Origin of the sequence: Dactylosporangium sp. NPDC051541, assembly GCF_044454505.1 — a bacterium.
Lineage (GTDB): Bacteria > Actinomycetota > Actinomycetes > Mycobacteriales > Micromonosporaceae > Dactylosporangium.
On record NZ_JBITDU010000006.1, the window covers coordinates 424,089 to 481,759 of the forward strand.

The window sequence follows — 57,671 nt, forward strand, 5'->3', positions numbered from 1 at the left end:
CCGCCGCGGCCGCGACGGAGGCGAGCGCGGTCGGCGGGGTCGCCTCCGACAGCACCGCGAAGTAGAAGATGAACATCGCCGTCGCCGGCTCGGAGATGCCCAGGTTGAGCAGCGCCTGCCCGAGGATGACCCAGCCGATGATGAACGACGCGGTCACCGGCACCGCCAGCCCGAGCAGCGTCATGGCGATCGCGGCGAACACGGCGGTCAACGCGACGACGGCGGTCTGGTTCGTGGCCAGTTCCTGCGCCCAGTCGACCATCAAACTCGAGAGTTGCGGGCCAAGACCGGTTTTGGTGGTACTGGCTGTGATGACGCCCGCCGCGGTGCACACGGCCACGACCGGCAGGACGCCGCGGATGCCGGCCGCGAGCGCCTCGACGAGCCGCCGTGGCGTGAGCCGATGCCGCCGGTCCAGAAACGACAGCACCGCCGCGAGCAGCGTCGCCCACACCACCGCCTGCGTCGCGGACCGCCCGAGCGCCAACAGGATGATGATCACGAACAACGACAGGAAGTGATACCCGAACCGCGTGAGCAACGACCACGCCGGAGGCACCTTCAGGTGTACCGCCCGGGCCCCGAACCGCCGCGCGTCGATCTCCACGGACAGCAGAATCCCCAGGTAATACAGCACCGTCGGCACCGTGGCCCACCCGAGGACCTTGAGATACGACACGTTGAGGTACTCGGCGATGATGAACGCCGCGGCCCCCAGCGTCGGCGGCGACAGGATCGCACCCACCCCGGCCGCGGCCAGCATGCCGCCGGCCCGCTCCGCCGGATACCCGGCCCGCCGCAGAATCGGCCAGGTCACCGCCCCGATACTGACGGTCGTCGCGGCCCCCGAACCGGACACGGTCCCGAGGAGAAACCCCGACGCCACCGCCGTCCGCCCGGCCGCACTGCGCGAACGCCGGAACGCGGCCACGGACAGCTCCACGAAGAACGCGCCCGCCCCGGACAGGTCGAGCACCGCCCCGTAGATCGTGAACAGCACGATGTAGGAGGCGGCGACGTCCAGGGGCGTGCCGTAGAAGCCGCTCGGCGAGTTGTACAGCGCGTCGACGATCTGGTCGAAGTCGAGGCCCGCGTGCGCGATCTCCCACCCCTGCGGCAGGAACCCGCCGTAGTAGTCGTACGCGAGGAACAGCGCGCAGACGATCGGCAGCACCCAGCCCGTGGTCCGCCGGGTCGCCTCGACGACCAGCAACAGCAGCGCCGCACCCATGACCACGTCGAGCGGTTCGAGCAGCCCCTGCCGGTCGAGGAACGCGTCGTACCCGCCGCCGGCCGAGCCGATCGCGACGGGCAGCACCGGATACAGGCAGGTGACGAGCGCGACGACGGCCAGGACCCAGTCCCCGGCGGTCGGGCCCCCGCCGAGGACCGGGCCGTCCTGAACCACTTCCGTGTGACGACCCCGAAGCCGCCGCCGGCCGATCACGCCTGCACCCATAAGGCCTGTGACGCCTGACAGCTTGATACCTGACGGATAGAGAATGAACACCAGCGGCAGCACCAGCCCGAGGAAGATCACCAGGTAGTACTGGCTGCCCTGCGGCAACGGCCGGAACACCTGCCACAGCACGAGCAGCGCGGCGAACGCGGCGACGGCGGTGACCCCGACATCGACGGCCCCACGCACCCGCCGCCCCGGCTTCTCCTCCTCGAACTGCGCGGCGAGCTCTCGCACCCCGGCGTCTTCGAGCACCGAAGCGTCAACGATCTCGCCGTCGACCCGCTCCTGCGCCTCGCCGTCTTCCCGCGCTGGGCTGTCTTCCCGCGTCTGGCCGTCTTCCCGCGTCTCGACGTCGTCCCGCACTTCACGGTCGCCCGGAGTGCCGGCGTCCTCCTGCGCCTTGGCGTTCTCGCGGGTTGCGGCGCTCTCCCGTGCCTTGGCGTCCTCGCTGGTTGCGGCGTTCTCGCGGGCTGCGGTGTCTTCGGTCACGGCGTGCGGTTGGGCCAGGGCGTCGGCGAGCACCGGGGCGTCGGCGGCGTCGTCGGCGGCCCGCTCCCGTGCGGTGGCGTCGTCCGGCATGCGTCCGGACAATACGCGTTTTCATGAATATTCGTAATGCTCTACTTCTGGGATTTGGTAGCGAATATGCAACAACGCGGCATCATGGTCGACGTGTACGAGTTGGACGTCGTCGCGCCCGACAGTCTGGGCCGGTTCGTGTACCGCTGGTATGGCCCCCCGGACCGCCCGCCCGCCGACCTGCGCCTGCCCGCCATCCCGGAGGCCCTGGCGGAGTGGCACCGCCTGGCCGCCAGGTACACCTTCCCCCTGAGCCGCGACCACGAGATCCTCCCGCCGGGCCGTCCCCGCTTCTGGCAGGGCGCCGGCGATTGGTACTCGTACGACGCCGAAGCCTTCGCCGCCGGCGCCCTCGACCCGGAGGTCATCGAGAACGACGACCTGCACACGGGCCTGCCGCTGTCGCGGTTCCTGGTCTACGCCGCCGTCTACGAGGCCACCTACGCCCCCGTGCACGGCCTGGTCCGGATGAACCCGACCGCGCACGAGCTACGCGAGGTGAAAGTCCGCCTACGCGAGCTCGACGACGGCCTGTGGCAATGGCCCGACCCCGCCCTCCGCTACTACGGCGACGACGACCTGCTGGCCCACTTGGGCCCCGACCGCATCGTCATAGCCGCCCGCCACCGCGACGCCCTGGGCCGCTTCGACGGCCTGGCCCAGCACTGGGACTGGGACTCGAGAACCCTGTAACCCAATCAACGTCGACGAAAATCAACCACGTTGACGAAAATCAACCCCCGCCACCCAAATCAACCCCGCCGACGAAAGTCAACCCGCACCGCCGTAGTCAACGTGCGTGTGTGAAGTCAACGTGCGCCCGCGGTAGTCAACGTGCGTCGGTGCGATCGACGGGCGTCGCCGTAGTCAACGTGCGCTGGCCGGGTCGACGGGCGTCGCCGTAGTCAACGTGCGCTGGCCGGGTCGACGCGCGTGGGTGCGGTCGACGTGCGCTGGCGAAAGTCGACGTTCGTCGGTGGGGAGGTGTCAGGGGACGTGGACGAGCATGGCGCAGACGTCTTCGTCCTCGGGGACGTTGAGGACTGTCATCAGGTGGTCCACTACGGCGTCGAAGTTTGACATGTCGATTGTCTCGCCGGCTCGGCGGACCAGCTCCAGGCCACCGCCTCGGCGGCGGTCGGAGCGGGTGCGGGGGACGCCCGCGTTGCCGCCCGTGTAGAACAGGACGCGGTCGCCGGGGGCCAACGTCACGGCCGTGTCGGTGTAGCGCATCTGGTCCACCTCGCCCAGCGGGAGACCCAGCGGACCCGACAGGACCTCGCCGCGGCCGTCGGCGGCGTAGCGGATCGGGGCTACCTGGCCGGCGGCGGCCCAGCGGAGCTCGCGGGTCTGCGGGTTGTAGCGGGCCACGATCAGGCAGGCCGTGTGCTCGGTCTCCATCTGGCAGAGCATGGTGTTGACGGCCGTGAGGATGTCGCCGGGGGGCATGTCCAGCATCGCGTAGGCCCGGACCGCGTAGCGCAGGCGGGCTGCGGTCGTCATCGAGGACAGGCCGCGCTCGTCCACGTCGCCCAGCACCAGGATCGAGCTGCCGTCGGGGCCGACGGGGGTGGCGTCGAACCAGTCGCCGTCGATCGTGCCGACGCGCTCGGGGGAGCGGCAGCGGCCGCAGATCTCGACGCCCTCCAGGTGGCCCAGCTCCGGGTCGGTCGGTAGGAGGGCCTTCTGCAGCGCTTCGGCCGCGCGGCGTTCGTCGGCCAGGCGGTGGCGCTGCGCGGCCAGGGCCTCCTCGGCGCGGCGGAGACGGGCCTCGATGGCGCGCTCCTCGGTGACGTCCTGGACGGTGCCGCGCACGGCGGTGACGTTGCCGGTGTCGTCGTGGATGGGCTCGGCGGTCAGGCGCAGGCGGCGGCCGTTGACCCGGCCGGCGCCGCGGACCTCGGCCAGGAGCTGCTTGCCCTCGACGATCGTGCGGCGCACCGCGTCCTGGACGGCCAGCAGGTCGTCGGGGTGGACGCTGGCGGCGAGCTCGGCGACCGGGATGCGGCTGCCGTCGCGGGCCGGCTCGCGGCCGCCCTGGCCGCGGTGGAACAGCGCGACCAGCTCGGGCGAGCAGCGGGGCTCCGGGTCGCGCAGCTCCCAGCAGAACGATCCGATGCCGGCGATCCGCTCGGCCTGCAGCAGCTGGTCGTAGAGCAGGTCGGCCTCGGTCGCGACCCGCCACACGGCGAATACGCGGTCCCAGAGGCGCACGACGTGCACGGAGAGCGTCTGCGGGCCCGGGACGCCGTCGGTGCGCGGGTCGGCCCGCAGCCCGTCCAGGCGCCTCGGCTGACCGTCCTGCAGCACCCGTGCGAACTCCGGCAGCAGCGTCGAACTGCCGAGCGCCGGGTAGGCGGCCAGCAGCGTGGCCTCGTCGGGGTCGACCCGGGCCCCGGAGAAGATCTGGCGCGCGAGACCGTTGGCGTACTCCACGCGGAAGTCGACGACCTGCCCCTCCTCCTGCACCGGGGAGAGCAGGGCGGCCGGGTCGTGCAGCGCGTCGACGACGGTCGGCAGCCACACCTGGGCCGGGGCCGCCTGCCCGCTGTCCTCGCCGGCGACGTTGAACCAGGCGCTGGCGATCTCGTCGCGGATGAGCGTGTCGACCTGGCGGCCCACGGGCTCGAGGAGCGCGGCGACGTATCGGCGCAGCTCCTCCGCCTCCGGGAGCGCCTCGGCCCAGGTCATGAGGATGCCGCCGATGACCCGTTCGCCGGAGATCAGCGGCGAGGCGAGCAGCGTCTCCCCGCCGAACGGCGGCTGGCCCAGCACCGGGAAGCGCCGCCGGGTGTCCGGCTCCGGCGCGAGCCAGAGCGTCTCGACGTCCTGGGCGGCGACGACCAGCGGCAGGCCCGGGTCCGGGGGAATGCGCGACCACTGGGTGCGCACCTCACCGGCGACGCCGAACGTGCCCACGCCGCGCTGCGCACCGTCCGGGTCGAGCAGGGTCAGCAGGACGGCGGTCGGGGCCGGCCACGCGGTCGGCGCGGTGCCGAGCACATCACAGATCTCGTCATAGCTGCGCGCGGCCGCGATCCGGGCGCTCAACAGCTGATGTTGGGACTGCAAAGCTTCGACTTCGGGGGTACGGCTCGCGCGTTTGCGGGCTTGAGGGAGTACCACCGAAGAATCTGGCTTTTCGGGCTTTTTGCCTCGCGCGAGAGCGACGTGCTGGCGCAGCTCGTCGTCGATGAGATTCACCACATCGGGCGCATTGGGGTCGGGTGACGTGGTGCCGACGATGGCCGCGGCGACCTCGATGAGCTTGATGTTGGTGCGCTGACTGAGCCGCACCAGTTGGTCGAAGCCCTGGTCGGGGGTGACGCCGAGCCGCTCCACGAGCACACCCTTGGCCTGCTCGATCACGGCGCGGTTGCGCATGGCGGTGCGCACCCCGGTCAGCTCGGCCCGCAGCTTCGCGACCAGGGCGGCCAGCGCCTCGGCCGGCTCCGCGCTGCTGCTGCCGCTCTCCTCGGGGGCCTTGTCGGCCATTGCTTCTGCCTCTCCCGTCCGTGCCTCGATGCGCGCCTGCGTCGACTCGCCCGTTGATGTTTACCACCATCCGGCCCGGGTAGGGGCGTTGGCAGGTCAGCGCAGTCGGTTTGTGGAGGTTGGAAGAGTTGAGGATCGCTTTGGTCTCCGCTCAGGCCAGCCCGCTCGGGCTGGGGGGACCGACGGCGGGCGGCCGGCACACGCACGTGGCGGCCCTGGCCGAGGCCCTCGGCGCCCTGGCACACGAGGTCACCGTCTACGTGCGGCGCGAGGACAAAAGCGTGCCCGAGTCGGTGCCCCTCGCGCCCGGCGTCACCGTCGAACAGGTCCCGGCCGGCCCCGCGGAGCCGCTGCCGCCGGACGACCAGCTGACCCTGATGGGCGACTTCGGCCGCGCCCTGGCCACCCGCTGGGGCGACCAGCCCGGCAGCGGCCCGGACGTCGTGCACGCCCACTACTGGCTCTCCGGCCTGGCCGCGCTCACCGCCACCGCCGACGTGCGCCGCCCGGTCATCGTCACCTACCACGGCCTGGCCGCGGCCGAGCGCCGCCACCTGCCGATGGACCGCAACACCAGCCAGGGCCCCCGCGCCGGGCTGGAGCGCACGCTCGGCTCCCTGGCCGACCGGGTCGTCGCGCAGAGTGAGGACGAGGTCGCCGAGCTGGGCCGGATGGGCGTCCGCCGCGGCTCGACCGTGATCGTCCCGGCCGGGGTCGACACTGAAAGGTTCACACCCACGGGGCCGGCCGCCGACCACCGCCGCCCGGGAGTGCGCCGCATCCTCTCGGTCGGGCCGCTGGTGGAGCGCAAGGGCTTCGGCGACCTGATCGAGGCGCTGCGCCGGGTGCCGGGGGCCGAGCTGGTCGTCATCGGCGGCTCCGACCCGGCCCGCCCGCCCCGCGACATCGACACCGACCCGCAGGCCCGCCGGCTGCTGGAGCTGGCCGACGGCCACGGTGTCGCCGACCGGGTCCGCATCGTCGGCGCCGTCCCGCACGACGACCTGCCCGCGTGGTACCGCTCCGCCGACGTGCTGGCCTGCGCACCCTGGTACGAGCCGTTCGGCCTGACCCCGCTCGAGGCCATGGCCTGCGGTGTGCCGGTGGTCGGCTACGAGGTCGGCGGCATCGGCGAGAGCGTCATCGACAACGTCACCGGCGTCCTCGTCCCGCCCCGTGACATCAACGGCCTGGCCGGCGCGCTGCGGTCGCTGCTCGGCGACGAGGTCCGCCGGATGAGCTTCGCCAGCGCCGCGATCGACCGGGTCCGCTCCCGCTACACGTGGGAGCGCTCCGCGACCGAACTGGAGCGGGTGTACCGCACCGTCACGGGAGTCACCGAGGCCGAGGAGTCCGACGAGGACGAACTCTCCGAGGTCTCCTGACCACGTTCGGTGGGGAGTGTCTTGTTTTCGGGTCCGAGCACGGGGTAGGTTGAACAAACCACATCTGCATCCGTCGTTGGATCTTCTCCACCGATGGATGGCCTCGGCGGGTCGTCAAATCAGCCGCGACCCAGTCGCCGAAGGCCCGTGCCGGGCGCTCGAGACCAGGGCGCCACCGGCCGAACCTGAAGCCGCTACGCCGCGCGTCTGCGCTGGTCCGCGGCTGTGTCTGGCAGGGGGACCCCCTCATGACCGTTCCCACCGTAGGCCGCGCACCCGGCAAGGAAGCCGAGACGGCCGCCGCCGCGCTCCTGACCCTCCTGGCCGACCTCCCGGCCGGCAGCCCCGACCGCGCCCGCATCCGCGGCCGGCTCATCGAGCTGTACTTCCCGCTCGCCGAATACCTGGCCCGCCGCTTCCGCAACCGCGGCGAACCCCTCGACGACCTCACCCAGGTCGCCGGCGTCGGCCTCATCAAATCCGTCGACGGCTACGACCCGACCCGCGGCGCGGCCTTCACCAGCTACGCGATCCCGATGATCGTCGGCGAGCTGAAGCGCCACTTCCGCGACAAGGGCTGGGACGTGCGCGTACCCCGCCGCCTCCAGGAACTCCGCCTCGAACTCAGCAAGATCTCCGGCGACCTGGCCCAGGAACTCGGCCGCTCACCGACCGTCGCCGACCTCGCCACCCGCGTCGGCGTCAGCGAGGAAGAGGTCATCGAAGGCCTCGAATCCGGCCACGCCTACCGCGCCCTCTCGATCAACGCCCCGCTCGGCGGCATCGGCGAAGACACCGGAGCCGAACTCGCCGACCTCCTCGGCGCCGCTGACCGGGAACTGGAGGCCGTCGACTACCGGGAGTCGCTGCGCCCGCTGATCGCCCGCCTGCCGGAGCGCGAGCAACGCATCATCGCGATGCGCTTCTTCGGCAACCTCACCCAGACCCAGATCGCGGAACGCCTCGGCATCTCGCAGATGCACGTCTCCCGCCTCCTGGCCCACGCCCTGACCTTCCTGCGCGGCGAACTCGTCGAACCGTTCTGAGGAGCGCGATCAGCGGTCTTCCCGGGCGGGGTGGTCGAACACCTCGCGCCGGCCGCCGTCGTGCTGCGTGGAGACATAGGCGCTGGCCTGCTCGTTGAGCCACCACGGCGGCAGGCCCATCGCCTCGGCCACGTTGCGCGCCTCCTCCAGGACCACGCCGTGCGGCACGAACGTGGCGTCGACGTCGCGGGTCACCCGGTTGGCGTCGTACGCGAGGGCCATCGCGGCGCCGCCGACGATGAACAGGTCGGCCACCACGCCGCGGCGGACCAGCCGGTCGCCCAACGCGGCGAACGCTCGCTCGAGCTCCGCCCGCCCGAGGAGTCCGTCGTCGCTCATGCGGCTTCAAGATCGCGTGCGGAGAGGTAGACGCCGTGCTTGCGGAACGCGGCGGGGGCCCAGACCAGGGCCTCCATGCGCTTGGACGGCAGCGATGAGGGGAACCACGGCGTGTCCAGCACCCGGGACCGCGACCATTGCGGTGGCGCCTGGTCGCTCCGGACGAGTCGCCCGGCTGCGTGAAGGCTGCACCTTACGCGGGGGTGAGGAGTTCGCTGACCGAGAGCTGGTAGACGTTGTAGGCCTGCTTGATCACCGGGTGGGCTACGTTGCGGACCGGGACGCCGCCTGGGGTTGTGCCTCGTTCGGAGCCCGCGTGGGCGTGGCCGTGGACGGCCAGGGCGGTGCCCGGGGTGGCGTCGATGGCCTGGGCCAGGTGGTAGGAGCCCAGGAAGGGGTAGATCTCCAGAGGTTCGCCCAGCAGGGTTTCGGGGACCGGTGAGTAGTGGGTCAGGGCGATCCGTACGTCGCAGTCGAGGGCGGCCAGGGCCGTGCCGAAGCGGGCGGCCAGTTCGCGGCCGTGGCGGGTGAACGCTTTCATCTCCGGCTCGCCGAACTCGCTGGCGCAGGCGCCCGCGAAACCGCCGCCGAAACCCTTCGTGCCCGCGATGCCGACGCGCACGCCGTTGCAGGTCAGGACGGTGCTCGTGCACTCCAGGACGGTCAGGCCGGCCTCTTGCAGTACCCCCGAAACCGCATTTTGCTGGTCCGAGTGATAGTCGTGATTGCCGAGGATCGCGACGACGGGGACGGGCAGGCCGCCGAACTCCCGGGCCACGCAGGCCGCCTCCTCGGGCGTGCCGTGCCTGGTCAGGTCGCCGGCCAGGAGCAGCAGGTCGGCCTTCTCGCCGAGGTGCTCCAGCGCGGGCCGGTAACGGCCGACCACATCCTGGTCGAGGTGGACGTCGCCGACCGCCGCGACCCGGACACACCCCTCGCTGGTCCCTGACACGCCGACGCCTCCGCAAGCTCCAGCGCCGGCGCGCCTAAACTGTTCCTCCTGGTGAGCGGCCTCTCCGCTTCGCTCCGAACCGCTCACAGCTCCTCCACCTCATCGGGCTCGTGGACTCGGGTCAGGCCGATGTTGCACTGCACCGGAAGGTCCGGGAACGCCTCGGCGACCACCTGGCAGATGGCGGCGCGCCGCTCGGCGCTCTCCACTTCACCGACAAGTGCGATGCCGGCGTCGGTACGGACGAATCGGATGCCCTGCTCCGTGATGCGCTCGTCCTCGGCCAGCAGGTGCTGCAGTTCGCCCTCGACGTACTGGTCTGTGGACATCGTCTTTCCCCCTCAGACGGCCGCGGCCAGAGCTGTGGTCTCGGCCAGGGATACCACGCCGAGACGGTCGATCAGGAACAGGAAAGCATGCGCGTAGGGCGAGTGGGCCGTTTCCCGGTAGACCCGGGGCCAGTCGATCTGCTCGCGCAACGACCGCGCGACGGGCAGGCCGCGCGCGTAGTCGCAGTAGTGCGCCGACCACGTCAGCACCTTGTGAATCATCAGTTCGGTGGCCGAGAGGACCGGCATGTGGCAGGCGTTGACGGCGATGATGTCGGTGTCCCGCATCGTCGCGTCGGTCACCGGGCGCTGCACGGGGCAGAAGATGAAGTCGATGAGCAGGTCGCCGTCGTCCTCGGTCTGGTCCCAGGCCTTGACCAGCCAGCCCTCGGGCGGCACGTCGGTGCGGAACCCGATCTCGGCCAGCGTCGCGAGCACCCGCTCGGCGTCCTCTTCCTTGATGAGGAAGTCGATGTCGTGGTCGACGGACTCCCCGCCGCGGGCGTACACCGCGAAGCTTCCCGCCAGGCAGAAGGGAATGTCCGCTTCCTTGAGCTGGAACGCGGCCTTCTTGAGCGTGGCGATCAGCGGCTGCCTGTCTTCGGAAACTGCCATGATTGACGGCTTACCCGTCTGATCATTCCGCCACACGCGATGATTGCAGCAGCTCACCCAGGCGGAGCAGTTCACCGGCCGGGCAGGCCTGGGCCAGGCGCGGGAAGAGCTCGGTCTCCTCCTCCAGCATGTGCTGGCGCACGGTGTCGAAGCAACTCGGCGTCAGCGGCCCGAACGCGGCGTGCTCCGCCTCCTCGTAGGCCGCGATGTCCGGCCCGGCCGGCAGGTGCGCGGCCAGGGCCGGGTGCAGGAACTGGGTCTCGGCGTCGGTGTGCTGCTCGAGGGCGTCCGCGGCGGCGATGAGCGCGGCCTGGCGCAGTTCGGCCGTCGGCGCGGTCTCGACGTCGGCGAACAGCGACTCCAGCCGGCGGTGTTCGGCCGTGAGGAGCTCGAGAAGATCCGCCGACATGGACCGGGGGTACCCATACAAGCCATCGACGTAACGGACTAAGGCTTTCGCGATCTTGGAACATGTGTTCGAATACTCGCCATGGAGCGGAGAAAACACTGGTGGAATGGCACCTGGGGCCGGCTCGCGCGGCGCGACGTCTACGTGTTCGAGGACGGCGGCGTGTGGTGGGTGGAGTCGCGGGAGGGCGGGGCCGACGGGCGCGCCCGGCGCTTCGAGTTCGCCGACGAGGACAGCGCGATGAACTGCGTCTCCGGTCTGCTGGCACAGCCCGGCAATTGGCGTGAACTCAAGTAGACGCAACGAATCGTCGGCTTGTGGGAGTACCACACAAGAAAAATGCTTTGAAACGCACTGAATCGCAATGGTTCGACGGCTTCGGGGGTCGTACGTTGGTGCACATGACCATGAGTCGTCGTTACCTCATGTGCCGCCCGACGTACTTCGCGGTGGACTACGCGATCAACCCGTGGATGGACCCGACCGCGCCGGTCGACGCCGCCCGGGCCGTGGCGCAGTGGACGACCCTCTACGAGCTGTACCGCTCGCTGGGCCACACCGTCGAGCTCATCGACCCGATCCCCGGCCTGCCCGACATGGTCTTCGCCGCCAACGGTGCGACGGTCGTCGACGGCCGGGTCTACGGCGCCCAGTTCCGCCACCCCGAGCGCGCCGACGAAGGCCCGGCCTACCTGGAGTGGTTCGCCCGCAACGGCTTCGACGTGCACGCCGCGAAGAGCGTCAACGAGGGCGAGGGCGACCTGCTGCTGGCCGGCGAGTGGATCCTGGCCGGCACCGGGCTGCGCACCGAGCACGCCGCGCACGCCGAGGCCCAGGAGCTCTTCGGCCGGCCCGTCCTCACGCTGCAGCTGGTCGACCCGCGCTACTACCACCTGGACACCGCGCTGACCGTGCTGTCGCCCGAGAACGTCGCCTACTACCCCGGTGCCTTCTCCCGTGGCAGTCAGGAAGTGCTGCGGCGGTTGTACCCCGATGCCGTGCTCGCCACCGCGGCCGACGCGGCCGTCCTGGGCCTCAACGCCGTCAGCGACGGCCACCGGGTCGTCCTGCCGTCCGCCGCCACCGAGCTGGCCGCGCGACTAGCGTCGAAGGGGTTCGAGCCGATCCCGGTCGACGTCTCGGAACTGCACCGGGCCGGCGGCGGCCCGAAGTGCTGCACATTGGAGGTGCGGGGATGACCAGCATTGCGAACCGGACGGCCCCGGCGGTCGAGGAGGCCGAGCGGCACACCGCGCACAACTACCACCCGCTCCCGGTCGTCATCGCCGAGGCCGAGGGCGCCTGGGTCACCGACGTCGACGGCCGGCGCTACCTCGACTGTCTGGCCGGCTACTCCGCGCTGAACTTCGGCCACCGCCACCCCGCCCTCATCGCCGCCGCCCGCGAGCAGCTGGACCGGGTCACCCTGACCAGCCGCGCGTTCCTGCACGACCAGTTCGGCCCGTTCTGCGCGGACCTGGCCGCCCTGACCGGCAAAGACATGATCCTGCCGATGAACAGCGGCGCCGAGGCCGTCGAGACCGCGATCAAGGTCTCGCGCAAGTGGGGGTACAAGGTCAAGGGCGTGCCCGCGAACCAGGCCACCATCATCGTGGCCGACGGCAACTTCCACGGCCGCACCACGACCATCGTGAGCTTCTCCACCGACCCCGAGGCCCGCGCCGACTACGGCCCCTACACGCCCGGCTTCGTGGTCGTGCCCTACGGCGACCTCGACGCGCTCGCCGCGGCGATCGACGACACGACGGTCGCGGTCCTCCTGGAGCCGATCCAGGGCGAGGCCGGCGTCCTGGTCCCGCCCCCGGGCTACCTCCCCGGCGTCCGCCGCCTGTGCACGTCGCGCAACGTCCTCTTCGTCGCCGACGAGATCCAGTCCGGCCTGGGCCGCACCGGCGCGACGTTCGCCTGCGACGACGAACAGGTCGTGCCCGACATGTACATCCTGGGCAAAGCCTTGGGCGGCGGCATCGTCCCGGTCTCCGCAGTCGCGGCGTCCGCGGCCATCCTGGGCGTCCTGCGCCCGGGTGAGCACGGCTCCACGTTCGGCGGCAACCCCCTGGCCTGCGCGGTGGCCCGCGCCGTCATCGCCCTGCTCGCGACCGGCGAACCCCAGGCACAGGCCCGCGAGGTCGGCGCGCACCTGCACCGCCGGCTCAACGCCCTGGTCGGCCACGGCCTGACCGCCGTGCGCGGGCGGGGGCTGTGGGCCGGGATCGATATCGACCCTTTGCTGATGACCGGCCGCGAGGCCAGCGAGCGGTTGATGGCCCGCGGCGTCCTGGCCAAGGACACTCACGGGTCGACGCTCCGCCTGGCCCCGCCGCTGGTCGTCACGAAGGACGAGATCGACATGGCCGTGGACGCCCTGGAGGCAGTCCTCAAGTCCTGACGGACTCAGGATCCCAACCGACCGCCGGCACGTCTCGCGTGTCCCCGCCATCTCCGGCGTGGCCGCGCTGCCAGCGCATCCTGCTAATGATCCTGCTAATCTGCCTCATTAGCAGGATCATGAGCAGGATGGTGGCGGTGTGAACGCGGAAGAACTCGTGGAGATCGTCGAGAACCTCCGCGTGCTGGGCAGCGACGTAGCTGATATCGAAGTGAAGAAGGCGCAGGGCGGCTTCCCGAAAAGCCTGCGCGAAACGCTGTCGGCCTTCTCCAACACGCGCGGAGGGATCGTCGTCCTCGGCTTGGACGAGGCGGCGCGCTTCCAGCCCGTGGCGCTCGGCGATCCAGCCAAGCTCGCGTCGGACCTGGCCGCGCTTTGTTCCAGTGAAATGGAGCCGGCGTTACGGCCCTACATACAGATTCTCCCTTTCGAAGGCGTCCAGGTCGTCGTCGCGGAAGTGCCGGAGATCCCGCGGGAACAGAAGCCTTGCTACTACAAGGGTGCGGGCCTGACCAAAGGTGCCTACACGCGCCTCCACGATGGTGATCGACAGCTCTCCAGCTACGAGGTGCAGATGATGCTGTCCGCACGTGGACAGCCGAAGGATGACCTCGAGCCGGTCGTGGGTGTTGGTATCGAGGCGCTCGATCCGCACCTGGTGTCAGCGATGATATTGCGGCTGCAGAGCAGCCGTCCGTACTCCTACCGTGATCTGAACACGGAGGAGATTCTCCGCCGTACGAAGGTCTTGGTCACCCGCCCCGACGGCTCGGGCGACGATGTTTCGATCGGCGGGCTTCTCGCGTTGGGTAGTTACCCTCAAGAGCATTTTCCTCAGCTGATGCTGTCTTTCGTTCACTACCCCACGGCAGCCGGTCCGGCCGAGGACTCCGGCGTCCGTTTCCTTGACAACGTCGCGATCGAGGGGCCGATTCCGGTGATGGTTCGCGATGCTTTGGCGGCTGTCCGGCGGAACATGTCGCGGCGTGCGATTACTACTGGAGCCGGGCGGCAGGATATCTGGGAATATCCCGAGACAGCCTTGCGGGAAGCTGTCACCAATGCGCTTGTCCACCGAGATCTCTCGGCTGCCTCACGGGGAGCGCAGGTCCAGGTGGAGATGTTTCCCGACCGTCTCGTGGTCCGAAACCCGGGTGGTCTGTTCGGTCCGGTGACGCTGGAAAATCTCGGCGAGGAGGGTGCAACGTCGTCTCGGAACGCCGCACTCCTGCGAATCCTCGAGGATGTCCCGATTCCCGGAGAGGAGCGAACAGTCTGCGAGAACCGGGGTTCGGGAATCCGGGCGATGCTGATATCGCTGCGACGCGCCGGCATGACGGCGCCGAAGTTCGAGGACCGGATCTCGTCCTTCGTTGTTACGTTTCCCAATCACTCTCTGCTCGGTGATGAGGTTGTCCGCTGGATCGGCAGTCTCGGAGAGGCCGGGCTGACGGACAGCCAGTGCATGGCGCTCGGCGTGATGCATGACGGGACAGTCATCGACAACGCAAGCTACCGAAAGCTGACCGGGCTGGACTCCCGCAAGGTGACGAGCGAACTTCAGGATCTCGTGGCGCGCGAAGTGGTGGACCAGGTCGGAACCGGACGGTGGGCGAGGTATCGGCTCCAGCAGCGATCCAGCGTTGAGGCCGACAGCAGCCGGCCTCGGCGGATGACGCCGGCGAACCGTCGGGAGGAGATTCTCGAGGTGCTGGGCACCACGACCGCCTCCCGCGCGGAACTGGCGGCCGCGACAGGTCTGTCTGACCAGACGGTCCGGCGGTGGCTGACCATCCTTCGGCGGGAAGGCCTGGTCGAGGGGACGGAGACATCCTCTGCGAGCAAGCACACCAGATATCGGCGAGTGCGGCCGTCAGCCGGGCCGGCGCCGGAGCAGCTCTTCTGAACCGTGAGGCCGGTCGGCAGGGTCCAGGAAGGTGAACATGCGGCCTTCAGCGGGGAGGGGTCGTGGTTGGGCTTCCAGGCGGTGGACGCCGAAGCTGAAGACGCTGTGCTGCGGGGCCAGGTAGGACTGTTCGGCGAAGCCGGCCGCGGTGAAGGCGGCCCGCAGCTTCGGTGTGGGGTCGTGGTGCTGGCGGCCGCGGGTCCATAGCACCGTGGCGCCCGGGGTGCACAGGGACGGTAGGGCGGCGATGGTGGCCAGGGCGTCGGGCTCGGTCATGTTGCCCAGGACGCCGACCAGGATGATCAGATCGGCTGGGACCGCGCCCTTGTATGCCGTGTACAGGCCCGCGTCCGTCTCGGCCACCTCGACGCCGGACAGGCCCGCGGCGGCCGCGCGGGTGCGGGCTACCGCGGCGTTGCGCGGGTCCAGTTCGATCAGCCTGGCCGCGACCCGGGTGGCATCGGAGCGCGTCGACAGGACGCCCAGCAGGTCGCGGCCCTCGCCGGCGCAGATGCTGACCACGCGCAGCGCGGGGTCGGGGCGGGAGTCGAGCCAGGCGGAGATCGCGGCCTGGACCTCGCGCAGGCGGAAGGTGAGGTCGGAGGCGGGGTTCTCGTAGGCCTCGTGCCAGGCGGCCCAGTCTTTGGTGGTCATCCACCCATACTGGTCGATCGGCGGCGCAGTCGGGTGAGCCAACCCCGGCGCTGGGACGGGACCTGGGGGACGTCGGCCGTGGTGACCTCGGCTACGGCCACGTCGGGGGTGGCGGGGCGGACCGGGGGAATGAAGGTGGGGACCGGGCGGGGGCGGGGGAGGGGGGTGCGCTCGCCGTGGGCCACCGGGCAGCGGGCGGCCGGTGCGGGGATCGGGGAGCGGCCGCGGCTTCCCAGTTCGCGGGCGTCCGGGTCCAGGTAGAAGCCGGGGCGTTGATCGGCCTCAGGGTAGTACCGATGGAAAACGCCTGTCGTGGAGGCGCTCATCGGAGGGACGATCCAGGACCAGTCGGCGGGGGTGGTGCGCCCGGAGCGCTCCTCGCTGGCGACGTGGGCCAGGAAGCGTTCCGACTCGGTGTGGTGGTCGCTGATCCGGGCGCCGGCCTGGTCGAAGGACCACAGGACGGCGCGGTTCAGTTCGACCAGGGTCCGGTCCTTCCAGAGGGAGCGCTCCGTGGACGTGTCGAGGCCTAATCGGTGGGCCAGGAGGGGCAGCAGGTTGTACCGGTCGTGGTCGGCGAGGTTGCGGGCGCCGATCTCGGTGCCCATGTACCAGCCGTTGAACGGGGCCAAGGGGTAGTCGACGCCGCCGATCGTCAGGCGCATGTTGGCGATGGCGGGGATGGCGTACCAGCGCAGTCCCAGCTCGGCGAACCAGCGCTGCTCCGGGTGCTCGATCGGGACCTCCCACACCGCGTCCTCGGGCAGCTCGTGCAGGGACACGGTGCCGTCGGGGGCCTCGATGGCCAGCGGGAGGACGTCGAACGGGTCGTCGGGCTTGCCGCGCCAGCCGTACTGCTGCAGCGTCTCCGTGAACTGGACGTACTTCGGGTCGCCGACGACGGTGCCGTCCGCGTGGCGGTGGCCGGCGTAGCGGACGAGCTGGTCGTTCCACAGGCGCACGTGCTGGCGGCCGGGGGCGTGCGGGGCGAAGATCGAGATGACCGGGCGGATCACGTGGCGTTCGCGCTGGCCGGCCAGGCGGAGGTGGCGGACGAGCTCGTCGAAGACCTCGGTGGGGGCGGTGACCTTGCGCAGGTCGCGTACGACGAGGCTGCGCCAGTAGAGGCGGCCGATGCAGCGGCTCGCGTTGCGCCAGGCGACGCGGGCGCCGAAAACCAGTTCGGCGTAGGTCTGCGCGTAGGTGCCGGTCTCGGCGATCTCGTCGCGGACCCGGGCGACCCGCTCCCGGGCGTTGCCGCCGGGCTGCTGCTCGCTGTGGAAGAGCTCCAGGAACTCCGCCGCCTCGTCCGGATCGACGGGGGTGTGTGCGTCCCAGGGTTGGGCCGGCGTGTCGCGATATCCGGGCACGCTCACGCGCGTCACCTCCAACAACGATGTTTCAGGGGTGCCAAACATCGTGACGAGGCACGGAAACCGGATGTCGCACAACGTGTGCGTTCGGCATCGCACAGTCAGCTATTGCAAGTTGCAAAAAGAAAGGGGGCGCCTCCATTGGTACTGGAGACGCCTCCCACGAAACGCCAGTCAGCCCGACGAAACCCGGCGCAGCCGCGCCAGGTAGGTCTGGACCACGACGACCAGCGCGATGAACGCCCCGCTGATGACCGTCTGCCAGGCCGACGTGATCCGGCCGCTCTGGTTGATCAGGTTCTGGATCACCTGGAGCAGCAGCACACCGGCGATCGTGCCGCCGAGCGTGCCCGCGCCGCCGGTCAGCAGGGTGCCGCCGATGACGACCGCCGCGATCGCGTCGAGCTCCATGCCGGTGCCCAGGACGGTGACGCCGGAGCCGAGGCGGGCCGCGTTGATCGCACCGGCCAGCCCGGCCAGGACGCCGGAGAGGACGTACACCCGGATCTGCGTGCTGCGGATCTTCACGCCCATCAGCCGGGCCGCGTCCTCGTTGCCGCCGATGGCGTAGACGGACTGGCCGAAGCGGGTCCGGTACAGCAGCAGCATCCCGAGCGCGAAGAGCGCGATGACGAGGTAGACCGGGTAGCCGATGCCGCCGAGCGTGCCCGACCCGAAGTGCTTGAACGCGTCGGTCTTCACCAGGTAGGTGTCGGCGCCCTCGTCGGACAGGGCCAGCATCAGGCCGCGGGCGCCCAGCAGGCCGGCGAGGGTGACGATGAACGGGGCCAGCCGCGCGTAGGCGATGATGCTGCCCTGCACCAGCCCGAACACCCCGCACACGACCAGCGGCAGCGCGAACGCGGCCCAGGTGCCGTACTGCGACGCCCAGGCCGCCAGCACGCCACCGAGCACATACAGCGACCCGACGGACAGGTCGATGCCGCCGCTGATGATGACGAACGTCATGCCGAGGGCGATCAGCGCGGGCGGCGCGGTGGAGATGAGCACCGTGCCGAGGTTGTCGTAGGTGCGGAAGCTGTCCCACGTGATCGCGCCGATGATGATGACGAGTGCGAGTACCGCCAAAGCGCCTTGACGCTGAAACCGTTCGACGAGCTTCTCGGTCCGCGCCGCGGCCGCCTCGGCCCGGGCCACCTTCGCCGGCGGCGTCACGACAGTGTCCGTCTGGCTCATCGCGTCCTTCTTTCCCGGGCGGCGTAGACGGCGACCAGGATGATGACGGCCTGGACCATCTGCGCCGTCGAGTCGCGCAGGTTGTTGGCGATCATCGTCGCGGTCAGCAGCTGCATGAGCAGCGCGCCGGCCACGGTGCCGAGCACGCGGACCTTGCCGCCGGTGAGCGGGGTGCCGCCGACGACGACCGCCGTGATCGCCGAGAGCTCGATGAGCAGGCCGATCCGGGAGGCGTCGGCCGAGCCGATCCGGGCCACCTGGATGACACCGGCGATGCTCGCGAGGACGGCGCTGATCATGTAGACGGTGACCAGTACCCGGCGGACCGGGACACCGGCCAGGACCGCGGCCGGGCGGTTGTCGCCGACGGCCAGCAGGCGCCGGCCGAAGACCGTCCGGCGCACCACGAAGCCGATGATGACGGCCAGGACGGCGGCGATCCAGACGGTGTACGGCACCCCGAGGAACTGTCCCGTGCCGATCTCGATGAAGTCGGCGTTGCGGATGTCCTTGTAGCGCCCGCTGGACACGACCAGCGCGATGCCGCGCCCGGCCACCAGCATCGCCAGGGTCGCCACGATCGGCTGCAGCCCGACGAACGCGACCAGCCCGCCGTTGACGAAGCCGATGACCAGGCCGCCGACGAGGGCGAGGACGATCGCGGCGACGGGGCCGTAGCCGAGGTACAACGGGATGATCGCGGCCCCGAGCGCCATCACGGACCCGACCGACAGGTCGATGCCCTCGGTGCCGATGACCAGCGCCATGCCGAGGGCCACGATCACGACGGGCGTAACCTGGACGAGCTGGATGCGCAGGTTGGACCACTCGAGGAAGTTGTCGGTGTACACCACGTTGAAGAGGACCAGCACGAGCAGGGCCACGTAGACGCCGTACACCGGCAGCAGTTGCCGCCAGCGCGAGACCTCGACGGTCTTCACAGAAGTCGTGGCTGAGGTCATGACGCCGCCACCGCGATCACGTTCATCAACTGCTCCGTCGTCACTTCATCGCCGCGCAGCATGCCCACGACGGCGCCGTCCCGCAACACCACGACCCGGTCCGAGCCCTCGATGAGCTCCTCGGCGTCCGAGGACACCAGGACCACGCCGAGGCCCTCGGCGGCGAGCTCGTCGATGAGCGCCTGCACCTCGGCCTTCGCGCCCACGTCGATGCCCCGCGTGGGCTCGTCCAGCAGCAGCACCTTGGGCCCGGTGGCCAGCAGCCGGGCCAGCAGCACCTTCTGCTGGTTGCCGCCGGAGAGGTCGCCGACCCGCTGGTGCGGGCTGGAGGCCTTGATCCGCAGGCGCTGCATGAACGTGTCCACGATCTGGTCGATCTTCTTCTCGGACACCACGCCGGCCGTCGACAGCCGAGGCAGGATCGCCAGGGCGATGTTCTCCCGCACCGACAGCCCCAGCGCGATGCCCTCGGCCTTGCGGTCCTCGGGCTGCACGGCGATGCCGGCCCGCAGCGCGCTCACCGGGGTCGGGCGGCGCAGCGGCTTGCCGTCGATCTCGACCGCCCCGCTGTCCAGGGGCAGCGCGCCGGCCACCGCCTTGATGGTCTCGCTGCGCCCGGCGCCGAGCAGGCCGCCGAGCCCGACGACCTCGCCCGGCCGGACCTCGAAGCTGACGCCGTTGAGCCGGTGCCGGCTGTTGAGGTCGGTGGCCTTGAGCACCGGCGCGGCGCCGGTGGCGTCGTGCTCACCACCGAAGCTGGTGAAGGAGCGGTCGGCGTCGACCGGGCGGCCGAGCATGTGCGAGACCAGTTCGACCCGCTCGAGGCCTTCGAGCTTCCCGGCGTGGACGAGCCGGCCGTCGCGCAGGATGGTGACGCGGTCGCAGATGCGGTACAGCTCGTCCAGGCGGTGGCTGACGTAGATGATGCCGACGCCGCGCTCGTGCAGCCGGTGGATGACGCCGAAGAGCGTCTCGACCTCGCGCGGCTCCAGCGAGGACGTCGGCTCGTCCATCACGACGACCTTCGCGTCGACCATGACGGCCCGGGCCAGGGCCACCATCTGCTGCGCGCCGAGCGGCATGAGGCCGAGCGGGCGGCGGACGTCGGAGGTGATGCCGTAGGCGGCGAGGGTCTCGGCCGCTTCGCGGTTCATCCGGGCCACGTCGACGAGGCCGAAGCGGTTGCGCGGCTCCCGGCCGAGGAAGAGGTTGCGCGCCACGCTCATCAGCGGGACGAGGTTGACCTCTTGATAGATGGTCGAGATGCCGGCCGCCTGCGCGTCCAGCGGCCCGTTGAAGGACACGGCGCTTCCTTGGTACCGCACCTCACCCGCGTCCGGCCGGTAGACCCCGGTGAGCACCTTGATCAGTGTCGACTTGCCGGCGCCGTTCTCGCCGACGAGCGCGTGCACCTCACCCGGGTTGAGCGTGAACGAGACGTCGTCGAGGGCGCGCACGCCCGGGAACTGCTTGCTGACCCCGGCCACTTCCAGCAGGGACATGTGTTGCCTCTTTCCGCGTCGAACCTGGGCTCGCTTTCCGAAAGCGAGCCCAGGTTCGCAAGGCCTAGTAGGACAGACCGAGGTCGGACGCCGCGTTGGTCGAGTCGTACTCGCGGTCGGAGATGATGATGTTCTCCGGGATCGCCTCGCCGTTGAAGAACTTCTCGGCGGTCGAGAAGGACAGCGGGCCGAAGCGCGGGTTGGACTCGATGACCGAGTAGATCCAGCCGTCGACGATGCCCTGGACCGCGCCCTTGGTGCCGTCGATCGTCACGACCTTGACGTCGCCGGCCTTCTTGCTCGCGCCCTTGAGGGCGGTCACCGCGCCGAGGGCCATCTCGTCGTTCTCGGCGTAGATGCCGTTGACGTTCGGGTTGGCCTGCAGCAGCTGCTCGGCCGTCTTCTGGCCCTCTTCACGGGAGAAGTTGCCGGTCTGCTCGAACACGATCTTGATGTTGGGGGCGACCTTGGCCAGCTCGTCCTTGAAGCCGCTGGTGCGCAGCGTGGTGACGTTGTTGCCGGGGGCGCCGAGCAGGATCGAGACGCTGCCGGTGTTGTTCAGGGCCTTGGCCATCTTGTCGGCCGCGCGCTTGCCCTGCTCCGCGAAGTCCGACCCGATGAAGGTCAGGTAGTTGGTGCAGCTCTTCGCGTTGATCTTGCGGTCGATCGTGATGATCGGGATCTTCTTGGCCGAGGCCTTGGCGAACACCGAGTCCCAGCCGTCCGAGTTGAGCGGGGCGATGATCAGCAGCTGCACGCCCTGGTCGATCAGGGTGCTCACGTCGGTGATCTGCTTGTCGAACTTCGAGTCGGCGTTGGTCGTCTTGAGGTTGGCCTCGGGGATGCCCAGCTTCTTCGCCTCGTCCTTGATGGACTGGGTCTCGGCGATGCGGAACGGGTTGGCCTCCTTCTCCGACTGGGAGAAGCCGACGATCGCGGTCTTGAGGTCGAGCTTGGTGCCGCCGAACTGCTGCAGCGTGCAGGTCGCGCCCGTGGCGTCGGCCGACTTCGTGGCCTGCGCGGCGGCGGAGGCGTTCGCCGACGAGGTCGACGTGGTGTTGTCGTCCTCGGACTTCGCGCAGCCGGTCATCAGCAGGGCCGCGGCGCTGAGCACGGCCAGGGCGGGCCGCCAGCGGCCACGCATATCGATCATGGTGTGTCACTCCCTTGAGCGAGGGGTCGACTGGGGTGTCGTTGCGAGAACCTCATCGAGGTGTATCGCATTCACTCATCCTCCAACTTTTTCTGTCAAGACTTTCCACCCACCCGACCAAAACCAAACACCAACTGTCACATGACCGAGACCTGGGCGATGCCGGACCGACATCGATGACGGACCTTGTGCGTCCGTGTGCGAAGGCGTACAACAATATCCAACATCTTCGATCTCGTATCGCCTGGGAGCTGCGATGATCCAACCTCTCGGGGTGCTGAAACGCGCCCTGGCAGCCGCCGCCACGACCCTCGGACTGGCCGCCGCTGTATCCATCCCCCTCGTTGTGACAGTCACGTCGCCCGCCAGCGCCGCGGCCACACCTCAACCAGGTCCGCTCACGGCCCCCGTCATGGGCTGGAACAGCTGGAACCGGTTCGGCTGCAACATCGACGAAAACCTGATCAAGGCGACCGTCGATGCCCTGGTCAGCACCGGTCTGCGCGACTCCGGCTACACCTACGTCGACATCGACGACTGCTGGATGGCGAGCACCCGCGACGCCCAGGGCCGCCTGCAGCCCGACCCGGTCCGCTTCCCCGGCGGCATCGCGGCCATCGCGACCTACGTGCACGCCCGCGGCCTGAAGCTCGGCATCTACTCGTCGGCCGGCACCGCCACCTGCCAGGGCCTGCCGGCGAGCCTCGACCACGAGGTGACCGACGCGCAGACGTGGGCGTCGTGGGGCGTCGACCTGCTGAAGTACGACAACTGCAACAACCAGGGCCGGCCCGCCTACGACCGCTACAAGGCCATGGGCGACGCCCTCAAGGCCACCGGCCGGCCGATCGTGTACAGCATCTGCAACTGGGGCAACGACGAGCCCTGGATCTTCGGCCCCAACGTCGGCGGCAGCTCGTGGCGCTCGACGGACGACATCAACGCCAGCTGGGGCAGCATCACGTCGATCCTGGACCAGCAGGCCGGGCTGGAGCCGTTCGCGCGGAAGGGGTACTACAACGACCCCGACATGCTCGAGGTCGGCAACGGCGCGCTCACCCAGGACGAGAACATCGCACACTTCTCGCTCTGGGCCCTGCTGTCCTCGCCGCTGCTGCTCGGCAACGACCTGCGCTCGGTCTCGGCCGGGACGCTGAGCATCCTGCGCAACGCCGATGTCATCGCGGTCAACCGGGACTGGGGCGGGTCACAGGGCCGGCGGGTGGCCGACGCCGGCGACCAGGAGGTCTGGGCCAAACCGATGAGCGACGGGTCGGTCGCCGTGGCTTTGTTCAACCGCGGCGGGGGTACCGCCACCGTCTCCACGACCACCGCCGCCCTCGGACTCGGCGGGTCCAGCTCGTACTCGGCGAAGAACCTGTGGACGGGCGCCACGTCCACCACCACGGGCGCGCTGAGCGCATCGGTCCCCTCGCACGGCGTGGCCATGTTCCGCGTGACGCGGGCCGGCTCGCTGTCGGCCGCCCCCGGCGCCGGCACGTACCAGGTGAGCGACCTGACCTGGCCCGCGTCCAGCAACAGCTGGGGCCCGGTGGAGCGCGACCGCGCCAACGGTGAGCAGGCGGCCGGCGACGGCGGAGGCCTGAACATCGGCGGCACGACGTTCGCCAAGGGCCTGGGCGCGCACGCGGACTCGGCCGTGCACGTCTACCTGGGCCGGGCCTGCCGCACGTTCACGGCGCAGGTCGGGGTCGACAACGAGGTCGGCGCCAACGGCTCGGTCCGGTTCCAGGTCTACGGCGACGGCAAGCTGCTGGCCTACACCGGCGTGAAGAGCGGCGGCCAGGCCCCGACCCGGATCAGCGTCTCGACGGGCGGCTACCTCAACCTGGAGCTGCGGGTCACCGACGCGCGCAACGGCATCAACTCCGACCACGCGGACTGGGGGAGCCCGACCCTGGTCTGCGGTACCCCCGGCGCCGGTTCGGCGGTCAGCGACCGTTCCTGGGGCACCGCGACGAACGGCTGGGGCCAGGCCGAGCGCGACCAGTCCAACGGCGAGCAGGCGGCCGCGGACGGCAGCGTGCTCAGCGTCGGCGGCGTCTTCTACCCGAAGGGCGTCGGCGTCCACGCGGCCGGTGACATCACGGTCCCGTCGGCCGGCTGCACGACGTTCACCGCCGTGGTCGGCCTGGACGCCGAGGTCGGCACCAACTCGACCGGCGTGACGTTCAGCGTGGTCGGCGACTCGACCACGCTGTACACCAGCCCGACGGTGACGTCCGGCGGGTTGCTTCTGGTCAACGTCGACGTCAGCGGCCGAAGCAATGTCCACCTGGTCACGGGCAGCGCGGGCAGCATCGACCACGACCACGCCGACTGGGCCGACGCGCGCCTGGTCTGCTAGGAAAGTTTGTGGGTCCCCTCCGCCGGGGTGACCACGAAGGCGTCGGGGGGCGTGAAGCCGGCTTCGGTGAACGCCTCCCGCACCGCCGCCTCCACCGCGTCGCAGCGATCGGCGTCCACCAGGGCCAGCACGCAGCCGCCGAACCCGCCGCCGGTCATCCGGGCCCCGTGGGCGCCCGCGGCCAGGGCGGCGTTCACCGCGGTGTCCACCTGCGGCACCGTGATCTCGTAGTCGTCGCGCATCGACTCGTGCGACGCGGTCATCAGCGGCCCGATCTCGCGGGCGCCGCCGGCCCGCAGCGCGTCGACGGTGTCGAGGACCCGCTGGTTCTCGGTGACCACGTGCCGGACCCGCTTGCGCATGACCTCGTCGTCGAGCCGCGTGAGGGCCTCGTCCAGGTCGGTGACGTCGCGCAGGGCGGCCACGTTGAGGATCTTGGCGGCCTCCTCGCAGCTGCGCCGGCGGGCCGCGTACTCCCCGCTGACGTGCGCGTGCGGGGCCTTGCTGTCCACGACCAGGATCGCGAGGCCCTGGGCGGCCAGGTCGAACGGGACCTGCTCGGTGGCCAGGGAGCGGCAGTCCAGGAACAGCGCGTGGCCCTCGCGGCCGAGCGTGGACGCGGACTGGTCCATGATGCCGGTGGGCGCGCCCACGTACTCGTTCTCGGCCCGCTGCGCCAGCCGCGGCCGCACCGCCATCGGCACGTCGATCCCGGCCAGATCCAGCAGCACCGCCATCACGGCGCACTCGATCGCCGCCGACGAGGACAGCCCGGCGCCCGAGGGCACGTCCGACGTCACGAACAGCTCGGCCCCCGGCACGTCGTGACCGGCCTCGCGCAGGGCCCAGACGACCCCGGCGACGTATGCGGCCCAGCCCTCGACCTTCTCGCCCGGTCCGAACGTGACCGGCTCGTCGTAGCCCTCGGACGTCACCGTCCACGTGGGACCGTCCAGGCGCCGGCCACCGACCACCGTGCGGTGCGGGAGGGCGAATGGCAGTACGAACCCATCGTTGTAGTCGGTATGTTCACCGATCAGGTTGACCCGCCCGGGACTGGCCCAGACCGTGTCGTAATGGCCGGCCGGGAGCCGCTCGACGCTCACAGGGTGACCTCCCGCAGCATCTGCGCGGCCTGCTCCGGCCGCACGTCGTTGACGAACACGCCCATCGCCGACTCCGAGCCGGCCAGATACTTCAGCTTGCCCGGCGCCCGCCGCGTGCTGAACAGCTGCAGGTGCAGGTAGGCCAGGTCCCGGGCGACCCGGACGGGCGCCTGGTGCCAGGCCGCGATGTAGGGCATGGCCAGCCCGAACATGCCGTCCAGGCGGCGCAGGACCTCCAGATACAGCGGGCCGAACGCGTCGCGCTCCTCGGCGGTGAGGGCCGGGATGTCGGCGACCTGGCGGTTGGGGTACAGGTGGATCTCGAACGGCCACCGCGCGGTCGCGGGCACGAAGGCGGTCCACAGGTCGTTGCCGGCCACGATCCGGGTGCCGGCGGCGCGCTCGGCGGCCAGGACGTCGGCGAAGAGGTTGTTCGACCCGGCGCTGCGGTCGCGGTGCTCACGGGCCGAGCGCAGCATGCGGCGCGTGCGTGGGGTCACGAAGGGGTACGCGTAGATCTGCCCATGGGGGTGCGAGAGCGTGACCCCGATCTCCTCGCCGCGGTTCTCGAAGCAGAAGACCTGCTCGATGTCGTCGCGGGTGGACAGTTCGGCGGTGCGGTCGGCCCACGCCTCCATCACCGTGCGCACGCGGGCCGGGGTGAGCGACGCGAACGACGCGTTGTGGTCGGACGTGAAGCAGACGACCTCGCAGCGGCCCGCCGCCGGGCGGGTCGGGACCAGGCCGGGCAGGATGTCGCCCTGAGCCGGTCCGACGCGGTGGCTGAAGGACGGGAAGCGGTTCTCGAAGACCACCACGTCGTATTCGGACGCCGGGATCTCGCTCTGCCACTGCGGCGTCGACGGGCACAGCGGGCACTCGTCGGTCGGGGGCAGGAACGTCCGCGACTGCCGGTGCGCCGCGATCGCGACCCACTCGTCGAGGATCGGGTCGTGCCGCATCTCCGACGCGGGCGGGGGCGGCGGCAGATCCCGGGTGTCGGCGGCGTCCCGGGACGCGTCGTCGCGCTCATCGAAGTAGATGAGCTCCCGGCCGTCGGCGAGGTGGGTGACCGTGCGCTTCACTCGTTCTCCAGTTAACCGTTTGGGTCGACGACGATTTAGCCGTTTGGGTCGACGACGATGAGCTCACCGACGCGCTCGGCGAGCTGGACGCGCGCCTCGGCGGCCAGCCCGACGTCGGTGATGAGGATGTCGGCCTCGTCCAGGGGCGTGATGGTCGCGATGCCCACCATTTCCCACTTTGTGTGATCGGCAAGCACAACGAGCCGGCGGGCGGCCGCGACCAGCAGCCGGTTGGTGCCGGCCTCCATCAGGTTGGGGGTGGTGAAGCCGGTGCGCGGGCTCATGCCGTGCACGCCGAGGAAGAGCACGTCGACGTTGAGCGAGCCGATCGCGGCCTCGGCCACCGGGCCGGCGAGGGCGTCGGACGGCGTGCGGATGCCCCCGGTGAGCACGACGGTCTGGTCGGGGCGCCCGGCGTGATACAGGGTGTCGGCGACCGGGATCGAGTTGGTGACGATGGTCAGCCCCGGGACGTCGACGAGGTGTGCGGCCAGAGCGGCGGTGGTGGTACCGGCTGAAAGCGCCACGGCGGTGTGCGGCTCGATGAGCTTGGCTGCCCGCTCGGCGATCGCGCCCTTCTCGTTGCGCTGGCGCACCGACTTGGCGTCGAAGCCGGGCTCCTCCGTGGAGCCGGGGCCGGCGATCGTCGCGCCGCCGTGCACCTTGTCGACCAGCCCCCGGTCGGCGAGCGCTTCCAGATCCCGCCGGATGGTCATGTCGGAGACACCGAACTGGCGGACCAGCTGGCTCACGCGCACGCCACCGTGGCGGCGGACCAGATCCAGGATGGCCGCCTGCCGTTGCTGTGCGAGCATCACTGCGTTCCCTTCGCAGGCGCAGCGGGGGTGCGGACGGCTGCGCGAGTGGCCGGACCCACAACGGGTTCCAACGCAGACGTTACGTCTCCCCGGCATCCGCGCGCCCCGCTGGCCCGGTCGAAGTCCTCGGCCGCTCGCATGGGCTACAGCTTCGAACCTAGCCGACCAGAAGTCAACAAACTCGAACAGGCAACTGTCCTGGCGGTGGGTGATGCGGGAGCCGTACACCCTCGCTTGTTACCGACATGTGTCGATGAATTTTCCGCCCAAATGCACATCGATTCTGGCAAATTATTGCTGATCATGGGCCGAGATCCATTGACAATGTCCGCTTCTGAGGGCACCGTCGCCGTACTGGAGGTTCTCGTTTGGTTCTGTGCCTTGCTGAGGAGGAAGCGATGAACTTCTCCCGTCGTACCGTCCTGGGCGGCGCGATGGCCGGCTTCGGAGGCGTGGCGGCGACGTCACTGCTCGCTGCTTGTGGCAGCGACGACGACTCCAAAGACACCGGCAACGCCACCGGCGACGTCACGTTCGGCTCCAACTACTCCGACAACGTCCCGAAGACCGCGATGGCCAACGTCATCTCGGGCTACGCCAACGGCAAGAACGTCAAGGTCAACACCGTCGACCACAACTCGTTCCAGGAGAACATCAACCGCTACCTGCAGGGCAATCCGGACGACGTGTTCTGCTGGTTCGCCGGCTACCGGATGCAGTTCTTCGCCAAGCAGGGCCTCGCCCGGGACATCTCCGACGTGTGGGCCGAGGTCGGGAGCAACTTCTCCGACGCCCTGAAGGCGGCCTCGACGGGGGAGGACGGCAAGCAGTACTTCCTGCCGTTCTACAACTATCCGTGGGGCGTCTTCTACCGCAAGAGCGTCTGGCAGCAGAAGGGCTACACGCCGCCGAAGACGCTCGACGAGTTCAAGACCCTCTGCGAGAAGATGAAGACCGACGGCCTCGTCCCGGTCGCGTTCGCGGACAAGGACGGCTGGCCCGCGATGGGCACGTTCGACTACCTGAACATGCGCATCAACGGCTACCAGTTCCACGTCGACCTCATGGCCGGCAAGCAGGCGTGGACCGACGCGAAGCTCAAGACCGTCTTCGACACCTGGCGCGGGCTGTTGCCGTACCACCAGCCGGGAGCCAATGGACGGACCTGGCAGGAGGCCGCGCAGTCCCTGCTCAACAAGCAGTCCGGGATGTACGTCTCCGGTACCTTCGTCGGCGAGCAGTTCTCCGGGGCCGACCTGGACGACCTCGACTTCTTCGCCTTCCCGGAGATCAACTCGGAGTTCGGGCAGGACTCCGTGGAGGCGCCGATCGACGGGTTCATGGTGGCCGCCAAGCCCAAGAACGCGGCCGGGGCCAAGGAGCTGATGAAGTACCTGGCCACCGGCCCCGCCGAACTGGCCTACCTGAAGAACAACCCGACGAACGTCGCCGCCAACAAGACCGCCGACACCGCCGGCTACAGCGCGCTGCAGAAGAAGTCCGCCGAGCTCATCAGCGGCGCCAAGCACATCTCGCAGTTCCTGGACCGCGACACCCGGCCCGACTTCGCGTCCCAGGTGATGATCCCCGCCCTGCAGACCTTCATCAACAAGCCCGACGATGTCGACGGCCTCCTGAAGAGCATCGAGGCCCAGAAGAAGACCATCTTCACGCCGTGAAGATCAAGCGGTTCGGCTGGAGCGACCGCACCGTCATCGCGGTCGTCCTCGGCGTGGCGATCGTGCTGGACCTCGCGCTCATCTGGGGTCCCACGATCGCCTCCGTCGGGCTGTCCTTCACGTCCTGGAACGGTGTCACCGACCCGGTGTGGGTCGGCGGGAAGAACTACGACACGATCGTCAACGTCTACCCGCCGTTCTGGCCGGCGATGCGGCACAACCTGCTGTGGCTGGCGTTCCTGGGCTTCGTCGCCACCCCGATCGGCCTGTTCTTCGCCGTGCTGCTCGACAAACAGCTGCGCTTCGGCCGCTTCTACCAGAGCGCGCTGTACCTGCCGGTCGTGCTCTCCCTGGCGATCGTCGGCTTCATCTCGCAGCTGGTGTACTCCCGCGACTACGGCGCGCTCAACAACATCCTGGGCCGGACCGGCAACCCCATCGACTTCCTCGGCGACCCGTCGATCAACATCTGGGCCGTCCTCGTCGCGGTCGGCTGGCGGCACGTCGGCTACGTCATGATCCTCTACCTGGCCGGCCTGAAAGCGGTCGACCCGGCACTGAAGGAGTCCGCCGCCCTCGACGGCGCGAACGAGGCCCAGACGTTCTTCCGGGTCACGTTCCCCACCCTGCGCCCGGTCAACATCATCGTCCTGGTCATCACCGTCATCGAGGGCCTGCGCGCGTTCGACATCGTCTACGCGATCAACCGCGGCCGCAACGGCCTGGAGCTGCTGTCCGTGCTCGTGACCGACAACATCATCGGCGAGGCGAGCCGGATCGGCTTCGGCTCCGCGATCGCCGTCATCCTGCTGCTCATCTCGCTCGGTTTCATCGTCACCTACCTGGTGCGCATCCTGCGGGAGGAACGATGAAACTCCGCCCGGCCCGCGTTGTCCTCAACGTCTTCCTGATGGTGGTGGCCCTGGGCTGGCTCGCGCCCTTGGCCTTGGCGGTCTACGCCTCGCTGCGGCCATACGAAGAGACATCCCGGAAGGGGTACTTCTCGTGGCCGGACAAGCTCACCCTGCACTACTACGCGCAGGTGTGGGACTCCGCGGAGCTGCCGAAGTACTTCACCAACTCGGTCATCGTGGCGATCCCGGGCGTTCTCCTGACGCTGTTCCTGGCCTCGTTCGTCGCGTTCTGCATCGCCCGGCTGCGGATCCGCTTCTCGTTGCCGCTGCTGGTCGTCTTCACCGCGGGCAACCTGCTGCCGCCGCAGGTTCTGGTGACGCCGCTCTACGAGATGTACAAGCAGATCCCGGTGCCAGGCTTTGTCTCGGACTCGGGCACGCTCTACGACTCGTACTTTGGCCTGATCGCCATCCATGTCGCGTTCCAGGTCGGCTTCTGCGTGTTCGTCTTGTCCAACTTCATGCGGACCCTCCCGGTCGAGATCACGGAGGCCGCCGTCGTGGACGGGGCCGGGGTGTGGCTGCAGTACTGGAAGGTGACGCTCCCGCTCTGCCGCCCAGCCTTGGCCGCCCTGGCCACGCTGCTGTTCACGTGGATCTACAACGACTTCCTCTACGCCTTGGTGCTGATCTCGACCGGCGACAAGCTGCCGGTGACGAGCGCGCTGAACAACCTCCGAGGCCAGTTCTTCACCGACTACAACCTCCTGGCCGCCGGCTCACTCCTGGTAGCTCTACCGACGCTTGTCGTGTTCTTCGCCCTACAACGCCAGTTCGTGGCCGGCCTGACCCTGGGCGCCGCAAAGGGCTGAGGCTTTCGTTCCCAGCACCCCAACGTTGATTACAGTCAACGTCGACGATCGTGCTAGACAGCAGTCAACGTCGACCGTTGTGCCCAGCGGCAGTCAACGTCGACCGTCTTGGTCGCCGGCGGTCAACGTCGACTGTCTGGTCCAGCGGCAGTCAACGTCGACCGTTGTGCCCAGCGGCGGTCAACGTCGATGGCTGGGCTTGACCACGGTCGGCCTGGGCAGTTGCCTGACTGCGGTCAACGTTGCCGGCGGGGCGTGACCGCGGTGCGCTTCGGCGGTTGCCTGGCGATGGTCAACATTGCGGGTCAACGTTGCCGGACGACGTTGATTACAGTCAACGTTGACGATCGTGCTTGACAGCGGTCAACGTCGACTGTCTTGGCTGGCGGCAGTCAACGTTGCTGGGTGGGGTTGATTCCGGTCGACGTTGACGGTCGACGGTTACAGCAGCCCTAGCGCGCGCATGCTTTCGACGGTCTCGGCGAGGGTTGTTCGGGCTGGGCGGGGGCGGAAGTTGAGTTCCCGCTTGGCCCGGTCGTTGTAGATGGTGAGCGGCGACGGCTCTTCGCCGGGCGCCTCCTCGACGGTGCCGCCGAGCAGTTCGGCCACCTCGCGCCAGGTCACGGTCGGCCCGTCGGCCAGGGCGAGATAGCGCTTTCCCGCCGCCTCCGGTGTCCGCATCGCGGTGATGTGCAGTTGGGCCACATCGCGGACGTCGGCGATGCCGAAGCGCTGGCGGGGCATGGCGGGCATGGTGCCCTCGACGAGCGCCTTGATCACCTGCAGCGAGGATCGCACCTGGCTCGTCAGCGTGGGGCCGGCGATCCAGGTCGGGTTGATGACGACGAGTTCGAGGCCGCCGCCTTCCCGCTCGATGAAGTCCCAGGCCGCGCGCTCGGCCACCGCTTTGGAACGCGGATACGGCGCGAGCCCGGGGGTGTCCGGATCGGTCCAGTCGTCCTCGGTGTAGTCACGGACCGCCTTCGGGGAGTACCCGATCGCCGCGAACGACGACGTCATCACCACCCGCCGAACCCCCGCATCCCGAGCCGCCCGCAGCACGCCGACCGCACTGTCCCGCGCCGCCGCCACGATCTCCTCCGCCCCGCCAACCTGCATGGGCGAGGCCAAGTGATAGACCTCCGTCACGCCGTCGAAAGCGCTCTCACGCCCGCCGAGCGCAACGCCAGCCAACGCGGTGTCAGTCGACGTGGCGTTAGCCAACGTGCTGTCAGTCGATGTGCTGTCGGTCAACGCGGTCTCAGTCAACGTGTGGTTAGTCGACGTGGCGTTGGTCAATGTGGTGTCGGTCGACGTGGCGTTGGTCAACGTGAACGGGGTGCCGGTCGACGTGGTTTCGGTCGACATCGTGGCGGTCGACGTGGTGTTAGTTGACGTGGGGTTCGTCAACGTGGCGGCGGTGAATGAGAGGGCGGTTGGGTCGGCGCCGGCGCGGACGACTGCCGCTCGCAGGTCTGCCTCGGCTTGGGGTGACCGGACAACGGCGCGAACCGTGGTTCCGGCCAGCAGGAGATCTGTGACCAGCTGGGAGCCCAGGTAGCCGTTGGCGCCGGTGACCAGAACCGTGCTCATCGCAGCACTCCCTCGAGCTGGGGCAGGACGTCCTGGACCCGCTGGTACGCGGCTGTCTCGGCCTCGGCATCCCCGCGCTCGCGGGCGTCCCACAGCATCGCTTTGCGGCGCAGGTACTCGAGGTGGACTTGCAACGTGGCAATCTCGGCCTCGATGCGTTCCGCGTGGCGCTGTAGCAGGTCTCGCTGCTCGCCCGCGGCGGCTTGGCCGCGTTTTCGGTTCGCCTGGTACGTGCGCATGTCCTCGATGCCTACGCCCATCGCCCGCAGGCATGCGAGGGCCTGGAGGGTGTCCAGGTCCTCCTCGCGATAGCGGCGGTGGCGGCTGCTGGGGTCGCGCTCGATCGGGCCGATCAGCCCGACCTCCTCGTAGTAGCGCAGCGTGGGCTCGCTCAACCCGCTGCGCCGCGCGACGTCTTGGATGGTCAACGTGCTCATGAATCCAGGAGAACAAACTTCAAGCGCTTGAGGTCAAGGGATCGGAGCGAAGAGCGCGTCTGGCGGTCGTGATGAAAGGCGAGCGCGTCTTACCGGTGGTGCTCGAGGAGGGCGCGCTTGCCGGGCGCGCCAGGGAAATATGACTGCTGGCCGCGCGTAGGCAGAGAGCGTCTTGCCGGTCGTGATCAAGGGTGAGCGCGCTGCCGGTTGGGCTCGAGGCAAGGACGACTGCTGGCAGCGCCCAAGGCGAGCGCGCGTGCCGGTCGCGCTCAAGGGAAGCGCGTGCCGGTCGCGCTCAAGCGGAGCGCGACCGGCAGCGACTCAGAACGGCTCGGTGCCGACCGTGGTAAGGCGCTGTGTTGCCCGGGACAGGGCCACGTACAGCGTCCGGAAGCCGGTCGGGGCCTCGTCGCGGATGGCGGCCGGCTCGACGACCAGGACGCCGTCGTACTCCATGCCCTTCGAGTCCAGTGCCCCAACCGTCTGCAGGCGCGCCGGGTCCAGGCCCTCCAGCCACGCCGCGACCTCGCCGCGGCGCTGGGTGGGGGTGATCACGCCGACGGTGCCCTCGACCTGGTCGAGGAGCGTCTTGGCGGCGGCGACGACGGCGGGTTGGAGATCTTCCACCGTCAGCTCGACCGGGTCGATGCCGGCGGAGCGGACCGCGGTCGGCAGTTCGATGTCGGGCTGTGCGGCTCGGATGACCCGGGCGGCCACGGCGAAGATCTCGGCCGAGTTGCGGTAGTTGGTGGTGAGCGTGAAGTCGGAGCGGCGGCGGGTGCCGACGGCGGCCTCCATGGCCCGGTCGGACTCGGCGGCGTCGGCCCACGCGGCCTGGGCCGGGTCGCCGACGATCGTCCAGGTGGCGTGGGGGCCGCGGCGGCCGACCATGCGCCACTGCATCGGGGAGACGTCCTGGGACTCGTCGACGATGATGTGGGCGTAGTCGCGGTAGTCGTCGGGGCGTTCGATCGCCTGCGCCCGGGCCGCGGCCATCCGCTCGGAGATTGTCGAGACCTCGTGGACCCCCTCGGCGACCATGAACGGGTCGCGCGGGGCGCGCTTGCGGACCGGCGGATCCCCGAGGTACTCGTGCAGCTCGTCCAGCAGCGCCACGTCCTCAACCGAAACAGAGACCGAGCCAGAGACCGAGCCGGAGACCAAGCCAGAGGCCGAACCCGAACCCGAAAGCGACTCGGTGTCGATCGACGACGCCAGCAGGGCGATCTCGCGGTTGCTCAGGATGCCGTTGGCCCAGCGCTGCAGCCGCTGGCGGTCGCCGAGCCAGCCCAGCACCTCGGTCGGGCGGAGCACCGGCCACCAGCCGCGCATGAACTGCACGAACTCGGGCCGCTCGGCGATGTCCGGCGCGAACTCCTCACGCTTCTGCTGCCGGCCCGACGGGAGCAGCTGCACGCTCTGGCGCCACAGGGCGTCGAGGACGTGCCCGGCGGCCTTGGCCCGGGCCGCGTTGCGCTTCACGCCCAGGTTGAAGATGGTGCGGCGCAGCTCGTCCAGGGCGGGCTTGTCGAGACTGAGGAGCTCCCCGCGGTACAAAATCCGGATCTTGTCTGGTGAATTCGGCACCGGGCCCCGCGCGGCGCGGCTGAGCACGCGCTGCATGCGCAGTGAGCCCTTGACCGCGGCGACCTCCGGCGGCTCGTGCCGGGTGGCCTGGACGCCCTCGACCAGCTGGCCGAGTGAGCGCAGCGTGGCGGTGTCCTCGCCGAGCGACGGGAGCACCCGGGAGACGTAGCCGACGAACACGTCCGACGGCCCGACCACGAGCACGCCGCCGCTCTCATACCGGTTGCGGTCCGCGTACAGCAGGTAGGCCGCCCGGTGCAGCGCCACCGCCGTCTTGCCCGTGCCCGGCCCGCCCCGCACGACCGTGATGCCGGAGGCGGGGGAGCGGATCGCGTCGTCCTGCTCACGCTGGATGGTGGAGACGATGTCCTTCATCCCGCGCCCGGTCGCGCGCGACAGGTTGGCCAGGAGCGCGCCGTCACCGATCACGGCCAGGTCGGCGGGGGCGGCGGCCGGATCGAGGAGGTCGTCCTCAATGCTGATGACCTTTTCATTGGTACTGCGAATGCTCCGCCGCCGCACGACACCCATCCGGTCCGCCGGTGTCGCGCGGTAGAACGGGGCCGCGGCGGGCGCCCGCCAGTCCACGACCAGGGACTCGTACTCCTCGTCGCGCAGGCCCAGGCGCCCCACGTAGCGCACCTCGCCGCCCGGCACGACCGGCGCGACGGCGGCCGCGTCCGCGCCCGACACGCCGTCCGGTCCGAGGTCGAGGCGGCCGAAGACCAGCCCGTCGTGCTCGCTCTCGAGGGCCCGGCGGCGACGGGCCGCGTGGTACACCATGGCGTCCCGCTCGACCAGGGCGCCGTAGTTGCCGACCCGGGCCATGTTGTAGCCGGCCTTCTCGACCTCGGCCGCGTTGATGCGCAGCTGGTCCAGCCGTACGTAAACCCGATCGAGGTAAGCCTGCTCAGCGGCGATCTCCGAGTCGCGAACCGCGTCGCTCAACGCATTACTCCTGCCGCCCGGCGAAAAAACAACCCCGAAAGCTTACTCGCCTTCCGGGGTCAGAGTTGATCAGGGCGCGCTGGCGGGTTCCTTCTGGGCCTCCGCGCGGAGGGCCTTCGCCTCGGCGGCGGCCTTCCGGCGCAGGTAGAGGGTGGTGGCGATGCCCGCGACGACGGCGACGGCGAGCGCCACCCACGAGAAGTCCTTGAGCCACTTCTCGGCGACCTGGCCCAGCGAGTAGATCGCGAACACGGTGCCGAACGACCACACGATGCCGCCGGCCGCGTTGGCGACGAGGAACTTCGGGTATGGCACGTGCAGCGCTCCCGCGAGCGGCCCGGCCAGGATGCGCAGCAGCGCGATGAACCGGCCGAAGAAGACCGCCCACACACCCCACTTCTGGAACGAGCGCTCGGCCTTGGCCAGGTGTTCGGGCCCGAAGTGCTTGGGGAACCGCCGCCCGACCCGCTCCAGCAGCGGCCGCCCGCCCCGCCGCCCGATCACGTAGCCGATGCTGTCGCCGATGATCGCGCCCGCGGCGGCGCTCGAGGCGACCAGCCAGGGGCTCACGGAGGTGGTCACGGAGAGCAGGGAGGCGGTCACGAGCGTGATCTCGCCCGGCAGTGGCACACCCATGCTCTCGATGCCGATCACGCCGCCGACCAGCAGGTATACCCAGATCGGGGAGAGCGTGCCCATCCATTCCGAGATGTGATGCACCGGATCCCCTCCCCAGTGAGACTTCCGTTCCGGGTAAGCGTCTCATAGTTTCCTGAGCGTGGGCTGTCTGGTGTACGGCGCGAACGGCTACAGTGGGTCACTGATCGCCCGCCTCGCGGTGACGCGCGGTGAGCGTCCGATCTTGGCCGGCCGCTCCGCGGGTCCCGTCCGCGCGCTGGCGGACGAGCTGGGTCTTCCGCATCGCGTGGGCCCTTGCAACGTGGCAATGCTCGAGGGTGTCGACGTGCTCGTGAACTGCGCGGGCCCGTTCGCGGAGACCGCCCGTCCAGCGGTCGCCGCGTGCCTCGCCGCGGGCGTGCACTACTTGGACATCACCGGCGAACTGGACGTCTTCGACTGGATGTTCACCCAGGACGCGGCCGCGCGGGCGGTCGGCGTCACGATGATCACCGGAGCCGGCTTCGACGTGGTCCCCACGGACTGCCTGGCCGCGATGCTCGCAGCGGAAGTACCCACCGCCGTCTCTTTGGAATTGGCATTCAACGCCCCCGGCGGTCTCTCCCGGGGCACCGCCAGGACGGCCATCGCCGAGATGGGCGCGGGCGCACTGCGCCGGATCGACGGCCGGCTGGTCCCGACCCGGTTCGGCGCCCCGTCCCGGGACGTTCCATTTGCTTCGGGGGTACTGCGAGCAGGCGCGACCCGCTGGGGAGACCTCGTCACCGCGTATCACTCGACTGGTATTCCGAACATCACGGTGTACATGCCGCTGCCCCCGGGTTCGTTCCTGGCCCCGATCTTCCGCTTCGGCCCGCTCCGCCGAGCCGCCCGCGCCCTGATCCGCCCGGGCGGCCCGGCCGCGGACGTGCGCACGGCGAGCGCTTGCGAGGTGTGGGCCGAGGTGCGGGACGCCGCGGGCGAGTCGCGCGCGGCGACGCTGACGGGCCCCAACGCGTACACCTTGACCGCGGACGCCGCGTTGACGGCTGCCCAGCGGGTCATGGCCGGCGATGTGCGGCCGGGCGTGCACACGCCGTCATCGGCGCTGGGCCCGGAGTTCGTGCTGGCCCTGGAGGGCGTCGAGCTCAGCCGGCGGTCTTGACGCCGCGCTGCCGGGGCGTGCGCTGACGGGCCCGGGCCGCCCGCCGCAGCACCGACACGATGGCATCGGTGACCACATCGGGCCGCTCGATCGGCAACATGTGCCCGGCCTCGTCGAGCACCTCGAGCGTGGCGTCCGGCAGCTCCTGCGCGATGGTCTCGGCACAGGCCGGCGGTGTGAGCCGATCCGCCGACCCCACGAGCACGGCGACCGGCAGCCCACGCATGGCCGCGAGCGTCTCGACCCGATGATGCAGGTCGACGGAGGGCCGGAACCCGCCGATGGCGCACAGTGGGGCGTTGCCGACCATGGACGCGGTCAGCGCGACCCAGCTGGTGTCGACCCGATGTCCGAACACCAGCCACCGGACCCCGGGCGCCAGCAGGGGCATCAACCGCCGATGCGGTCGCCAGGCTCCGGATCGAGCGAGGAGCCCCGCCCCTTGTACTTCCAGCACCCGCATGACCCGCGCCAGCCGGGGACTGAGCCCGTAGCTGGTCCGCGAGGACCCTTCAGCGGACGTGGAGACGAGCACAACCCCAACCACCCGCCGGGCGAACGCCGCCGCGTGCCGGTGCGCGTACTCCATGATCGCCATCCCGCCGAGCGAATGCCCGGCCAGCACGATCGGCCCTCGCGGCACGAGCTGCTCGATCACGGCGGCGAGATCATCCCCGAGCTGCTCGAGCGTGGCGTTGTCGCGCGTGGCCGACGACCGCCCATGCCCGCGCAGGTCGAACGCCACCATCTGCACCGGAACACCGAGCCGGTCCGGCAGGTCGGCGATCTGCTGCCGCCAGAGCCGGTTGTCGAGCGTCCACCCGTGCAGGAACACGACAGTGAGGGGCCGCTTGGAGTTCACGCCCTCGGCGGGGTGCACCACGCCATACAGGCAAGCGCCGTCCGCAAGCCTTACCGGCCGCTGAACGACATCCTTACCCATAGGCAATTGTTACCCGGAAGTTTCTCGGATTACCCCTGTCACCCACACTGCTCTGATAACGCTTTGATCACGCACCGGCACTTACGGGCACTTGCTGCACCGCCCGGTTGATCACCGATAAGTCGGGCACTCCGTGCCTCGACTTATCGGATTTATCCCCCGTCAGGCGATATTTCCGAAATGTCGAGACGCGAAGCGTCCGACATTTCGTGATCAAGGGGTCCACCTGCGCGAATGACCAGGGACAGCGAAACGCCGCCAAGGGCAAGGGCCCCGGCGGCGTTTCGGCTGTACAGAAGCTGTATGGAAGAGGTCAGGCGGCTTCGAAGACGCCCGCGTCGACGAGGCGCTTCTCGGTGGCGTCCCAGCCGTTGTTCGGCTCGGCGGCCGCCAGGGCCTGGATCTCGGCACGGATCTTGGCGGCGTGGCCGGCGCCGGCGAGCACGCGGATCTCCTCGGCGAAGGCGTCGGAGGTGGTGCTCAGGTGCACGGTCTTGCCGTTGGTCAGGTTGCGCACGTAGACGTGCTTGCCCTTGTTCAGCGGGATGAGGTACTTGAACTCACCCAGCACGGACAGGGCGCCGTTCGCGCCGGCCTGACCGGCGCGGACTGAGGCCCGCGCGGTCTTTGAGGTGCTGTTCGCCACGGCGGGAGCTCCTTGTCGAGGCTTGTACGGAAGACAAGAAAGTGTAACAGCCGCTCCGACCACCCAAAAAAGGTGAGTAACCGGGGGAGGATCTGTCCGTTGGACATTTTGCACGACCGGTGTGACCGATTCTCTGGCGCACCGCGCTCAACATCGTCATCATTGGTCACAACAGTCACCGCCGTACGCTGGCATTGACCCACTGGACACGAGGTCGTAGGGGAAGACGCACCTCGGTCTCCAGGAGGTCTTACGTGCCCACGCGTGGCGTCATATACGTGCACTCGACTCCGCTCGCCGTGTCTTCGCACGTCGAGTGGGCGATCGCGCGCGTCCTCGGCGCGCCCGTTCGCCTCGAGTGGACGGTGCAGCCTGTCGAGCCGTCGGCTCGGCGGGCGCAGTGCTCGTGGACCGGTGCGACCGGCACGGGCGGGGAGCTTGCGGCCGCGCTCCGGCAATGGCCCATGATCCGCTTCGAGGTCACCGAGGAGCCGAGCCCCGGCGTGGACGGGGAGCGGTTCATGCAGGTGCCCGGTCGCGGCCTGTTCCGGGCCTCGACCAGCGCCAACGGTGACATCGTGCTGTCCGAGGACCGGCTGCGCTCGCTGCTGGCCGGCGCCCGCGGCTATGAGGCGATGGCGCACGCCCTGGAGAAGGCGCTCGGGGCGGCCTGGGACGTGGAGCTGGAGCCGTATCGCCACGCCGGCGACGGCGCCCCGATGACCCTGCTCACCCGGGTGGGGTAATTATCCCGGTTGCGAAGCCATGATTGAGTTGCGGGGTGCCGAGTCGCCCGCGTCGCCTCCTGTTGTCCCTGACGGCCCTCGCGCTCCTGGCGGGCGCGGGCGCCTGCAGCGGGGACGGTTCGAAGGCCGCTGACCCGGCCAAGAGCGGCCCCACGTCGGCGCTGGTGCCGGGGGACGACCCGGCGAAGCAGGCCGCCGAGATCGCCGGCCGCCTCTCCGACGAGGAGCTCATCGGCCAGCTGCTCATGCCATACGCCTACGGCAACGCGGCCGACAAGGTGTCCTCGGGCTCGGCCGCGGCCAACCGCAACTACGCGGGGGCGTCGACGCCGGCCGAGATCGTGAAGAAGTACCACCTGGGCGGCGTCATCCTCGTCTCCTCCAGCGCCGACGACCCCACCGCGGGCACCAACAAGACCACGAACGTCGAGTCGCCGGCCCAGGTCGCGAAGCTCACGGCGGGCCTGCAGTCGGCCGCCCTGAGCCTGCCCGCGCGGCTGCCGCTGCTGATCGGGACCGACCAGGAGTACGGCCAGGTCACCCGCATCCGCGACGGCATCGTCCAGCTCCCGGCGGCCCTCGCGTTCGGCGCCGCCGGCGACCCGAAGCTCACCGAGGCGGCGTGGAAGGCGGCCGGCACCGAGCTCGCCGCGATCGGCCTGAACGTCGACTTCGCCCCCGACGCCGACGTCCTGGGCACCCAGCCCGGCGGCGTGATCGGCTCCCGCTCGTTCGGCAGCGACCCGGCCAAGGTCGCCGTCCAGGTGTCCGCCTCGGTGAAGGGCCTGCAGTCGGCCGGCGTCGCCGCGACCGTCAAGCACTTCCCGGGCCACGGCCACACGACCACCGACAGCCACAGCAGCCTGCCGGTCCTGTCCCAGAACATGTCCGCCCTGGAGTCGGGCGACCTCCCGCCGTTCACGGCCGCCCGCGACGCCGGCGTCGGCCTGATCATGTCCGGCCACCTCGACGTGAAGGCGGTCGACCCCGGCACCCCGGCCTCGTTCTCCAGCAAGGTCCTCGTCGACCTGCTGCGCACCAAGCTCGGCTACACCGGCGTGGTGGTGACCGACGCGCTGAACATGGCCCCGGCCGAGCAGTGGGGCCCGGGCGAGGCCGCCGTCCGTGCGATCCTCGCCGGCAACGACATCCTCCTCATGCCCACGAACCTGACCGCGGCCTACAAGGGACTCCTGGACGCGGTGAAGTCCGGCCGGCTGACGAAGCAGCGGCTGGTCGAGTCGGCGACGAGGATTCTGGCGCTGAAGTTGCGGCTGGCGGCAGTACCAAAGCCGGATCCTTCCGCCGTTGACAGCGCCGACGGCAAGTCCGCCGCCCGCGCCGCCGCCGCGGCCGCCATCACCATCTTCCGCGGCCCGTGCGGCGGCGCCCTGGCCAAGGGCCCGCTGCGGGTAACCGCCGCCGGTGCCGACACGTCCCGCGGCGTCCTCGAAGACGCACTACGCCAGGCCGGCGCCGAGGTGGTGACCCAGGGCGGCACCGAGATCCGCCTGATCGGCTACGGCCGCGGCTCGGCTGACCTGTCGGCGTCGGCGGCGGTGACGGTGGCCCTTGACACCCCGTACGTCCTCAGCACCGCCAAGGGCACCCTGGTCGCGACCTACTCGTCATCGAAAGCGTCGATGTCCGCCCTGGCCGACGTGCTGGTGGGCAAGGCCAAAGCGACAGGCCGTTCGCCGGTACCCGTACAGGGCCTCCAGCCAACCGCCTGCTCCTGACCCCGGCGCACCGATGCCGACCGACAGCACCGCCGAGCGGCGCCACTGCCTGGCCGAACCCGCCGCGTCCGTCCGCGCCGAGGCGATCCCGGAGCGCTGGGCCCGCGGCGAGCTCACGACCGGCGAGATGCGGGACCTGACCTGTCTGCTGTACGCCGCGCCACCCATCGCTTGATCGCGATATGCCGAGCGCCTCGCCCAGCTCGGCATATCGCAACCAGCGCTACACGCGCGCGAAGACCAGCGCCGCGTTGTGGCCGCCGAAGCCGAACGAGTTGTTCAGCGCCGCCGGGATGTCCAGGTGGCGGGCCTTGTGCGCGGCCACCTCGAGGTCCAGGGCGTCGTCCGGGTCGTCGAGGTTGATCGTGGGCGGGACGATGCCGTGGTAGACGGACAGGATCGTGGCGATCGACTCGACCGCACCGGCCGCGCCCAGCAGGTGGCCCGTCATGGACTTGGTCGAGGTGATGATCGGGTGGTCGCCGAGGGCCCGGTGCAGGGCCTTGATCTCGGCCAGGTCGCCGACCGGTGTCGACGTGGCGTGGGCGTTGACGTGTACGACGTCGGACTTGGCGATGCCGGCGTCGCGGAGCGCGAAGGCGATGGCGCGCACGGCACCGTCGCCCTCGGGGTGGGGCTGGACGATGTCGTAGCCGTCCGAGGTCAGGCCGGCCCCGGCCAGGCGGGCGTAGATGCGGGCGCCGCGGGCCCGGGCGTGGTCGGCCCGCTCCAGGACGATGACGCCGGCGCCCTCGCCGAGGACGAAGCCGTCGCGGGCCTTGTCCCAGGGGCGGGACGCGCCCTCGGGGTCGTCGTTGCGCACCGACATGGCGCGCATCGCGGCGAAGCCGGCGATCGGCAGCGGGTGGATCACGGCCTCGGTGCCGCCGGCGACGACGACGTCGGCGCGGCCGAGGCGGATCAGGTCGAGGGCGTGCGCGATCGCCTCGGCGCCGGTGGCGCAGGCGCTGGCGACGCAGTGCACGCCGGCGCGGGCGCCGAGCTCCAGGCCGATGCAGGCGGCCGGGCCGTTGGGCATGAGCATCGGCACGGTGTGCGGCGAGACCTTGCGGGGACCGCTGGCCTCCAGGATGTCGTCCTGGTTGAGCAGGGTCTGCGCGCCGCCGATGCCGGTGCCGACGCTGACCGCCAGGCGGTCCGGGTCGACGGTGGGCGAGCCGGCGTCGGCCCAGGCCTCGCGGGCCGCGATCAGGGCGGTCATTTCACTGCGGTCCAGGCGGCGGGCCTGCACCCGGTCGATCTTCTCGGTCGGCTCGACCGCGAGCTGCGCGGCGATCCGTACGGTCAGCGGCGCGGCCCACTCGGGCAGTGGCGACACCCCCGACTTGCCGGCGAGCATGGCGTCCCAGGTGGACGGCACATCTCCGCCGAGCGGGGTGGTGGCCCCCATGCCGGTGACGACGACCTCAACACTCACTGCTCAACACACCTTTCGGGCCATCCTGGTCCGCCGGGGTCCGGGTCTCGGACCCCGGCGGGCGGATCAGGCCTGCGACTTCTCGATGTAGGAAACGGCGTCGCCGACGGTCTTGAGGTTCGGCACCTCGTCATCCGGGATCTTCACGCCGAACTTCTCCTCGGCCGCCACGACGACCTCGACCATCGACAGGGAGTCGACGTCCAGGTCATCGGTGAACGACTTCTCCTCGGCGACGTCGTCGGGGTTGACCCCGGCGACCTCTTCGAGGATCTCGGCGAGGCCTTCGGCGATCTCTTCGCGGGTGGACATAGAGCTTTCCTTCCTAGGGTTGACGGGCGCGTCAAAACAAAGTCGAGCCAAGATGAACAAAGAGCTACGGGCAGCGGATGACTTGGCCCGCGTACGTGAGACCGCCGCCGAACCCGAAGAGCAGGACGGGCGCGCCGGAGGGCACCTGGTGCCGTTCGATGGCCTTGGAGAGGGCCAGCGGGATGCTCGCGGCCGAGGTGTTGCCCGACTCGACGAGGTCCTTGAGGACGATCGCGTTGGGCAGGTCGAGGCGCTTGACGATCCCGTCGATGATCCGCGTGTTGGCCTGGTGGGCCACGAACGCGGCGATGTCCTTGCCCTGCACGCCGGAGCGGTCCAGGACCTCCTGGGCGTAGGGGGCCAGGGCGGTGGTGGCCCAGCGGAAGACCGCCTGGCCCTCCTGCTTGATGTAGGGCCGCCAGCCTTCGATCTTGAGCACGTCGCCCTTCTCGGGCGCGGAGCCCCAGACGACGGGGCCGACGCCGGGCTCCTCGCCCTCGGCGACGGCGCTGACCACGGCCGCGCCCGCGCCGTCGCCGAAGAGCACGGCGGTGGTGCGGTCGGTCCAGTCGGTGACGTCGGAGAGCTTCTCGGCCCCGATGACCAATGCGTTGCGGACCGCGCCGGCCCGGATCGCGTGGTCGGCGCTGGCCAGGGCGTAGCAGAAGCCGGAGCAGGCGGTGTTGAGGTCGTAGGCGGCCGGCGCGTTGATGCCGAGCTTGTGCGCGACCCGGGTGGCCACGTTGGGGCAGCGGTCGACGGAGCTGCAGGTGGCCACGATGACGGTGTCGATGTCGGCGGCGGTCAGCCCGGAGGCGGCCAGAGCCTTGCCGGCCGCGGCGGTGGCCATGTCGGCGACCGTCTCGGCGCCGGCCACGCGCCGCTCGGCGATGCCGACCCGGTCGCGGATCCACGCGTCGTTGGTCTCGATCACCTTGGACAGGTCGTCGTTGGTGATCACCTGCGACGGCTGGTAGTGGCCGAAGGCGAGGATCTTCGATCCAGCTGCCGGCGTCATATCTGGCCTCCAATACGGGCGAGCGGCCGGCCAGGGGCGACCGGTTCGTCGGGGCGGGCGAGCCACTCGGTGAGCACGCCGGCGGCGGGCGCGGCGACGTCGACGGAGCCCACGGCCCCGATGACCTGGCCGGCCTCGACCGGGCTGCCTTCAACCAGCTCGGATGGGACAAAGCGCCCCGCGGTCCCGGCAATGGCGACGAATGCTGTAGACGGCGACAAAGCGCTCAAGGCGCCACCGTGCCGGCCGATCGCGTCGCGCGCCTTCGCAAGGTCTGAGGGTGTGTTGACCTGGACGATCTCGATGCCCTTCAGGGCCCGCTTGGCCAGGCCCGCGAGGGTGCCGGCCGGCGTGAGCTCAACGACGGCGGTGACGCCGAGCGCGGCGAGCTGCTCCATGCACAGGTCCCAGCGCACCGGCGCGGTGATCTGGCGGACCAGGCGGCGCACCATCGTGGGGCCGTGGTCGACCGCGGTGCCGTCGAGGTTCGACAGGAGGACCTTGGTCGGGGTGCCGATGGAAAGGCCACCGGCGACCAGGCCCAGGGCCTGCTCGGCCGGGGCCATGTAGGGCGTGTGGAACGCCCCGGCCACCTTGAGCCGGATCACCTTGGCCTTCGCGGGCGGCTCGGCGGCGAACTTGTCGAGGCCTTCCATCGAACCGGCGGCGACGATCTGGCCGGCCCCGTTGCGGTTGGCCGCAGACAGCCCGGCGGCCTCGATCGCGGCGACCACCTCGTCGGGGTCGCCGCCGAGGACGGCGGCCATCCCGGTCGGTTCGAGCGCGCAGGCGGCGGCCATCTCGCGGCCGCGCAGCCCGGCCAGGGTGATCGCGGCCTCGGGGCTCAGCACGCCGGCCAGGGCCGAGGCGGCGAGCTCGCCGACGCTGTGCCCGGCCACCACGGCGGCGTCGTGCATCGGCAGGTGCTCGGCGGCCAGCAGGGCGGCCGCGACGAGCAGCGGCTGGGTCCGGGCGGTGTCCTTGATCTCGTCCTCGTCGGCGTCGGTGCCCAGGTGCACCAGGTCGACGCCGGACAGGGCGGACCACCAGCGCAGGCGGGACTCGACGCCGGGCAGCGCGAGCCACGGAGTCAGGAAGCCGGGCTTCTGCGAGCCTTGGCCGGGAGCGAGTACGGCGAGCACCTTTAAAACTGTTCCGGATTCTCTGCAGTCACGCGGGTACCGCGAGACACCAAACTGGATGACGTGCTTTGTAGGAACCCTACAAAGAAGCCGTAGCGGTTTCGCTCCGTAACGGAAAGGATAAACGGACAAATCATCCCGTTGTGGCGGGGGTCGTCGGTGCGAGCGGGTCGAGGCGGCCGATCGTAAGAGCGATTCGCAGCGTAAAGGCGTCGCGGGGGACCAGGGGCGTGAAACCGGTCACCTCACCGATGCGCCGCAGCCGGTACCGCACCGTGTTCGGATGCACGAACAGCCCGCGGGCCGCACTCTCCAGCACCCCGCCCCCGGCGAAGAACGCGTCGAGGGTCTCGAGCAGCTCCCCGCCGGCGCGGACGAGCGCGCCGTACACCTCCTGCCGCAGCATCCGCCGCGCCTCCGCGTCCCCGGCCAGGGCCCGCTCGGGCAGCAGCTCGGACGCGGCCACCGGGCGCGGCGCGGCCGGCCAGGCGGGGGCCGCGCGGTATCCGGCCAGGGCGGCCCGGGCCGACTCGGTCGCCTCGTCCAGCGACGGCACCGCCGGCCCGACGACGACCGGCCCGTCACCGAAGCCGGCCAGCAGGCCCTCGGTCGCGGCCATCGGGTCGGCGGCCCCGCCGAGCACGACCACCAGGCGGTCGCCGTGGACGCCGCCCAGGATCTCCACGCCGATCCGGCGGGCGGCTCGGTAGACGGTGTGCAGTACCGCCGCCGCTTCTCCTCCGGGAGACCGGCCCACCGCGACCGCAACCGGTGGTGCGTCGGCCCATCCCAAGGCGGCCGCCCGGCTGGCCAGCACGTCGGAGGAGTCGCCCCGCAGCAGCGCGTCGACCAGCAGGGCCTGCAGCCGCGCGTCCCACGCGCCCCGGGTCTCGGCCGCCCGGGCATAGACCCGGGCCGCGCCGAACGCGACCTCGCGGCTGTAATACAGCACCGCCTCCCGGATGCCGGTCTCCTGCCCGGGCGCGGCCAGCAGCGGCAGCCGCTGCTCGACGACCTCGATCGTGACCCGGATGAGCTGGACCGTCTGCCCGAGGTTGATCGAGCGGGCCAGGGCGCGCGGGGCGGCGTCGAAGAACTCGTCGGAGTTGTCGGCCGGGGCCGGCCCGCCCTCGCCGCGGCTGCGCAGCCAGTCGACCAGCGCGCGGACGCCGGCCTGGGCGACCAGCATGACCCACGACCGCTGCTCGGCCGGCAGGTCGCGGAACCACGGCAGCGTCTCGTCCATCCGGGCGACGCTCGCGGTGGCGATCGTGCCGGCGGCCAGCTCGATCGAGCGGACACTCTCTTCCAAGGAGTTCTTCGCGGTCCGTCTCTCGACGCCGCCGAGCACCTCGGGCAGCTCCGAGAGGTTCGGCTCCAGGTCGTTCACCCGCATAGCTTGGCACGACCGGGATCACCGGGCCGCCGCCAGCCAGAGCCGTCCGTAGACGTCGGCCGGCCGCGCGGTCGCGCGCAGCCCGTCGGGACCGTCGACCAGCCGGTGCCCCCACGCGGTGAGGCGACCGGGCCGGAAGTCCGAAACGACATCGAGATAGTGGTACTGCGAACTGTTCCCGCTCCACGACCAGCCCAGATAGCCGAGGCCCTGCGCCTGGCAATACGCCATGATCGCGTCCTCGTCGGGGTCGCCGTACTCGTGCAGGGCGGAGAACTCCCCGACGACGATCGGCAGCTTCCGCGCGACGAAGTGCCCGAGATAGTCGGCGACCTTGGCCGCCGTGTCGAACGTCCCGTACATGTGCACGTCGAAGACCAGGTTGCGCAGCGGGTCGGCGGCGAAGACGGCGGCCGCGTGGTCGTACATCACCCGGAAGGCGTCGTTGCCCCAGTTCGGCGCGTCGACCATCAGCGCGTGCGCGAACCCGGCCGCGCGCAGCCGCCCGATCGCCGCCTCGGTCCCGCCGACCCAGTCCATGTCCACGGCGTGCCCGGACGGCTCGTTGGCGATGTTGAGCACGACGTACCGCTCCTCGTGCCGCAGCACGTCACGCAGCGTGAGCCAGTAGTCGACGGCCTCGGCGATGCTGGCCGCGCCGGGCTGCGTGCCGTAGCCCATCGTGTCGTGCACGTCGAGCACGCAGATCAGCCGGGCCGCCTTGCACTCCTCGACGATCGCGGCCACCGCCGCCGGCCGGGTCGCCGGCCACTCGTGCCCGCTGGACAGCGCCACCCGCACCGCGTTCGCCCCGGTGGCCCGGATGTCGTCGAAGACGGAGGCCGGCCCGGGGCCGAAGGCGTACCCGTGGTTGAGCCCGCGCAGCACCAGCGGCTCGCCACCGGCTTCGACCAGGCGGCCGCCGGCCACGTGGAGGCCGGCGGGTGAGGCCGCTTTCGCCGGGGTGATATATGCCGCACCCAGCAGGGCCAGCAGTAATGCCGGAAACGCCGACCTGACCACGAGCAGTCTGACCACGGCGAAGCGCTACCCGGGTAGTCGGCCCTCACCCATTGCACCGAGGGTGATTCGGCCGCGCGGGGATCGACCCTGCTCCGTCGCTCGGGGTAGCGTGAGGCGCACTCGTCCGAGGGAGTTCCGTGGATTCCAAGGCAGCCGAGATCGCTGCTGAGCAGCAACACTTCGATCTCGCCCACAAGCATCGCGAGCGGGCGACGGCGGAGCTGGGGGAGCACCCGGACGCCGCCGCCAATGCGGGCGCGGGCCGCTCGCTCTTCGGCTTCCGCCGCAGCCGCCGCGATGCTCTGGCCACCGCGGACCAGGAAGTCGCGTTCGGTCGTCTCGACCAGGCGGACGAAGTGTTCTACGTCGGCAAAGAGACGATCTTCGATGACCAGCGCCAGGTCCTGGTGGTCAACTGGAAGACCCCGATCGGCGGCCTCTACTACGAAGCGTCGCACGAGAACCCGCATGGCCTGGCCCGCAAGCGGACCTTCACCACGGAGATCAATCACATCCTCGACTTCGAGGATGTGATCTTCCAGCAGCTCGCCGCGGCCGTGGAAGCCCTGGACGGCCCGGACGCGGCACTGCTCGGCGAGCTCGACCGGGCCCGCACCGGCGAGATGCACGACATCGTCGCGACGATCCAGGCCGCGCAGTACCAGCTGATCCGCTTTCCGCTCGAGCACGTCCTGGTGATCGAGGGCGGCCCCGGCACCGGCAAGACCGCGGTCGCCCTGCACCGCGTGTCCTGGCTGCTCTACAACGAGCAGGAGCGGCTGCGCCCGCGCGACGTCCTGGTCGTCGGGCCGCATCCGGCTTTCACGCGGTACATCCGCCGCGTCCTGCCGAGTCTCGGCGACACCGACGTCGAGCAGATCGACATCGACCAGCTCGGCCCGCCCGTCCAGCGCGGCCGCCAGGAGGACCCCGCGACCCGCCGGCTCAAGGGCGAGGCCCGGATGGCCGAGCTCCTGGCCCGGGCCCTGGAGGCCCGCATCGGCGCTCCGGAGGCGGCCGAGCGGATGCTGTTCGACGGCCGCTTCCTGACCTTGACCGGCGCCGAGGTCGCGGCCGAGGTCACCGCGGCCCGCCAGGCCGGCGGCTCCTACGCCCACCGCCGCCAGCGCCTCCGCGCCCGCCTGGCCGAGCTGGTCCGCGACCGCGGCGGCCCCCTGGAGGCCGAGCGCCTGGCCCCGGTCGAGAACCTGCTCGAGCGCCTCTGGCCCCTGCAGAGCCCGGCCGCGTTCCTGCGCGGCCTCTTCGGCTCCCGAAACCGCCTGGTCGCCGCGGCCGGCAGTGCATTCACAGAACAAGAGATTTCGCTGTTGTACCGCCGGGGCACCGACCGGCTCAGCGCGCAGATCTGGAGCGCGGCCGACATACCGCTGCTGGACGAGATCGACGAGCTGCTCAACGGCGTGACCGGCCGCTACCGCCACATCGTCGTCGACGAGGCCCAGGACCTGTCCCCGATGCAGCTGCGCGCGCTCGGCCGCCGCTCCGCCAACGGCTCGTTCACCCTGGTCGGCGACCTGGCCCAGTCCACCGGCGCCTGGGCCCGCGACTCCTGGGACGAGGTCACCGAGCACCTGCCGCCGCAGCAGCAGCGGGCCATCGCCAACCTGAAGTACGGCTACCGCGTGCCCCGCCAGGTCTACGAGCTGGCCGCGATGCTGCTCCCGCTGGCCGCGCCCGGCGTCGAGCCGACCCGCGTGGTCCGGGAAGGCCCGGCCGACCCCGGCACGCACGTGGTCGAGCCCGGCGAGCGCGCCGGCCGGGTCGCCCAGATCGCCCGCGACCACCTGGAAGCGCAGCGTTTCGTGGGGATCATCTGCCCGGGGGTACTGCGTCAAGAGCTCGAGTTCGCGCTGCACGCCAACGACCTCCCATGGGGCCGCGCCGACCAGGGCGAGCTGGACCGCACCCTCAACCTGGTCTCCCCGCAGGAAGCCAAGGGCCTGGAGTTCGACGCCGTGATCGTCGTCGAGCCGGAGGAGATCGTCGCCGAGGACCCCCGGGGCCACCGCCTGCTGTTCGTGGCCCTGACCCGCACGATCCGCTACCTGGACATCGTGGCCAGCGGCGACACGCTGCCCTTGGAGCCGGCGCTGACCCTGGACGCGCCGCTGATCCCGCGCCAGCGCCGGGTCATCGAACCGGACCCGGACCCGACGGTGGAGCTGTCGCTGCTGGACCGGGTGGCCGAGGACCTGGCCGCGATGGTCGCCGGCGGCGCACCACAGCCCCTGTGGGACGAGGTCCTGCACCGGGCGGCCAAGCTCCTGGACGAACGAGCCGGCCGCGACCGCCCGAAGGGCCGCCACGCGAGATGAGCGTCGTCGCGGTCATCAACTACAAGGGCGGCGTCGGCAAGACGACGATCACCGCCAACCTGGGCGCCGAACTGGCCGCCCGCGGCCGCAAGGTCCTCCTGATCGACCTGGACCCGCAGGCGAGCCTGACATACTCCTTCTACCGCCCGTCCGACTTCACCGAACAGCCGACGATCCGCTCCTGGTTCGAGGCCTTCGTGACGACCAGAGCGCCCGAGCCACTATTCAAATACGTGCTGGCCCCGCACGCGGTGAACGCGATCGTGCAGCCGATGGGCGGCAACCTGCACTTGATCGCCTCCCAGCTGGGCCTGGTCGACGCCGACCTCGACCTGGCCGCCGGCCTCGGCGGATCCCGCTTCCAGAAGAGCAGCCCAAGATTCCTGCAGGTGTACCGCCTGCTGGCCGACGCGCTCGCGGATCCGACGTTCAACAAGTACGACACCGTGCTCATCGACTGCCCGCCGAACTTCAACCTGGTGACCCGCACCGCCCTGGTGGCCAGCGACCACGTCATCGTCCCGGCCCGCCCCGACTACCTGTCCACGCTGGGCATCGACCTGCTGAGGACCCGCCTGTCAGCCCTCGTGGAGGACTACAACTCCGTCGCCGACCTTCCGATCAACCCGGAGATCATCGGGGTGGTGTACACGATGGTGCAGTACACCGCGAACGGCCCTTTGAACACGCAGCAAACGTCGGTCCAGGCGACGACCGAAATCGAGATGCCGGTCTTCCGCCAAACCGTCCGCGACAACAAGTCCGCGGTCACGGAGTCGGGCCTGCGCGCGGTCCCGGTCGTCCTGTCCCCGCCCGGCACCCCGGCCGTCGAAAATCTACGATACGAACTGCAGCAACTGACCAGCGAGTTCCTGGCCCGCACGAGACCGTGAGAGGCTACGTCCCATGACCGACCCGGCCGACCTGGCCCACCTCGTCCTGGTCCGCGTAGCGGCGTTCGTGAAGACCCTCCCACCGGACCAGCTGGCCGACCTGGCCGCCGGCGAGGCCAAACTGGAACTGGTCCCCAAGGGCGGCAGGGTTGCCCGCACCCCTCGCCCCGCGACACGGGCCGCTGCTCCTGCCCTGTCCCGCCCGGTGAGCGAAATCCAGGACATGCTGTCCCAACTGGAAACCCGCCAGGCCGCCACGCAGTACCTGAACGATCTGAAGCTGACCGTCCCGCAAATCAAAGAACTGGCCAAGACGCTAGGCGTAGCCGCACCGGCGAAGTCCACCAAGGCCGCCCTGACCACCGCCATCGTCGACGCCACCGTCGGCCGCCGCGCCGACAGCCTCGCCCTCAGCGCGCGCTAGCCCCACCGGCGGGGTGGTGCGGGCTAGCCTGGGGTGATGGGCCGGCTGGAGCAGCTGCGTGATCCCTCGTCGTGGTGGCGGCGGTCCGCCCGGCTGGTGCGGCGGTTCCGGCAGGAGCCGGGGACGGCGAATCTGCGCCGATTCGACCCGCTGGTCGGGGCCGTCGTGCGCGAACGGGCCGCCCTGCGCGAGCTCGACGACCGGGCGTTGTCCGAGCGGGCCGGGCTCACGGCCGAGCTGAAGCCGGCCGATGACGGCGATCTGGTGCGATTCCTGGCGGTGGCGAGCGAGGTCGCGCGGCGCCGGTTGCGCCTGGAGCCGTTCGAAGTGCAGCTGCTGGCGGCGGCGAGCATGCTTCGCGGCCACGTGGTGGACATGGAGACCGGCGAAGGCAAGACGCTGGTGGGATTCCTGGTCGCCGCCGGGCTGGCGGTCTCGGGCCGGCGGGTGCACGTGCTCTCGGCCAACGACTATCTGGCCGGCCGGGACGCACGCGCGGGGGCGCCGTTGTTCGCGGCGTTCGGGCTGTCGTGCGCGGCGGTGGTCGACGGCCTGGACGATGCCGACCGGCGGGCGGCATACGGCCGCGACGTGGTCTACGCGACCGTGCACCAGGTGGGGTTCGATCTGCTCCGCGACCGGCAACGCATCGAGGACGGGCAGCGGCTGGTGCCGGCCCTCGACGCGGCGGTGATCGATGAGATCGACGCGGTACTGCTCGACGATGCGCTGGTCCCACTGGTGATCGCCGGGGAGGGCGAGCCGCCGCCGGAGGAGGCGTCGCCGGCCGGGGTGGTCACGGCCATGGTGGCGGGCGCGGAGTACGAGGTCGACGGCGAACGGCGCAACGTGTCGTTCACCGAGGCCGGGATCGCGGCGCTGGAGGCGCACTTCGGCGTCGCCGACCTCTACGCCGAGGAGCACGTCGGCCTGCTGACGGCGGCCCACGTGGCGCTGCACGCGCACGCGCTCATGGAGCGCGACGTGCACTACATCGTGGCCGGCGGCCGGGTGCGGCTGATCAACGACGCCCGCGGCCGGGTCGCGGACCGGCAGCGGTGGCCGGCCGGCCTGCACGCCGCGATCGAGCGCAAGGAAGGCATCGAGGTGACCGCGCCGGCCGAGGTGCTGGACCAGATGCTGGTCGAGACCGTCGCCCGGGGCTACCGGTCGATCACCGGGATGAGTGGCACCGCGCTGGACGCGTCCGTTCGTCTCGCGGAGGACCTGGACCTGCGCACCGGCGCGGTCCCGACGAACCGGCCCGGCGTCCGCGTCGACGAGCCCGACCGGCTCTACCTCACGGCCGGGGAGCGCGACGCGGCCGCCGCCGAGCGGGTACGGGCGGCTCACGCGGCCGGCCGGCCCGTACTGATCGGCACGGCGAGCGTGGCCGACTCCGAACGCTTCGCCGCCCTCCTGGCCGACCGGGGCGTCGACGCGGTCGTGCTCAACGCCAAGAACGACGCCGCCGAGGCCGAGATCATCGCCCGCGCCGGGGAGCACGCGGCGGTCACCGTGTCCACCCAGATGGCCGGCCGCGGCGTCGACATCCGGCTCGCACCCCGGGCCGTCACCGCGGGCGGCCTGCTCGTGCTCGGACTCGGGCGATACGACAGCGCCCGGCTCGACCACCAGCTCCGCGGCCGCGCGGGCCGTCAGGGCGACCCGGGCAGTTCGGCGTTCTACACCAGCCTCGACGACGACGTGGTGACCGAACACCTGGTCATCAACATGGACCCGCGAACGGTGGACGCGGACGGCCGGGTCCGCGACAAGCGGTTCCGCCAAATCTACGAACACGCCCAGCGCATAGCCGAGGGCAAACTCCTGCAGCTGCACCGCACCACCCGCCGCTACCACACGGCCACCGACCACCACCGGCGCCTCCTGCTTGACACCCGCGACCGCCTCCTGACCGACCCGGCAGATTATCTGACCCGAGTCTGGCCCGCCGGCTCCGACCAGCCCCAACGGTGGACGAGCCCGTCCCGCCGCCGGCTTGCGACCGAGGTGGCGCTGTACCACCTGGACCGGGCCTGGACCCGGCACCTGAACCTGCTGGCCGAGGTCCGCGAGGGCATCCACCTGCGGGTCCTGGGCCGGCAGGACCCGCTGGACGAGTTCAACCTCATCGCCGCCGACGACCTGCGCACCCTGGCCCACACGGCCGCCGCAGCCACCCGGCAGACGCTGGACACGGCCTCCGACAACGCCACCACCCTCGCCGACCTGGGCCTGCACCGCCCGTCGTCGACCTGGACCTACATGGTGTCCGACAACCCCTTCGGCTCCGAAGCCGACCGCTTCTTCGAATTCATCGGCCAAGCGGTCCGCGGCAGCGGCCCCCCGGCCATTTCCTACACGTGACCGGCGGCTGAAAGAATGGCCCGGTGAGCGGCCCAGAACTCGTCCTGATCCTGCGGTACCGCAAGGCGGTCACCTACGGCCACCACGTGCTGCTGGCCGCCCTGGAAGAGCACCCGACCACGACAACCTACGAAGTGGTCTTCGCCGAGACGGCCGCCGCGACGGTCGAAGCCATCAGGGCCGCCAACGGCGCACCGAAGGTCCTGGTCCTCTGGAGCTTCTACTCCCCGGACGCCGCCGCCCTGGCCGACGAACTCGCCACCATCAAGGAACAATCCCCAGGCGCCATCCACGTGGCCGGCGGGGTTCACGCCACAGCGGAGCCGGTCCGCACGCTCGACGCCGGCTGGGACATCGCCGCCGTGGGGGAGGGCGAGAGCACCCTCCTGACGCTCGTGGACCAGGCCGGCGACCCGAGCGGCATCCAGGGCCTGGTATACCGCGACGACACCGGCCGGCTCATCAAAACCGGCAAGGCCCACCGCGAGCCCCTGGGCACCTACCGCGCGTTCCCGCTGACCTACAAACGCATGAACCCCATCGAGATCACCCGCGGCTGCGTCTACGCCTGCCGATTTTGTCAGACACCGTTCATGTTCTCGGCCAAGTTTCGGCATCGGTCGGTTGAGAACGTTCGGTGGCATGTTGATCGGATGCGGGAGATTGGCAAGCGGGACGTTCGGTTCATTACGCCTACCTCGTTGTCGTACGGGGCGGATGACGAGGAGCCGGACCTGGATGCTGTTGAAAAGTTGCTCGCCAGCTGCAAGGAAGGGATCGGGCCTGAGGGGCGGGTATTCTTCGGGTCGTTTCCCAGTGAGATCCGGCCTGAGCACATGAGCGTCCAGGCACTTGCGCTCGTCAAGAAGTACTGCGCCAACGACAACCTCATCGTCGGGGCGCAGTCCGGGTCGGAGCGGGTGCTTGAAGCGGCCAAGCGGGGGCATGACGTCGAGTCGGTTCGGCGGGCGGTGCGGCTTGGGATTGCGGCCGGGTTTCGGATCAACGTTGACATGATTTTCGGGATGCCGGGGGAGGACCCGGCCGACGCGGAAGCCTCGTTGAAGCTTGCGACCGAGTTGGCCGGGCTGGGGGCGCGGATTCATTCGCATGTGTTCATGCCGCTGCCCGGCACGCCCTGGCGGGATGCGGCGCCCGGGGATGTGGACCCGGAGACCATCAAGGCGGTCTCGCGCCTGGCCCAGCAAGGGGCGCTCTACGGGCACTGGGAGAAGCAGCGGCGGCACGCGCAGCAGTTGGCGGCGGCCGCGGCGGAGAGTCCTCGGCCTGGGAAGAGTCGGACGCTGCTGCCGATCAGACCCCAGGGTCAGGCCGGGGGCGTCACCGCGTAGACGGTGGCCGAGCGGGGTCCGCGGTTGCCGAGCAGACCACGGGCATAGACCGCGAAGGTGTACTCCCTGGAGCCCGTCAACCCGCGCAGCGTCACCTCGGTCCGAGCGGTCGCCGCGACCCTCGACTCGCTCGCACCGTTGATCGCCACCACGAGATACGTGGTGCCGGCGGATCGGCGCGGCCAGGTGAGTGTGACGGAGCTCGAAGTGACGTCGGTGACTCGTAGCGCGGCACCGGCAGTACCATTGCGAAAGATTGTGGCTTCTCGAGTGTCGGTGGAAATGCCGTTCGGTCCCGTCAGGAATCGCTCGCCCCAGGCGGTGCGGCTGGCCGGGTCGAAGTCGTGCACCAGATCGAGATAGCTGTATGGCGTGTCGTTGCCGCTCCAGGACCAGCCGAAGTATCCGACGGAATGGCCTTCCGCGTAGGCCATGATGGCGTCCTCGTCGGGGTCGCCCCATTCGTGCTCGCCGGAGAACTCGCCGATGATGATCGGCAGCTTCCGCCGGGTATACGCGCCGAGATACGAGTTCACCTTCGCGGCATTGTCGAACTCGCCGTACATGTGGATGTCGAAGACGGTGTTGCCGACCGGATCGGATCGCTGAATCCGCTCGGCGTTGTCGCGCATCACGAACGCCTCGTCCTGGCCCCAGCCGGGCGCGTCGACCATGAGCGTGTGCTTGAACCCGGCCGCACGCAGGGCCTTCACCGCGTCCGCGGTCTGGCGCACCCACGGCCAGTCGCCGCCGACGCCGAACGGCTCATTGGCCACGTTGATGATGACGTGGTCCTCGTGCCCGGCCAGCTCGGCCCGCAGCGACGTCCAGAACGCGACCGCGTCGGCGATCGTCGCGGCCTTCTTGTCCTGGCCCCAGCCGGTCGTGTCGTGCGCGTCGAGAATGCAGACCAGCCGCTCCTGCCGGCAGAGGGTGACGATCGTGTGCACCTCTTCCGGTTTGGTACGGCGGAATTGATGCCCCATCCCGAGCGGCACCCGGACGGCGTTGGCGCCCGTGGCTTTGATGGCGGCGAAGGAGCCGTTCTTGTCCGGGTACCAGATGAAGTCGTGGTTGACTCCGCGCAGCACCAGATCGCTGCCGTCGGCCTCGACCAGCCGCCCGTTTCGGATGTGGAGTCCGGCGGTTGTCGCTGGAATTTGTGCTTGGGCGGCCGGCCCTTGCAGCACGACTGCGGTTGTTATCAGGACGAGGACCAGCACGCTCCGCATGGGTTTGGCGGCTACCCGAGCCCGGTCCGGGTATTGGTCTCCGGCGGGGTGAACCGGTCTTCTACGGGGTGCGTGTCCTAGTGCGGATGGGCCGGTTCCGCGGCCGCGATCGGAAACGTCGGGGCTGTCCGGTCGCTCGGCGGGGCCGGCTCATCTTGGGTTTGGGTTTGCGTCGCTGTCTGCTCCGCGATGTCGGCCGCGGCCGCTTCGATGACCCGCTCCAGCACGTGGGCCAGCATGCCCAGGGTCTCGTCGTCGAGCCGGCTCAGGAGCCGCTGCTGGGCCTGGGTGCCACCGACGGCGATCTCGTTGAGGACCGCGCGGCCGGCGGGGGAGAGGTGGATGCGGCGGATGCGGCGGTCGTGCTGATCCTCCGTGCGCATCACGTAGCCCTGGGTCACCAGTCGATCGACGATCCCCGAGAGCGTGGCCAGGCTCACACCGAGGCGGCGGGTGAGCTCGGCGGACGCGATGCCGTCGTGCCGGGAGAGCAGCATAAGCACCTTGAGCTGCTGCATCGTGAGGTTAACTGAGAACAGGGGATTGGTGCGGTCGTACGCGAGCAGGGCGCGCATGCGTTCGTCGGCGGCGGCGACGCGGCTGAGGAGCGCTTCCCTGTGACTGTTCACAGGAAAGTTGTACCCCCTGGGATAACTTTGCGCCAGGCGAACGGTTAGCATCGCACGAACTAACGTCTGTCTTATCCGATGGGAAGAAGACTCGAGTTATGTCGTTCCTCGCCCGGCTCAGTTTGGCGAACCGGGGGCTGGTCGCGATCATCGCGATCGTCGTCCTGGGCTTCGGCGCCATTGCCATTCCATCGCTGAAACAACAGCTCATCCCCTCCATCGAGTTCCCGGCCGCGTTCGTGGTCGCGTCCTACCCGGGCGTGTCGCCGGACATCGTCGAGGAGCAGGTGACCAAGCCGATCGAGGGCGCGCTGCAGGGCGTGCCCGGCCTGTCGGACATCACCTCCACCAGCCGCGAAGGCGTGGCCACGGTGCAGGTGTCGTTCGAGTTCGGCACCTCGGTCGACGACATCACCAACAAGATCAACACGGCCGTCGGCCGCATCCGCACCCAGCTACCGGCCGACGTCGACCCGCAGGTCATCGCCGGCTCGACCGACGACCTGCCGGCCGTGGTGCTGGCGGCCTCCCGCTCCGGTGACCAGATCGCCTTCGCGCAGCAGCTCAACCAGGTCGTCGTGCCGGCGCTGCAGGGCATCGAGGGCGTGCGCCAGGTCGAGGTGACCGGCGCCGAGACGCAGAACGTGCTCATCACGCTCGACCCGGCGAAGGCGTTCCCGGCCGGGGTCAACGCGCAGACGCTGACCGCCGCGCTGAAGTCGAACGGCATCTCGTTCCCGGCCGGCACCCTGACCGAGGGCGACAAGTCCCTCGCGGTCCAGGTCGGGGGCACCCTCAACACCCTCGACCAGCTCAAGGCCCTCAACGTCACGCCGACCGCGAAGCTCGGCGACGTGGCCACGGTCGAGCTCAAGACCGTCGCGGCCACCTCGATCACCCGCACCAACGGCAAGCCCAGCCTCGGCATCGCGGTCACCGCCGCGCCCGACGGCAACGCCGTGAAGATCTCCCACGCGGTCCGCGACAAGCTCGCCGACCTGGAGAAGTCGCTCGGCGGCGACACGAAGCTCACCTCAGTGTTCGACCAGGCCCCCTTCGTCGAGTCCTCGATCAAGAGCCTGTCCACCGAAGGCGCGCTGGGCCTGCTCTTCGCGGTCATCGTGATCCTGGTCT

Annotated in this window: 51 protein-coding genes (2 of these 51 cut by a window edge); 21 read left to right on the forward strand and 30 right to left on the reverse strand. The window is 70.1% G+C overall.

The features are described 5' to 3' along the window. Positions 1–2,041 carry the 5' portion of a TRAP transporter fused permease subunit gene (locus tag ACIA8L_RS28540; protein ID WP_395909559.1) on the reverse strand. It extends 419 nt beyond the left edge of the window, so the window shows 2,041 of its 2,460 coding nt (coding positions 1–2,041); it begins with the start codon at positions 2,039–2,041; its stop codon lies beyond the left edge, outside the window. Positions 2,042–2,107: 66 nt separating this feature from the next. Between ACIA8L_RS28540 and ACIA8L_RS28545 the strand changes: the two genes are divergently transcribed. Continuing rightward, positions 2,108–2,734, forward strand: a complete 627-nt coding sequence (locus ACIA8L_RS28545; protein WP_395909560.1) for a hypothetical protein — start codon at positions 2,108–2,110, stop codon at positions 2,732–2,734. Between the two features lie 294 nt (positions 2,735–3,028). On the opposite strand, the gene ACIA8L_RS28550 is transcribed toward ACIA8L_RS28545, so the two are convergent. After that, on the reverse strand, positions 3,029–5,536 hold the full coding sequence (locus tag ACIA8L_RS28550) for a SpoIIE family protein phosphatase (protein WP_395909561.1): 2,508 nt from the start codon (positions 5,534–5,536) through the stop codon (positions 3,029–3,031). A gap of 128 nt (positions 5,537–5,664) precedes the next feature. On the opposite strand from ACIA8L_RS28550, the gene ACIA8L_RS28555 reads away from it, so the two are divergent. Together ACIA8L_RS28555 and ACIA8L_RS28560 are read left to right on the forward strand one after the other, a co-directional pair. Continuing rightward, entirely contained in the window at positions 5,665–6,921 is a 1,257-nt protein-coding gene (locus ACIA8L_RS28555; RefSeq protein WP_395909562.1) for a glycosyltransferase, read from the forward strand. A gap of 248 nt (positions 6,922–7,169) precedes the next feature. Continuing rightward, positions 7,170–7,967, forward strand: a complete 798-nt coding sequence (locus ACIA8L_RS28560; protein WP_395909563.1) for an RNA polymerase sigma factor SigF — start codon at positions 7,170–7,172, stop codon at positions 7,965–7,967. A 9-nt stretch (positions 7,968–7,976) separates the two neighbouring features. Here the strand turns inward: ACIA8L_RS28560 and ACIA8L_RS28565 are convergent, their stop codons facing one another. The 5 genes from ACIA8L_RS28565 to ACIA8L_RS28585 all read right to left on the reverse strand — a co-directional run bounded on the left by ACIA8L_RS28565 (position 7,977) and on the right by ACIA8L_RS28585 (position 10,611). Continuing rightward, complete coding sequence (locus ACIA8L_RS28565; RefSeq protein WP_395909564.1) at positions 7,977–8,306, reverse strand: hypothetical protein; 330 nt, start codon at positions 8,304–8,306, stop codon at positions 7,977–7,979. A 193-nt stretch (positions 8,307–8,499) separates the two neighbouring features. After that, positions 8,500–9,258, reverse strand: a complete 759-nt coding sequence (locus tag ACIA8L_RS28570) for a metallophosphoesterase (protein ID WP_395909565.1) — start codon at positions 9,256–9,258, stop codon at positions 8,500–8,502. A gap of 83 nt (positions 9,259–9,341) precedes the next feature. After that, the gene (locus ACIA8L_RS28575; RefSeq protein ID WP_395909566.1) at positions 9,342–9,587 is read right to left on the reverse strand and encodes a hypothetical protein; all 246 of its coding nucleotides are present in this window, start codon (positions 9,585–9,587) and stop codon (positions 9,342–9,344) included. Positions 9,588–9,599: 12 nt separating this feature from the next. After that, positions 9,600–10,202, reverse strand: coding sequence for a nucleotidyltransferase family protein (locus tag ACIA8L_RS28580; RefSeq protein ID WP_395909567.1), 603 nt, complete (start codon positions 10,200–10,202; stop codon positions 9,600–9,602). 22 nt (positions 10,203–10,224) lie between these two features. Further along, the gene (locus ACIA8L_RS28585) at positions 10,225–10,611 is read right to left on the reverse strand and encodes a hemerythrin domain-containing protein (RefSeq protein ID WP_395909568.1); all 387 of its coding nucleotides are present in this window, start codon (positions 10,609–10,611) and stop codon (positions 10,225–10,227) included. Between the two features lie 81 nt (positions 10,612–10,692). Between ACIA8L_RS28585 and ACIA8L_RS28590 the strand changes: the two genes are divergently transcribed. From ACIA8L_RS28590 to ACIA8L_RS28605, 4 genes are all read left to right on the forward strand, one after another. Continuing rightward, positions 10,693–10,908 carry a hypothetical protein gene (locus tag ACIA8L_RS28590; RefSeq protein WP_395909569.1) on the forward strand — a complete coding sequence of 72 codons (216 nt, stop codon included), beginning with the start codon at positions 10,693–10,695 and terminating at the stop codon, positions 10,906–10,908. Between the two features lie 104 nt (positions 10,909–11,012). Next, positions 11,013–11,810, forward strand: a complete 798-nt coding sequence (ddaH, locus tag ACIA8L_RS28595) for a dimethylargininase (RefSeq protein WP_395909570.1) — start codon at positions 11,013–11,015, stop codon at positions 11,808–11,810. Beyond that, entirely contained in the window at positions 11,807–13,021 is a 1,215-nt protein-coding gene (gene rocD / locus ACIA8L_RS28600) for an ornithine--oxo-acid transaminase (protein WP_395909571.1), read from the forward strand. Before ddaH ends, rocD begins: the two co-directional genes overlap by 4 nt. 139 nt (positions 13,022–13,160) lie before the next feature. Continuing rightward, positions 13,161–14,927 (forward strand): ATP-binding protein, encoded by a 1,767-nt coding sequence (locus ACIA8L_RS28605; protein WP_395909572.1) that lies wholly within the window; start codon positions 13,161–13,163, stop codon positions 14,925–14,927. On the opposite strand, the gene ACIA8L_RS28610 is transcribed toward ACIA8L_RS28605, so the two are convergent. From ACIA8L_RS28610 to ACIA8L_RS28635, 6 genes are all read right to left on the reverse strand, one after another. After that, a complete protein-coding gene (locus ACIA8L_RS28610) occupies positions 14,895–15,581 on the reverse strand; it encodes an SAM-dependent methyltransferase (protein WP_395909573.1) in 687 nt (228 codons plus the stop codon). The genes ACIA8L_RS28605 and ACIA8L_RS28610 overlap by 33 nt on opposite strands. Then, a complete protein-coding gene (locus ACIA8L_RS28615; RefSeq protein ID WP_395909574.1) occupies positions 15,578–16,957 on the reverse strand; it encodes a nitric oxide synthase oxygenase in 1,380 nt (459 codons plus the stop codon). The genes ACIA8L_RS28610 and ACIA8L_RS28615 overlap by 4 nt, the downstream gene beginning before the upstream one ends. 171 nt (positions 16,958–17,128) lie before the next feature. Beyond that, positions 17,129–18,151, reverse strand: coding sequence for an ABC transporter permease (locus tag ACIA8L_RS28620; RefSeq protein ID WP_395909575.1), 1,023 nt, complete (start codon positions 18,149–18,151; stop codon positions 17,129–17,131). Then, entirely contained in the window at positions 18,148–19,113 is a 966-nt protein-coding gene (locus ACIA8L_RS28625) for an ABC transporter permease (RefSeq protein ID WP_395909576.1), read from the reverse strand. The genes ACIA8L_RS28620 and ACIA8L_RS28625 overlap by 4 nt, the downstream gene beginning before the upstream one ends. Next, complete coding sequence (locus tag ACIA8L_RS28630) at positions 19,110–20,615, reverse strand: sugar ABC transporter ATP-binding protein (RefSeq protein WP_395909577.1); 1,506 nt, start codon at positions 20,613–20,615, stop codon at positions 19,110–19,112. Before ACIA8L_RS28630 ends, ACIA8L_RS28625 begins: the two co-directional genes overlap by 4 nt. A 64-nt stretch (positions 20,616–20,679) precedes the next feature. Next, positions 20,680–21,768: an ABC transporter substrate-binding protein gene (locus ACIA8L_RS28635; RefSeq protein WP_395909578.1), complete on the reverse strand. Its 1,089-nt coding sequence runs from the start codon at positions 21,766–21,768 to the stop codon at positions 20,680–20,682. 256 nt (positions 21,769–22,024) lie between these two features. Here ACIA8L_RS28635 and ACIA8L_RS28640 point away from each other — a divergent pair, with 256 nt between their 5' ends. Next, positions 22,025–24,136 carry an NPCBM/NEW2 domain-containing protein gene (locus ACIA8L_RS28640; protein ID WP_395909579.1) on the forward strand — a complete coding sequence of 704 codons (2,112 nt, stop codon included), beginning with the start codon at positions 22,025–22,027 and terminating at the stop codon, positions 24,134–24,136. Here ACIA8L_RS28640 and galK read toward each other — a convergent pair. From galK to ACIA8L_RS28655, 3 genes are read right to left on the reverse strand one after another with little or no spacing between them, the layout of a single operon-like run. Beyond that, complete coding sequence (galK, locus tag ACIA8L_RS28645) at positions 24,133–25,242, reverse strand: galactokinase (protein WP_395909580.1); 1,110 nt, start codon at positions 25,240–25,242, stop codon at positions 24,133–24,135. The two genes, ACIA8L_RS28640 and galK, sit on opposite strands and share 4 nt — an antisense overlap. Next, complete coding sequence (gene galT / locus ACIA8L_RS28650; protein WP_395909581.1) at positions 25,239–26,327, reverse strand: galactose-1-phosphate uridylyltransferase; 1,089 nt, start codon at positions 26,325–26,327, stop codon at positions 25,239–25,241. Before galT ends, galK begins: the two co-directional genes overlap by 4 nt. 35 nt (positions 26,328–26,362) lie before the next feature. Continuing rightward, the gene (locus ACIA8L_RS28655) at positions 26,363–27,142 is read right to left on the reverse strand and encodes a DeoR/GlpR family DNA-binding transcription regulator (protein WP_223097555.1); all 780 of its coding nucleotides are present in this window, start codon (positions 27,140–27,142) and stop codon (positions 26,363–26,365) included. A gap of 401 nt (positions 27,143–27,543) precedes the next feature. On the opposite strand from ACIA8L_RS28655, the gene ACIA8L_RS28660 reads away from it, so the two are divergent. From ACIA8L_RS28660 to ACIA8L_RS28670, 3 genes are read left to right on the forward strand one after another with little or no spacing between them, the layout of a single operon-like run. Continuing rightward, entirely contained in the window at positions 27,544–28,824 is a 1,281-nt protein-coding gene (locus ACIA8L_RS28660; protein WP_395909582.1) for an ABC transporter substrate-binding protein, read from the forward strand. Then, positions 28,821–29,696, forward strand: a complete 876-nt coding sequence (locus tag ACIA8L_RS28665) for a carbohydrate ABC transporter permease (RefSeq protein ID WP_395909583.1) — start codon at positions 28,821–28,823, stop codon at positions 29,694–29,696. Before ACIA8L_RS28660 ends, ACIA8L_RS28665 begins: the two co-directional genes overlap by 4 nt. Next, on the forward strand, positions 29,693–30,550 hold the full coding sequence (locus tag ACIA8L_RS28670; RefSeq protein WP_395909584.1) for a carbohydrate ABC transporter permease: 858 nt from the start codon (positions 29,693–29,695) through the stop codon (positions 30,548–30,550). The genes ACIA8L_RS28665 and ACIA8L_RS28670 overlap by 4 nt, the downstream gene beginning before the upstream one ends. Positions 30,551–30,991: 441 nt before the next feature. Here the strand turns inward: ACIA8L_RS28670 and ACIA8L_RS28675 are convergent, their stop codons facing one another. From ACIA8L_RS28675 to ACIA8L_RS28690, 4 genes are all read right to left on the reverse strand, one after another. Then, entirely contained in the window at positions 30,992–32,143 is a 1,152-nt protein-coding gene (locus ACIA8L_RS28675; RefSeq protein ID WP_395909585.1) for an NAD-dependent epimerase/dehydratase family protein, read from the reverse strand. Further along, positions 32,140–32,580 carry a MerR family transcriptional regulator gene (locus ACIA8L_RS28680; RefSeq protein ID WP_395909587.1) on the reverse strand — a complete coding sequence of 147 codons (441 nt, stop codon included), beginning with the start codon at positions 32,578–32,580 and terminating at the stop codon, positions 32,140–32,142. Before ACIA8L_RS28680 ends, ACIA8L_RS28675 begins: the two co-directional genes overlap by 4 nt. Positions 32,581–32,901: 321 nt before the next feature. Continuing rightward, positions 32,902–35,115 (reverse strand): HelD family protein, encoded by a 2,214-nt coding sequence (locus ACIA8L_RS28685; RefSeq protein ID WP_395909588.1) that lies wholly within the window; start codon positions 35,113–35,115, stop codon positions 32,902–32,904. 69 nt (positions 35,116–35,184) lie between these two features. After that, positions 35,185–35,835: a DedA family protein gene (locus ACIA8L_RS28690; RefSeq protein ID WP_395909589.1), complete on the reverse strand. Its 651-nt coding sequence runs from the start codon at positions 35,833–35,835 to the stop codon at positions 35,185–35,187. 70 nt (positions 35,836–35,905) lie between these two features. Here ACIA8L_RS28690 and ACIA8L_RS28695 point away from each other — a divergent pair, with 70 nt between their 5' ends. Next, complete coding sequence (locus ACIA8L_RS28695; RefSeq protein WP_395909723.1) at positions 35,906–36,898, forward strand: saccharopine dehydrogenase family protein; 993 nt, start codon at positions 35,906–35,908, stop codon at positions 36,896–36,898. On the opposite strand, the gene ACIA8L_RS28700 is transcribed toward ACIA8L_RS28695, so the two are convergent. Further along, the gene (locus tag ACIA8L_RS28700) at positions 36,882–37,781 is read right to left on the reverse strand and encodes an alpha/beta fold hydrolase (RefSeq protein WP_395909590.1); all 900 of its coding nucleotides are present in this window, start codon (positions 37,779–37,781) and stop codon (positions 36,882–36,884) included. The genes ACIA8L_RS28695 and ACIA8L_RS28700 overlap by 17 nt on opposite strands. Positions 37,782–38,154: 373 nt before the next feature. Then, a complete protein-coding gene (locus tag ACIA8L_RS28705; protein WP_395909591.1) occupies positions 38,155–38,487 on the reverse strand; it encodes a hypothetical protein in 333 nt (110 codons plus the stop codon). Between the two features lie 254 nt (positions 38,488–38,741). On the opposite strand from ACIA8L_RS28705, the gene ACIA8L_RS28710 reads away from it, so the two are divergent. Genes ACIA8L_RS28710 through ACIA8L_RS28720 form a run of 3 tightly spaced genes read left to right on the forward strand, consistent with a single transcriptional unit; the run spans position 38,742 to position 41,147 of the window. Next, positions 38,742–39,233 carry a DUF3145 domain-containing protein gene (locus ACIA8L_RS28710; RefSeq protein ID WP_395909592.1) on the forward strand — a complete coding sequence of 164 codons (492 nt, stop codon included), beginning with the start codon at positions 38,742–38,744 and terminating at the stop codon, positions 39,231–39,233. Between the two features lie 35 nt (positions 39,234–39,268). After that, positions 39,269–40,972, forward strand: a complete 1,704-nt coding sequence (locus tag ACIA8L_RS28715) for a glycoside hydrolase family 3 protein (protein WP_395909593.1) — start codon at positions 39,269–39,271, stop codon at positions 40,970–40,972. A gap of 13 nt (positions 40,973–40,985) precedes the next feature. Next, positions 40,986–41,147 carry a hypothetical protein gene (locus ACIA8L_RS28720; RefSeq protein WP_395909594.1) on the forward strand — a complete coding sequence of 54 codons (162 nt, stop codon included), beginning with the start codon at positions 40,986–40,988 and terminating at the stop codon, positions 41,145–41,147. Positions 41,148–41,195: 48 nt separating this feature from the next. On the opposite strand, the gene fabF is transcribed toward ACIA8L_RS28720, so the two are convergent. The 6 genes from fabF to ACIA8L_RS28750 form a co-directional block, all read right to left on the reverse strand. Next, a complete protein-coding gene (fabF, locus tag ACIA8L_RS28725; RefSeq protein WP_395909595.1) occupies positions 41,196–42,410 on the reverse strand; it encodes a beta-ketoacyl-ACP synthase II in 1,215 nt (404 codons plus the stop codon). 66 nt (positions 42,411–42,476) lie between these two features. After that, positions 42,477–42,722, reverse strand: coding sequence for an acyl carrier protein (locus tag ACIA8L_RS28730; RefSeq protein ID WP_223097536.1), 246 nt, complete (start codon positions 42,720–42,722; stop codon positions 42,477–42,479). Between the two features lie 64 nt (positions 42,723–42,786). Beyond that, positions 42,787–43,740, reverse strand: a complete 954-nt coding sequence (locus ACIA8L_RS28735; RefSeq protein ID WP_395909596.1) for a beta-ketoacyl-ACP synthase III — start codon at positions 43,738–43,740, stop codon at positions 42,787–42,789. Then, positions 43,737–44,882 (reverse strand): acyltransferase domain-containing protein, encoded by a 1,146-nt coding sequence (locus ACIA8L_RS28740; RefSeq protein ID WP_395909597.1) that lies wholly within the window; start codon positions 44,880–44,882, stop codon positions 43,737–43,739. Before ACIA8L_RS28740 ends, ACIA8L_RS28735 begins: the two co-directional genes overlap by 4 nt. Positions 44,883–45,015: 133 nt before the next feature. Further along, positions 45,016–46,194 (reverse strand): PucR family transcriptional regulator, encoded by a 1,179-nt coding sequence (locus ACIA8L_RS28745; RefSeq protein ID WP_395909725.1) that lies wholly within the window; start codon positions 46,192–46,194, stop codon positions 45,016–45,018. Positions 46,195–46,296: 102 nt separating this feature from the next. Beyond that, positions 46,297–47,316 (reverse strand): glycoside hydrolase family 5 protein, encoded by a 1,020-nt coding sequence (locus ACIA8L_RS28750; protein ID WP_395909598.1) that lies wholly within the window; start codon positions 47,314–47,316, stop codon positions 46,297–46,299. A gap of 122 nt (positions 47,317–47,438) precedes the next feature. On the opposite strand from ACIA8L_RS28750, the gene ACIA8L_RS28755 reads away from it, so the two are divergent. From ACIA8L_RS28755 to ACIA8L_RS28775, 5 genes are read left to right on the forward strand one after another with little or no spacing between them, the layout of a single operon-like run. After that, positions 47,439–49,637, forward strand: a complete 2,199-nt coding sequence (locus tag ACIA8L_RS28755) for a HelD family protein (RefSeq protein WP_395909599.1) — start codon at positions 47,439–47,441, stop codon at positions 49,635–49,637. Continuing rightward, entirely contained in the window at positions 49,634–50,530 is an 897-nt protein-coding gene (locus ACIA8L_RS28760; RefSeq protein WP_395909600.1) for a ParA family protein, read from the forward strand. Before ACIA8L_RS28755 ends, ACIA8L_RS28760 begins: the two co-directional genes overlap by 4 nt. A gap of 13 nt (positions 50,531–50,543) precedes the next feature. Then, positions 50,544–50,954, forward strand: a complete 411-nt coding sequence (locus tag ACIA8L_RS28765; protein WP_395909601.1) for a hypothetical protein — start codon at positions 50,544–50,546, stop codon at positions 50,952–50,954. 36 nt (positions 50,955–50,990) lie between these two features. Next, entirely contained in the window at positions 50,991–53,324 is a 2,334-nt protein-coding gene (secA2, locus tag ACIA8L_RS28770; protein WP_395909602.1) for an accessory Sec system translocase SecA2, read from the forward strand. Between the two features lie 23 nt (positions 53,325–53,347). After that, entirely contained in the window at positions 53,348–54,676 is a 1,329-nt protein-coding gene (locus ACIA8L_RS28775; protein ID WP_395909603.1) for a TIGR04013 family B12-binding domain/radical SAM domain-containing protein, read from the forward strand. Here ACIA8L_RS28775 and ACIA8L_RS28780 read toward each other — a convergent pair. After that, positions 54,652–55,908 (reverse strand): cellulase family glycosylhydrolase, encoded by a 1,257-nt coding sequence (locus ACIA8L_RS28780; RefSeq protein WP_395909604.1) that lies wholly within the window; start codon positions 55,906–55,908, stop codon positions 54,652–54,654. The two genes, ACIA8L_RS28775 and ACIA8L_RS28780, sit on opposite strands and share 25 nt — an antisense overlap. Positions 55,909–55,985: 77 nt before the next feature. Beyond that, a complete protein-coding gene (locus ACIA8L_RS28785; RefSeq protein ID WP_395909605.1) occupies positions 55,986–56,537 on the reverse strand; it encodes a MarR family winged helix-turn-helix transcriptional regulator in 552 nt (183 codons plus the stop codon). 98 nt (positions 56,538–56,635) lie between these two features. Here ACIA8L_RS28785 and ACIA8L_RS28790 point away from each other — a divergent pair, with 98 nt between their 5' ends. Beyond that, positions 56,636–57,671, forward strand: the 5' portion of a protein-coding gene (locus ACIA8L_RS28790) for an efflux RND transporter permease subunit (protein ID WP_395909607.1). 2,147 nt of this gene lie beyond the right edge of the window; the window shows 1,036 of its 3,183 coding nt (coding positions 1–1,036); its start codon is at positions 56,636–56,638; the stop codon falls past the right edge of the window.

Bases quoted from the DNA above. Each gene is read 5' to 3' on its own strand.
- ACIA8L_RS28545 (WP_395909560.1), top strand. From the start codon at position 2,108: ATGCAACAACGCGGCATCATGGTCGACGTGTACGAGTTGGACGTCGTC.
- ACIA8L_RS28550 (WP_395909561.1), bottom strand. From the start codon at position 5,536: ATGGCCGACAAGGCCCCCGAGGAGAGCGGCAGCAGCAGCGCGGAGCCG.
- ACIA8L_RS28560 (WP_395909563.1), top strand. From the start codon at position 7,170: ATGACCGTTCCCACCGTAGGCCGCGCACCCGGCAAGGAAGCCGAGACG.
- ACIA8L_RS28565 (WP_395909564.1), bottom strand. From the start codon at position 8,306: ATGAGCGACGACGGACTCCTCGGGCGGGCGGAGCTCGAGCGAGCGTTC.
- ACIA8L_RS28575 (WP_395909566.1), bottom strand. From the start codon at position 9,587: ATGTCCACAGACCAGTACGTCGAGGGCGAACTGCAGCACCTGCTGGCC.
- ACIA8L_RS28580 (WP_395909567.1), bottom strand. From the start codon at position 10,202: ATGGCAGTTTCCGAAGACAGGCAGCCGCTGATCGCCACGCTCAAGAAG.
- ACIA8L_RS28585 (WP_395909568.1), bottom strand. From the start codon at position 10,611: ATGTCGGCGGATCTTCTCGAGCTCCTCACGGCCGAACACCGCCGGCTG.
- ACIA8L_RS28590 (WP_395909569.1), top strand. From the start codon at position 10,693: ATGGAGCGGAGAAAACACTGGTGGAATGGCACCTGGGGCCGGCTCGCG.
- ddaH (WP_395909570.1), top strand. From the start codon at position 11,013: ATGACCATGAGTCGTCGTTACCTCATGTGCCGCCCGACGTACTTCGCG.
- rocD (WP_395909571.1), top strand. From the start codon at position 11,807: ATGACCAGCATTGCGAACCGGACGGCCCCGGCGGTCGAGGAGGCCGAG.
- ACIA8L_RS28610 (WP_395909573.1), bottom strand. From the start codon at position 15,581: ATGACCACCAAAGACTGGGCCGCCTGGCACGAGGCCTACGAGAACCCC.
- ACIA8L_RS28620 (WP_395909575.1), bottom strand. From the start codon at position 18,151: ATGAGCCAGACGGACACTGTCGTGACGCCGCCGGCGAAGGTGGCCCGG.
- ACIA8L_RS28625 (WP_395909576.1), bottom strand. From the start codon at position 19,113: ATGACCTCAGCCACGACTTCTGTGAAGACCGTCGAGGTCTCGCGCTGG.
- ACIA8L_RS28630 (WP_395909577.1), bottom strand. From the start codon at position 20,615: ATGTCCCTGCTGGAAGTGGCCGGGGTCAGCAAGCAGTTCCCGGGCGTG.
- ACIA8L_RS28635 (WP_395909578.1), bottom strand. From the start codon at position 21,768: ATGATCGATATGCGTGGCCGCTGGCGGCCCGCCCTGGCCGTGCTCAGC.
- ACIA8L_RS28640 (WP_395909579.1), top strand. From the start codon at position 22,025: ATGATCCAACCTCTCGGGGTGCTGAAACGCGCCCTGGCAGCCGCCGCC.
- ACIA8L_RS28655 (WP_223097555.1), bottom strand. From the start codon at position 27,142: ATGCTCGCACAGCAACGGCAGGCGGCCATCCTGGATCTGGTCCGCCGC.
- ACIA8L_RS28660 (WP_395909582.1), top strand. From the start codon at position 27,544: ATGAACTTCTCCCGTCGTACCGTCCTGGGCGGCGCGATGGCCGGCTTC.
- ACIA8L_RS28670 (WP_395909584.1), top strand. From the start codon at position 29,693: ATGAAACTCCGCCCGGCCCGCGTTGTCCTCAACGTCTTCCTGATGGTG.
- ACIA8L_RS28675 (WP_395909585.1), bottom strand. From the start codon at position 32,143: ATGAGCACGGTTCTGGTCACCGGCGCCAACGGCTACCTGGGCTCCCAG.
- ACIA8L_RS28680 (WP_395909587.1), bottom strand. From the start codon at position 32,580: ATGAGCACGTTGACCATCCAAGACGTCGCGCGGCGCAGCGGGTTGAGC.
- ACIA8L_RS28720 (WP_395909594.1), top strand. From the start codon at position 40,986: ATGCCGACCGACAGCACCGCCGAGCGGCGCCACTGCCTGGCCGAACCC.
- ACIA8L_RS28730 (WP_223097536.1), bottom strand. From the start codon at position 42,722: ATGTCCACCCGCGAAGAGATCGCCGAAGGCCTCGCCGAGATCCTCGAA.
- ACIA8L_RS28735 (WP_395909596.1), bottom strand. From the start codon at position 43,740: ATGACGCCGGCAGCTGGATCGAAGATCCTCGCCTTCGGCCACTACCAG.
- ACIA8L_RS28760 (WP_395909600.1), top strand. From the start codon at position 49,634: ATGAGCGTCGTCGCGGTCATCAACTACAAGGGCGGCGTCGGCAAGACG.
- ACIA8L_RS28765 (WP_395909601.1), top strand. From the start codon at position 50,544: ATGACCGACCCGGCCGACCTGGCCCACCTCGTCCTGGTCCGCGTAGCG.
- secA2 (WP_395909602.1), top strand. From the start codon at position 50,991: ATGGGCCGGCTGGAGCAGCTGCGTGATCCCTCGTCGTGGTGGCGGCGG.
- ACIA8L_RS28780 (WP_395909604.1), bottom strand. From the start codon at position 55,908: ATGCGGAGCGTGCTGGTCCTCGTCCTGATAACAACCGCAGTCGTGCTG.